This is a genomic window from Arcobacter arenosus (genome assembly GCF_005771535.1).
GTDB classification, from domain to species: domain Bacteria; phylum Campylobacterota; class Campylobacteria; order Campylobacterales; family Arcobacteraceae; genus Halarcobacter; species Halarcobacter arenosus.
Window position 1 is genome coordinate 1 of record NZ_VANU01000005.1, and the last position, 54,115, is coordinate 54,115.

45 protein-coding genes are annotated in these 54,115 nt (G+C 28.3%); 33 read left to right on the forward strand and 12 right to left on the reverse strand.

What is annotated here, in order from left to right:
• Window positions 1-138: 138 nt before the first annotated feature.
• The 4 genes from FDK22_RS11155 to FDK22_RS11170 are packed head-to-tail and all read right to left on the reverse strand — an operon-like array spanning window position 139 to window position 7,752.
• Window positions 139-2,547 (reverse strand): hypothetical protein, encoded by a 2,409-nt coding sequence (locus FDK22_RS11155; protein WP_138153055.1) that lies wholly within the window; start codon window positions 2,545-2,547, stop codon window positions 139-141.
• An 8-nt stretch (window positions 2,548-2,555) separates the two neighbouring features.
• Window positions 2,556-3,899: an HlyD family type I secretion periplasmic adaptor subunit gene (locus tag FDK22_RS11160; RefSeq protein WP_138153056.1), complete on the reverse strand. Its 1,344-nt coding sequence runs from the start codon at window positions 3,897-3,899 to the stop codon at window positions 2,556-2,558.
• Window positions 3,896-6,076 carry a type I secretion system permease/ATPase gene (locus FDK22_RS11165; RefSeq protein ID WP_138153057.1) on the reverse strand — a complete coding sequence of 727 codons (2,181 nt, stop codon included), beginning with the start codon at window positions 6,074-6,076 and terminating at the stop codon, window positions 3,896-3,898. Before FDK22_RS11165 ends, FDK22_RS11160 begins: the two co-directional genes overlap by 4 nt.
• Before the next feature lie 29 nt (window positions 6,077-6,105).
• Complete coding sequence (locus FDK22_RS11170) at window positions 6,106-7,752, reverse strand: TolC family protein (protein ID WP_138153058.1); 1,647 nt, start codon at window positions 7,750-7,752, stop codon at window positions 6,106-6,108.
• Window positions 7,753-7,909: 157 nt separating this feature from the next.
• Here FDK22_RS11170 and FDK22_RS11175 point away from each other — a divergent pair, with 157 nt between their 5' ends.
• Window positions 7,910-8,599, forward strand: a complete 690-nt coding sequence (locus tag FDK22_RS11175; RefSeq protein WP_138153059.1) for a response regulator transcription factor — start codon at window positions 7,910-7,912, stop codon at window positions 8,597-8,599.
• Between the two features lie 35 nt (window positions 8,600-8,634).
• Here FDK22_RS11175 and FDK22_RS11180 read toward each other — a convergent pair whose 3' ends face one another.
• Complete coding sequence (locus FDK22_RS11180) at window positions 8,635-20,403, reverse strand: T1SS-143 repeat domain-containing protein (protein WP_138153060.1); 11,769 nt, start codon at window positions 20,401-20,403, stop codon at window positions 8,635-8,637.
• Between the two features lie 201 nt (window positions 20,404-20,604).
• Between FDK22_RS11180 and galE the strand changes: the two genes are divergently transcribed.
• From galE to FDK22_RS15970, 7 genes are all read left to right on the forward strand, one after another.
• Window positions 20,605-21,639, forward strand: coding sequence for a UDP-glucose 4-epimerase GalE (gene galE, locus FDK22_RS11185; RefSeq protein WP_228711705.1), 1,035 nt, complete (start codon window positions 20,605-20,607; stop codon window positions 21,637-21,639).
• Between the two features lie 20 nt (window positions 21,640-21,659).
• Window positions 21,660-22,520 carry a UTP--glucose-1-phosphate uridylyltransferase GalU gene (galU, locus tag FDK22_RS11190; RefSeq protein ID WP_138153062.1) on the forward strand — a complete coding sequence of 287 codons (861 nt, stop codon included), beginning with the start codon at window positions 21,660-21,662 and terminating at the stop codon, window positions 22,518-22,520.
• A gap of 90 nt (window positions 22,521-22,610) precedes the next feature.
• A complete protein-coding gene (locus tag FDK22_RS11195; protein WP_138153063.1) occupies window positions 22,611-23,840 on the forward strand; it encodes a nucleotide sugar dehydrogenase in 1,230 nt (409 codons plus the stop codon).
• Between the two features lie 64 nt (window positions 23,841-23,904).
• Window positions 23,905-24,189, forward strand: a complete 285-nt coding sequence (locus FDK22_RS11200) for a nucleotidyltransferase domain-containing protein (protein ID WP_138153064.1) — start codon at window positions 23,905-23,907, stop codon at window positions 24,187-24,189.
• Complete coding sequence (locus FDK22_RS15740; RefSeq protein WP_171012979.1) at window positions 24,186-24,617, forward strand: hypothetical protein; 432 nt, start codon at window positions 24,186-24,188, stop codon at window positions 24,615-24,617. Before FDK22_RS11200 ends, FDK22_RS15740 begins: the two co-directional genes overlap by 4 nt.
• A 33-nt stretch (window positions 24,618-24,650) precedes the next feature.
• Complete coding sequence (locus FDK22_RS15745; RefSeq protein ID WP_171012980.1) at window positions 24,651-24,821, forward strand: hypothetical protein; 171 nt, start codon at window positions 24,651-24,653, stop codon at window positions 24,819-24,821.
• 47 nt (window positions 24,822-24,868) lie between these two features.
• Complete coding sequence (locus FDK22_RS15970) at window positions 24,869-25,048, forward strand: FHA domain-containing protein (RefSeq protein WP_420836718.1); 180 nt, start codon at window positions 24,869-24,871, stop codon at window positions 25,046-25,048.
• Here FDK22_RS15970 and FDK22_RS11215 read toward each other — a convergent pair.
• Entirely contained in the window at window positions 24,971-26,047 is a 1,077-nt protein-coding gene (locus FDK22_RS11215) for a Fic family protein (protein ID WP_138153065.1), read from the reverse strand. The two genes, FDK22_RS15970 and FDK22_RS11215, sit on opposite strands and share 78 nt — an antisense overlap.
• Before the next feature lie 347 nt (window positions 26,048-26,394).
• On the opposite strand from FDK22_RS11215, the gene FDK22_RS11220 reads away from it, so the two are divergent.
• The 12 genes from FDK22_RS11220 (at window position 26,395) to FDK22_RS11275 (ending at window position 38,535) form a co-directional block, all read left to right on the forward strand.
• Window positions 26,395-27,468, forward strand: a complete 1,074-nt coding sequence (locus FDK22_RS11220; protein ID WP_138153066.1) for a glycosyltransferase family 4 protein — start codon at window positions 26,395-26,397, stop codon at window positions 27,466-27,468.
• Window positions 27,469-27,498: 30 nt separating this feature from the next.
• Window positions 27,499-28,728 (forward strand): nucleotide sugar dehydrogenase, encoded by a 1,230-nt coding sequence (locus tag FDK22_RS11225; protein WP_138153068.1) that lies wholly within the window; start codon window positions 27,499-27,501, stop codon window positions 28,726-28,728.
• Between the two features lie 16 nt (window positions 28,729-28,744).
• On the forward strand, window positions 28,745-29,797 hold the full coding sequence (locus FDK22_RS11230; RefSeq protein ID WP_138153069.1) for an NAD-dependent epimerase: 1,053 nt from the start codon (window positions 28,745-28,747) through the stop codon (window positions 29,795-29,797).
• Window positions 29,798-31,072: an oligosaccharide flippase family protein gene (locus FDK22_RS11235; protein ID WP_138153070.1), complete on the forward strand. Its 1,275-nt coding sequence runs from the start codon at window positions 29,798-29,800 to the stop codon at window positions 31,070-31,072.
• Window positions 31,069-32,076 carry a polysaccharide pyruvyl transferase family protein gene (locus FDK22_RS11240; RefSeq protein WP_138153071.1) on the forward strand — a complete coding sequence of 336 codons (1,008 nt, stop codon included), beginning with the start codon at window positions 31,069-31,071 and terminating at the stop codon, window positions 32,074-32,076. The genes FDK22_RS11235 and FDK22_RS11240 overlap by 4 nt, the downstream gene beginning before the upstream one ends.
• Complete coding sequence (locus tag FDK22_RS11245; RefSeq protein WP_138153072.1) at window positions 32,077-33,225, forward strand: glycosyltransferase family 4 protein; 1,149 nt, start codon at window positions 32,077-32,079, stop codon at window positions 33,223-33,225.
• A 274-nt stretch (window positions 33,226-33,499) separates the two neighbouring features.
• Window positions 33,500-34,426 carry a hypothetical protein gene (locus FDK22_RS11250; RefSeq protein ID WP_138153074.1) on the forward strand — a complete coding sequence of 309 codons (927 nt, stop codon included), beginning with the start codon at window positions 33,500-33,502 and terminating at the stop codon, window positions 34,424-34,426.
• Window positions 34,404-35,486: a glycosyltransferase gene (locus tag FDK22_RS11255; protein ID WP_138153075.1), complete on the forward strand. Its 1,083-nt coding sequence runs from the start codon at window positions 34,404-34,406 to the stop codon at window positions 35,484-35,486. Before FDK22_RS11250 ends, FDK22_RS11255 begins: the two co-directional genes overlap by 23 nt.
• Window positions 35,483-36,598 (forward strand): glycosyltransferase, encoded by a 1,116-nt coding sequence (locus FDK22_RS11260; RefSeq protein ID WP_138153076.1) that lies wholly within the window; start codon window positions 35,483-35,485, stop codon window positions 36,596-36,598. The genes FDK22_RS11255 and FDK22_RS11260 overlap by 4 nt, the downstream gene beginning before the upstream one ends.
• Window positions 36,576-37,124: a WcaF family extracellular polysaccharide biosynthesis acetyltransferase gene (locus FDK22_RS11265; protein WP_138153077.1), complete on the forward strand. Its 549-nt coding sequence runs from the start codon at window positions 36,576-36,578 to the stop codon at window positions 37,122-37,124. The genes FDK22_RS11260 and FDK22_RS11265 overlap by 23 nt, the downstream gene beginning before the upstream one ends.
• On the forward strand, window positions 37,121-37,870 hold the full coding sequence (locus tag FDK22_RS11270; protein ID WP_138153078.1) for a glycosyltransferase family 2 protein: 750 nt from the start codon (window positions 37,121-37,123) through the stop codon (window positions 37,868-37,870). The genes FDK22_RS11265 and FDK22_RS11270 overlap by 4 nt, the downstream gene beginning before the upstream one ends.
• Before the next feature lie 14 nt (window positions 37,871-37,884).
• A complete protein-coding gene (locus tag FDK22_RS11275; protein ID WP_138153079.1) occupies window positions 37,885-38,535 on the forward strand; it encodes a YdcF family protein in 651 nt (216 codons plus the stop codon).
• Here FDK22_RS11275 and FDK22_RS11280 read toward each other — a convergent pair.
• Window positions 38,532-39,704 carry a nucleotidyltransferase domain-containing protein gene (locus tag FDK22_RS11280; protein WP_138153080.1) on the reverse strand — a complete coding sequence of 391 codons (1,173 nt, stop codon included), beginning with the start codon at window positions 39,702-39,704 and terminating at the stop codon, window positions 38,532-38,534. The genes FDK22_RS11275 and FDK22_RS11280 overlap by 4 nt on opposite strands.
• A 145-nt stretch (window positions 39,705-39,849) precedes the next feature.
• Between FDK22_RS11280 and FDK22_RS11285 the strand changes: the two genes are divergently transcribed.
• The 11 genes from FDK22_RS11285 (at window position 39,850) to FDK22_RS11335 (ending at window position 48,022) form a co-directional block, all read left to right on the forward strand.
• Window positions 39,850-40,488: a type IV toxin-antitoxin system AbiEi family antitoxin domain-containing protein gene (locus FDK22_RS11285; protein WP_138153081.1), complete on the forward strand. Its 639-nt coding sequence runs from the start codon at window positions 39,850-39,852 to the stop codon at window positions 40,486-40,488.
• The gene (locus FDK22_RS11290; protein ID WP_138153082.1) at window positions 40,485-41,375 is read left to right on the forward strand and encodes a nucleotidyl transferase AbiEii/AbiGii toxin family protein; all 891 of its coding nucleotides are present in this window, start codon (window positions 40,485-40,487) and stop codon (window positions 41,373-41,375) included. The genes FDK22_RS11285 and FDK22_RS11290 overlap by 4 nt, the downstream gene beginning before the upstream one ends.
• Window positions 41,376-41,471: 96 nt before the next feature.
• On the forward strand, window positions 41,472-42,617 hold the full coding sequence (gene gmd, locus FDK22_RS11295; protein ID WP_138153083.1) for a GDP-mannose 4,6-dehydratase: 1,146 nt from the start codon (window positions 41,472-41,474) through the stop codon (window positions 42,615-42,617).
• A 39-nt stretch (window positions 42,618-42,656) separates the two neighbouring features.
• A complete protein-coding gene (locus tag FDK22_RS11300; protein WP_138153084.1) occupies window positions 42,657-42,851 on the forward strand; it encodes an addiction module protein in 195 nt (64 codons plus the stop codon).
• On the forward strand, window positions 42,851-43,174 hold the full coding sequence (locus FDK22_RS11305; RefSeq protein WP_138153085.1) for a type II toxin-antitoxin system RelE/ParE family toxin: 324 nt from the start codon (window positions 42,851-42,853) through the stop codon (window positions 43,172-43,174). Before FDK22_RS11300 ends, FDK22_RS11305 begins: the two co-directional genes overlap by 1 nt.
• 1 nt (window position 43,175) lies before the next feature.
• Complete coding sequence (locus FDK22_RS11310) at window positions 43,176-44,231, forward strand: GDP-L-fucose synthase family protein (protein WP_138153086.1); 1,056 nt, start codon at window positions 43,176-43,178, stop codon at window positions 44,229-44,231.
• A gap of 41 nt (window positions 44,232-44,272) precedes the next feature.
• Window positions 44,273-44,527 carry a type II toxin-antitoxin system Phd/YefM family antitoxin gene (locus FDK22_RS11315; RefSeq protein ID WP_138153087.1) on the forward strand — a complete coding sequence of 85 codons (255 nt, stop codon included), beginning with the start codon at window positions 44,273-44,275 and terminating at the stop codon, window positions 44,525-44,527.
• The gene (locus FDK22_RS11320; protein WP_138153088.1) at window positions 44,524-44,778 is read left to right on the forward strand and encodes a Txe/YoeB family addiction module toxin; all 255 of its coding nucleotides are present in this window, start codon (window positions 44,524-44,526) and stop codon (window positions 44,776-44,778) included. The genes FDK22_RS11315 and FDK22_RS11320 overlap by 4 nt, the downstream gene beginning before the upstream one ends.
• On the forward strand, window positions 44,778-45,239 hold the full coding sequence (locus FDK22_RS11325) for a GDP-mannose mannosyl hydrolase (RefSeq protein ID WP_138153089.1): 462 nt from the start codon (window positions 44,778-44,780) through the stop codon (window positions 45,237-45,239). Before FDK22_RS11320 ends, FDK22_RS11325 begins: the two co-directional genes overlap by 1 nt.
• The gene (locus FDK22_RS11330) at window positions 45,236-46,606 is read left to right on the forward strand and encodes a mannose-1-phosphate guanylyltransferase/mannose-6-phosphate isomerase (protein ID WP_138153090.1); all 1,371 of its coding nucleotides are present in this window, start codon (window positions 45,236-45,238) and stop codon (window positions 46,604-46,606) included. Before FDK22_RS11325 ends, FDK22_RS11330 begins: the two co-directional genes overlap by 4 nt.
• Window positions 46,607-48,022, forward strand: coding sequence for a phosphomannomutase (locus FDK22_RS11335; RefSeq protein WP_138153091.1), 1,416 nt, complete (start codon window positions 46,607-46,609; stop codon window positions 48,020-48,022). It abuts the gene before it with no gap.
• Window positions 48,023-48,052: 30 nt separating this feature from the next.
• Here FDK22_RS11335 and FDK22_RS11340 read toward each other — a convergent pair whose 3' ends face one another.
• From FDK22_RS11340 to FDK22_RS11350, 3 genes are read right to left on the reverse strand one after another with little or no spacing between them, the layout of a single operon-like run.
• A complete protein-coding gene (locus FDK22_RS11340; RefSeq protein WP_138153092.1) occupies window positions 48,053-48,325 on the reverse strand; it encodes a PqqD family protein in 273 nt (90 codons plus the stop codon).
• A 3-nt stretch (window positions 48,326-48,328) separates the two neighbouring features.
• Complete coding sequence (locus FDK22_RS11345) at window positions 48,329-49,189, reverse strand: hypothetical protein (protein WP_138153093.1); 861 nt, start codon at window positions 49,187-49,189, stop codon at window positions 48,329-48,331.
• Between the two features lie 9 nt (window positions 49,190-49,198).
• Window positions 49,199-49,426: a twin-arginine translocation signal domain-containing protein gene (locus tag FDK22_RS11350; RefSeq protein ID WP_138153094.1), complete on the reverse strand. Its 228-nt coding sequence runs from the start codon at window positions 49,424-49,426 to the stop codon at window positions 49,199-49,201.
• Window positions 49,427-49,637: 211 nt separating this feature from the next.
• Between FDK22_RS11350 and FDK22_RS11355 the strand changes: the two genes are divergently transcribed.
• Together FDK22_RS11355 and FDK22_RS11360 are read left to right on the forward strand one after the other, a co-directional pair.
• Entirely contained in the window at window positions 49,638-50,438 is an 801-nt protein-coding gene (locus FDK22_RS11355) for a polysaccharide biosynthesis/export family protein (RefSeq protein ID WP_138153095.1), read from the forward strand.
• Between the two features lie 17 nt (window positions 50,439-50,455).
• A complete protein-coding gene (locus FDK22_RS11360; RefSeq protein ID WP_138153096.1) occupies window positions 50,456-52,816 on the forward strand; it encodes a GumC family protein in 2,361 nt (786 codons plus the stop codon).
• A gap of 10 nt (window positions 52,817-52,826) precedes the next feature.
• Here the strand turns inward: FDK22_RS11360 and FDK22_RS11365 are convergent, their stop codons facing one another.
• Both FDK22_RS11365 and FDK22_RS15750 read right to left on the reverse strand, forming a co-directional pair.
• Window positions 52,827-53,579, reverse strand: coding sequence for a tyrosine-protein phosphatase (locus FDK22_RS11365; protein WP_138153097.1), 753 nt, complete (start codon window positions 53,577-53,579; stop codon window positions 52,827-52,829).
• Window positions 53,580-53,628: 49 nt separating this feature from the next.
• Window positions 53,629-54,115, reverse strand: a 487-nt coding sequence (locus tag FDK22_RS15750) for a hypothetical protein (protein WP_171012983.1), incomplete at its 5' end; no start/stop codon positions are given.

Below are 54,115 nucleotides of genomic sequence, written 5' to 3' on the forward strand. Positions count from 1 at the left end.
TTTGAATCGATACTCTTAACTTCTTTTCGTTAAGTGTGTCACTCAAATTGGACGGGAATTATAATAGAATTTTTACCCCTTGTCAAGAGTTTTTTCTAAAATGTAGCTTAAATTTTGAAATTCTTTAAAATTTAGTATTTATTGATATATAAATACTTTACTTTCTGATAGTTTTGCAGAAGAAAGAGCATAAAAAGATTTATCTAATATAGTACTTGCTTTCCCTCTTGAAATACCGATAGTTGGGTCAAGGTCATATGCAGTTCCATCATATGTAATTTTAAGTTCTTCTAAATATGTAATGATTTCTTTGTAGTCTTCACTCTCATCTACTATAAATCCAATTTTTGGACCAAATAATCTAAAAGGGCTTAACTCTTCAGAAATTTTGTCAGTAATTACTTTAAAAAACTCATTTGAAGTTTTAACATTATGTGATTTTGAAAACTCAACTAATGAATTTAAATAAACTTCAAAAAATAAAATCTCTTCTTGGTCTTTTTCTCTTAATACATTTTTCAATTTATTAATATTTGGTATTTTTGTAACAACATCAGTATATGAGGGGATATTATTTAAATAGTTTTTTAATATATTTTGTACAACTAACTGAATAAACTCTTTTTTACTCTCTAATAGTTTTATTACAGCATTTTTATAAAAACTAGAATAGTATAGTTTCATTTTATAATCATTGATTAAATCAAGTTCTATAAAATCAAAACCTACTTCTACTTTTTTATCCTCTTCTTCTGTATTAACAATTTCAGCTTTCACTAAACCTAAAAATATTTTATCTATAACAAGAGATTCTATCTCTTTATTTAACCATTTTTCATTTGGCTCATTCATATCTAAAATGCTTTTAGTAAGTGTTTCAATAGATAATAAAGAGTTGTTTTCTATCTCTAAATCTTTTTGTTTTATAAAAGAGTTAATTAAATTTTGTCCAATTTGGATAAATTGAACATTTGAAAAATTAACTTGTGTTCTAAAATTAAACTCTTGAAAATAGTTTTTACCATAATTAAATAGTATTTGTTTATTTATTGAATGAAACTCTTTTTCTAAGTAAGAATTATTATCTAATCTTTTATATATAAAATAAAACTCTTTTGATTTTTCTTGAGAGACTATCAATTTTTCATAAGAAAAGTATAAAGACAAACTAAGATAAATTTTTGAATAAATACCTGTAAGGTGAGAAACTAAATTGTTTTTTTCAACATAAGTAATAATCTGTTCAATATATTGATTTTTTGATGTTTCAATTTTAAGAGAAATATACTTTTGCAAAATTCTATCTATAATCTTTAATTTGTAATATTCAAAATAATCATTGTCATATTTATTCTTTTCAAGTAAAGAACTAAACAAGTTATCAAGTTTTTCTTTTGAAATATTATCACTGTATAAAACTATATTATGAAGTATTATCATGTCAACATTTGATATCTCTTCTTGACTAATAAAATAATCAATTAAATCTAGGTTTTCATCTAAAGAACTATTTTTAGTACTTGAATGAATAAGTTTATACTTTAATAAAAGTTTATCCCTAAAATCATTTAGATTATCACTTTGGATTACTTCATTTTCATTTACATGTTTATTATATAAGTTAAAAAGGTCTTCTAACTCTTTTGAGTCAGATAGCTTAATATTCTCGATATGAAGTTTTGATTTCAATTTATAGATTAATGTTAAAACTAATGTAACTATCTTTTCAAGGAAAGTTATATAATAGTTTTTATCTTGATTTAAAAGATTATAACCATCGAAAATCTTCTCTAACATAAATACATATTTTTGAATAACGATATTTTTATTGATTGAATCAATTGAGAGATAAGTTAAGTTTGTAAAATATAAAAGCATTTTTCCTAAAATTGCATTTAAAGAATCAATTCTATTTTCATCTAATGTAATTTTACTTTTTGTATTAGTTATAGAAGAAGTCATTAGCTCTAAAATGGCATTTATGTTTTTTCTTCTTTGAATATCAATTGAATTGATAATACATACTTCATTTAATAATTCTAATAATGATAAATAAAAACTAAACGAGAGTTCAAAACTTTTTTCATCATTTCTTAAAAACTCTTCACAAACTTGAACTTCATAATCTAAAAGTAACTCTTGTAATTTTTGAGTTGAAAATTCATTTGTTTCATTTATAAGATTGTAGTTTTTCCCATTAGACAAAAGATTTAATAATATATATATCTCTTTAAATATATTTACAGAAGTTTTTGTGATGATATCTTTCATTCTAGTTTCAATATCTTTTAATAAATATATTTTATAGTTGTAACTATTTTTTATAAAATCTTTTAAATCATCAGGTAAGTCTTTATTTTCTAAGTAGATTTTTGAAATGAAACTTGTAAGAATAGAGTATTGGGCATCTATAGTGTTTACTAAATTCCCCTCTTCTTCTAAATTGTATGTTTTTAATAAATTTTGAACTTCAAAATTATCATTATCAATTGGTAAAAGATTATTGGTGTCTAGATTTTCTAAAAGTTCATTTTCTACACTAAACATAATAATCCTTATCTTTCATGCAATGCATTTTGTTTTGTTTTTAAAATAGGTTTTAAAATAAAATCTAAGATTGTTTTCTTTCCAGTTTTAATATCAACAGAAGCAATCATACCTGGAATAATTGGAAGTTTTTCACCATCTTTTTCTAAGTAATTTTTTTCTGTTCGAATTACAACTTTATAATAGCTTTTTTCATCCCTTGATTCTTTGTCTTTAATACTATCCGCAGATATTTCAACAATTTTACCATCCAATCCACCATAAATAGAAAAGTCATAGGCTGTGATTTTTACAATTGCTTGTTGTTTTGGATTTATGAATGCAATATCTTTTGGATCTATTTTTGCTTCTACCAGTAAAATTTCACTATCAGGGACAATCTCGATTAAATCCATACCAGATTTAATAACACCACCAATTGTATTCATATTTATTTGTTTAATAATCCCATTTACAGGTGAAACTAAAATAGTTTTAGAAAGTTTATCTTCTTCTGAGATAAGCTTTGATTCATATTTTTTTATCTCTGTATTTATTTTTTGAAGTTCATTAAAAACTTCTGCTTTAAAAGTTTTTAATTTTTCCTCTTTTTTATTTTTAGCTTCTTCAATAGCAAGTTCTAATCTAGGAATAGAAAGTCTTGCAGCATTTAAATCACCTCTTAATTGAGAATACTCTTTTTTAATTTTAAGTAAATCGACATTTGATCTTGAACGTCTTTCCACAAGCTTTGCTATAGTATCTCTTTCTTGTCCAACAAGTTTTAAACTTCTGCTTAATTGGTATGTTTTATTTTTAGTTTCTACTAACTCTTGCTTTTTTTGTCTATATTGAAAATCTAAAGTTTCAATAGTACTTAATAACTCATCAATTCGTTTTTTAAAAAGTTGTTGATCAGCTTTTGCAAATTCAGGAGCTTCTTGCATAATCTCTTTTGAAAACTCTAGAGTGGGTAGAGGTTTATCTAAATCAATTTTTGATTCAGCTTCAAGTCTTGTTTGAGTGATTATTAAGTGGGTATAAGTTTTTTTATTTTCTTCAAAGGAAGCTTGAAATCTTGTGGTATCAATTTTCATTAAAGGTTGCCCTTTTTTTACAATTTCACCCTCATTTATTAAAATATCTGAAATAATACCCCCATCCAAACTTTGAATTGTTTGAATTTTCTCAGAAGGTATAACTTTACCTTCACCCCTTGCTAACTCATCAATAGGTGAGACATATGCCCAATAAATTGCAAATGTGAAAAAAGCAAGAATAAGCAAAAACAAAACTAAAGCCATTGAGCTTATTTTTGAATTTTCTTGTGCGTAAAGAGTATTTACAAATCTTATATCTTCTTCATTTCTCATTTTTTCTGACTCACTATTTTTTTACTTACTTTTTGAGAATTTGCAAAAGAACTTATAATCTTAGCTTTTGGACCATCTGCAATAATCTTACCATCATCAATTACTATAAGTCTATCAACTATTGAAAGGATTGATGGTCTATGGGTAATTACAATAACAGTTTTATCTTTTACAATATTTGCAACTCTATTTTTAAATTGCTCTTCACTTAAATCATCCATTGAGTTTGTTGGCTCATCAAAAATCATAATATTTGGATTTGATACAAGGGCTCTTGCAAGTGTTACAGATTGTCGTTCACCGCCACTTAATCCATCACCTCTTTCACCAACTTGTAAATCATAACCTGCTTGATGTTTTCCTAAGAAGTCATGAACACCTGCTATTTTTGAAGCTCTTAAAATCTCTTCATCTGTAGCAAACTGATCTCCAATGGTAATATTATCTTTAATAGTTCCCATAAATAAAAATGGTTCTTGAGGAACATAGCCTATTGCTCGTCTAAGATCAACTGGATCAATTTGTCGCAATTCTGTATTATCTATTAAGACTGAGCCATCAGTTGGTTCATGTAGATTCATTAAAAGTTTTGCAATAGTTGATTTCCCTGAACCTATTTTTCCTATAATTCCAACTTTTTCACCCTTTTTAATTGTGAAATTTACATCTTTTAATACTTTGAAATTTTGGTCATTATATGAGAAGTTTACATTTTTAAATACAATATCGCCATCAAGATTTTCTCTACTTAAATAATGTTGATGTGCACTTCTTTCAACAGGCATATTCATAATTTCATCTATATTGTTTAAACTAATCATTGTTCTATCAAGTCTAATTATCATACCAACAATTTGAGAAACAGGAGCTATTACACGACCGTTTAAAATCATAGCTGCAATAATTGCACCCATTGTAACTTCACCTTCATTTGCTAGTAAAACACCAGCTGCAACAATTGCAATAGATGAAAACTGTGAAATAAAACCTACAAAATAAGTAACAATTTGTGAAAGATAATGGGATTTATTTCCATAATATGAAGTTTGTGAAATTGATTTTTCCCAGTGAGTTCTCATTCTATTTTGAGCTCTTACACTTTTGATTATCTCTAAGCCTGTTACAGCCTCAGTTAAAACTGTTTGTTTTATTTGATCCTCTTTTGCAGATTTTAAAATTGTATCTTTTATTGGTCTTTGCATTATCCAAGAAAATAAAATAGCAATAAATACTGTTGCTAAAGATACATACCCTAAAGGCCCTCCAATAAAAAATATTATTGCTATAAAAAGTGCCACAAAAGGTAAATCTACAAAAGCTGTTATAGTTGCTGTTGTAAAAAACTCTCTAACACTTTCAAAGGATTGTAATCTACTTACAAACATACCTGTTGAAGATGGTTTTGCATTTAATTTGATATTTAAAAGCTGATCAAATATTTTACTTGACATCCTAATATCAGCACGCTTTCCAGCTTGTTCTATAAAATGTGCTCTTAAAAGTTTTAAAATAAAATCAAATATTAAGACAATTGCAATACCTGATACAAGTACCCACAGTGTATCAACTGCTTTATTTGGTAAAACTCTATCATAAACATTCATAGTAAAAAGAGGTACGGCTATAACAAAAAGATTGATTAAAATGGCAGCTAAAATCACAAGATAATATATCTTAAGATTTTTTTTCATTGTACTCCAGAACCATCTTTTTGCTTCATAAACTTTTACATCTTTATCAACTCTATTTTCAAAATTATATGCAGGTTTTATGATTAAAAGATTTCCGCTATACTCTTTTTTGAAATCATCTAATGAAATAGTTATTTCACCAAGACTTAAATCAGGAATTATAACTGTAATTTGATTTTTTAATACATTTACATTTAATACAACACAAGCTTTATTTGTATTAAAAAGTGCCACAGCAGGAAGTGACATATTTTCTATTTTTTCAACTTTTCTTTTTACAGGTTTTGCAACAAGCCCTACTCTTTTTGCAGACTTTATAAACATTGCAGGTGTCATAACAGAACCATGAATTGCAAGTCCAGAAATTAAAGACTCAGCAGAAGCTGCTCTTTTATGAAATTTTGAGAGGAAAAGTAGAGACTCTAAAAGAGTATCCACTTCTCTATTTTCAACGACATTATCAAAGTCGTTATTTAAATCATCCAATAAGTATTCCTAAGTTAAAGTATTTTAAATTATTTAACTTTTATTATATAAGAATCTGCATAAAGTTTCCTAGCCATAGCTCTAACTTCTTTAGCAGTTTTCATATCTTCTAGATTATAAATAACTCCACTTTGTAAACCTCTTGCTGGTTCTACTTTTATTTTATAATCAGGACCAACAGCTTCTTGCATTTTATCAATTGCTTTTTGAGTATCTGCGATATCTTTGTGGGCAACAAAATAAACTGCATAAGTTCCAACAATCATCTCTTCAGTTTGAGCAGGTTTAGCTGTATCATCAGCTAATAAAGCTTGAACCTCTTCAGAAGCAACTTCTTCTTTTACTGGTTCAGCTTTTGCTGGCATTTTTGTTTCAGTACAAGTATCATTATTACTACTTAATACTGACTCTTTGATTGTTCCTAAATTTTTAAAGATATTAAAATATGCAGAATCAAGATCATATTGAATATCAATTAATTCTTCTTTTGCTGAGATTAAGTCTCTTTCAATATTTAAAACATCAATAAAAGTTCTTGTACCACCTTCAAATTGATCTTTATAATAACCTAGGATTTCTTGATTATCTGTGATATATTTTGACAGTTCAGCTTCTCTTTTTTTAGCATATGCATATGCATTATAAGCTGATGTTGCTTCATCTATAACTTCAGCGGTAACTGTATCAAGTGTTTTTTGCGATTCAGCTAAAAATGCTTTTTCTCTAGCACTTTGTGCTTTATCACTTCCACCATTTAATAAATTATAAGTTAACTCTATTCTTGCACTGTAAACATTTGTTTGCTCATCAGTTGTAACTAAACTTTTGTCATAAATTCCTTGAGCTTTAAATTTTAAAGTAGGGAAAAATGCCGCATCACTTTGATTTAAAATTGCTCTTTGCTCTTTGATATTTTCAACTTGTTCTAAAATCTTTGGACTTGAAAGTAAAACTTGATCAATATACTCTTTTAAAGTAGCTGGTATAGCTTTTACATCAAGGTTTGGTCTACAAGACTTTCCATCATCATCTATCCCAACATTCTTTTTAAACGAACTTGTTGCTCTTAAAAGATTGTTAGTATCTTGATAAAGTTTATTATTTGCGTAGTGGATTTTTGCATTAACTTGTGATTCATGTAAAGCAATACCACTAATTTCTGCTGTTTCTTTTGCTGTTTGAAAATATTCATTATAAACAATTAAACTCTCATTTGCTACGGCTACTCTATTCTTGTATTTTACAAGATTTAAATATGAGTCTAAAGAATCATAAATAATATCATCCACAATTGAATCATTTAAATATTTATTTGAACTATATCTAAATTGTGCCTCATCAATTTGACCAGTAGTTAGTCCACCATCATAAATAAGTTGTTCAAAATCCAATTGAGCATTATAACCTCTATCAGTAGTACTTGTATTATTTCCAGCATCTGGATTTGTTTTTGTGTTTTTTACACCAACATATGCTGTTAAATCAAGCTTTGGTAAGTATCCACCTTCAGCTTCATCAATATAAAGCCTATAAGCTTCATTATTTTTTACTGTAGCCATAATTTTTGGATTATTTGAGATAGTATGTTCAACTACTTCTTTAATAGTTTGACCTTGCATTAGTGATGCACCTAAAAATAGTATAGCTGGAAAGCTAAGTTTGATTTTTTTTCCCATAATGTTTTCCTTAAAGAGTCAATAAATAATTTTTATTTTAACAAATTGTGTGATTTATTATCTCTTAATTTAGCATATGAAGCTTTAAGAAAACTTTAACTAAAATAATTTAGTTGCTAATTTGTAACAAAAGTAACACTAAGGTTAATCAAATTTAATGGCTTATTCACTAAAAGAGATTTTAAAAAGCTTAAAAGTTCTTTTCATCTCAAAAGAAGACTTAATTAGCGAAAAAGAAAATAATATATTGAATATCTTTTTTAACAAAGTTATAATTTCTCATACAAGTGGTATAGGAATAAAAAAATTTTGTGAAGAACACCCTGATGTAGTTATTACAGACTTTGACTTGGCAAATGGTTGTGGTATTGAATTATGTAAAAAAATCAGAAAACACAATCCAACAATACCAATAATAATTTTATCTGAGAAAAAAGATGAAAAATATCTTTTTGAAGCAATTAGAATTCAAGTAATTGATTTTGTAGTTCGTCCTACAAAAGCTGAAGATTTGATTTATGCTTTAAATTTAACTGCAAAATACTTGTTAAATCATGGAAATGTGACAATAATACTATCAAATGGAAACATTTACGATTATCAAGAAAAGACTATCTTAAAAAATAACGGAACTATAACTAAACTAACAAAAAATGAATTTAGACTTTTAGAGCTTCTTATTTCGAACAAGGGTCAAACTATAAACAAAGAAGAGATTGAAAGTTATCTTTGGGCAGATGAACAAATAACTGAGTCAGCTTTTAAATCACTTTTTTCAAGACTTAGACAAAAAGTAGGAAAAGAAAATATAAAAAATAGTTTTGGTATTGGCTATCAGTTAGTTTAAAAAAGCCGAGAAATTATTCTCGACTTTTTAAGAATTTAGATATTTGTATCTTCTACATTAAGTGAATCAATTAAAAGTTTAACACTTGAATCTGTAACACCTTCATAAATATCTAAACCTGTATCTACATCAATATTACCAGTAGCAGTCCATTCATTAGTTAAATCTAATTTAACTGTATCTCCACTATCTGTTTCTATTTTTAATGTATTATCACTATCAGTCATAGCTAATACATCACCAACACTAATATTTGATAGAATATGATCGCCACTTGATAAATCTATTTCATCAATAGAAGTTTGAGAACCATCTGGATTGAAATCTTCTGCACTTGATAATAATTGTGCCATATCTATTTCTAAATCATCACTTCCAAAATCAATAGTTTTATCAGTCACATCAATAGAAGTAATATCTATATCTAAATGTTCATTTACGCCTGTAATTCTCGCATCAAACTCTAAGTTTACACTTCCTGTAGAATCTACTATTGCATCAACATAATAAGTATTCATTCCATCTGCTGGATAAATTTCTTGGCTTGTAAACCCATCACTAACTTCAATATAATCTGAATAGCCACCGGTATTATTTTCAGATGCTTCATCCCATTGTCCAGAACCATACGTGTTAGTATCAAAGTAAACTCTTACAGTCTCACCTGCATAGGCAATTCCCAAATTATGACTAAAGCTATATGTATTTGTATCACTTAATGTTTCAACTCCATTTAATGCAATATCTGCAACAAAAGTATTTATATTTAAATTATTAATATCAACAGATTCTTGTCTAGGACCACTATCACTACCTGTAATATTAGCATCAAATACTAATGTTAAAACTCCACCTGCACCTACTTTTACATTTATATTATGAGTTTCAGTGGCATTTGAGTCTGCATCTATTTGTTGAACAGTATTTCCATCATCAACGGTTACCCAATCTGCCCAATTTGTAGCTGTGGCTTCCTCCCAACCACCATCACCATAAGTAGTTGTATCAAAACTTATAGAAACAAACTGACCAGCTAATGAAGGGTCAAGTTGATATGTTTTTGTAATAGAACTATCATCTGTATCAGTTGCAGCTTCAACTGGAGAATCACTTGTTGTTTCATATCCATGGATAGTGCCAATGTTTTCTTCAGTAATTAGTGAAATGTTTTGTGTGTTTTCGACAACACCTAATTCAACATCTGTAATACCAATGCTTATAGATTCACTATCACTTGCAGAATAATCATCAGCATAAGCAACTGTTATATCTAAAGAGTTATTAGTTTCAAAATCAACTACAGCAGAATCTTTAAGCCATAATTCAAATTGTCCAGCATTTTCTCTTATCTCTACTAGACTTGCATCATCTCCAGTAATAGTAAAACCTGCTGAGTTAATATTAGAATCTACATCTTCAACATCTAAAGTACCTAATAGTTTTCCTGAGATATTTTCATTAATTAAATCTTCAATTGAATTATAACTTAATACTGGTGCATCATTAGTTCCTGTAATATTAATAGTCAATGTAGATACTTGTGTAACTCCATTTTCATCAGTTATAGTATATGAGAAAGTTTCATTAACTTGTTCACCTTCTGATAATTCATTTACTATATCTCTATCATTATAAAGATTATAGATATATTCACCACTTTTTGCATCTACCATGATATTTCCATATACTCCAGTAATATGGAATCCTTCATAAAGTTGTCCATTAATTGTATGAGTTGCAACTGTACTTGATATAGCTTGTGGAGAAGTCATCTCTAAACCTATAATCTCAATAGCATCATCATTGTCCACATCTACATCTTTATCATTAGTAAGAATATTTCCACTAATTTGTGATTTTGTTGTAATTCCAGAAGCTGCTTCACTTACACTATTTGTATCAGCAACTACAATTGGCTCATCATCATGAATACTTACAATTAATGCTGAACTTGCTGTATCTCCATCTGCATCTGTGATTGTATATCCAAACCCTAGTTTAATCAGGGTTTCTGATCTACCATTATGATCTAATGGCTCTTTTTGTGTAAATGTATAATTACCATTTTCATCATATGTAAATGTAAATACTACTGTTCCATCCGATTTAGCTCCTGTAATAACATTTCCTACTTGAGTCGCTGTTACTGCATCTCCTCCTGATGTTAAGTTATTATAGTCTGCAGTATTTGAGATATGCATCTCTGTTACTATAGCTCCATCTGCACCTTCATTGATTCTTCCTAATGTTCCTGTCACAACTGCTTCATCAAAAATTCCATCATTATTTGCATCGGCTTCTGTTGTACTTGCACTTGACATTCCATCTATTGTTGGTACATCATCAATGATATTTATACTAAAGTAGTCTACATCTGTATCTCCATCACCATCTGTTACTGTATAGCTATATCTTAATAACAATTCTTCATCTTGTCCTGTAAGACTTGATTGAGGATGATCTATTGGACCTTCTAATGTAAATTCATAGTTACCATCTGGTTGCACAACTAATGTATAAACTGGAGTAGTATTTGCTACTGCTGTAATTGTAATTACTCCATTTACATCTACCATTTGTGTTGCAATAACTGGCTCACCATTTGACGTTAAAGCTATTGGTGGATTTCCTTGTCCATCATAAACCATAACTTGTGAACCTTCTCCCCAGAAGTTTACATCTGTCAAAGTGGCTCCATCTTCTCCTCCATCAAATGTTAATTGTCCAGTTACACTTGCTGGAACTGACGAATCAATATCTGCTTCAGAAATATCTTTTCTTCCTCCATAATCTGCAACTGGTGTATCATCTGTAATTTTTACTCCAAAGTTACTTGTTGACGTATCTCCATCTGCATCTGTTACTGTGAATTTTAATTTTAACAATAAGTCATCTTCTTGTGTACTTCCTATTGGATGATCTATTGCCTCTTTTTGTACAAATGTAAAGCTTCCATCTGATTGTGCTTCTAATCTAAACACTTCTGTATCATCTGATAGTTTTCCTATCATTGTCATTCCATTATCTTCATATGTTACTACTACTGCTTCTCCACCTGAAGTTAATGTAAATGCAGTTCCATTTGGTCCATCATATATTTTTACCGTTCCATCATTAGCATTTTGCCAATGGTGGAATACTGATGTTACTTCAGCTCCATCTGCTCCACCATCAAAGTTTAATTGTCCATTCACTACTGTATTTAAACTCGCCTCATCTACTAATACTGGTGCTGTCCATGATGCTATTGGTTCATCATCAATTATTCTTACAGATAATGAACTTTCTAATGTATCTCCATCTTTATCTGTTGCTTCAAACACAAAGTTTATTGATTGACCTTCATCTCTTCCACCTGCTTGTCCATCTGGTGCTGTATGATCCAATGAACCTATTAAATTCACGTCATATGTTTTTCCATCTGCGTTTAATATTACTTCAAATACTGTCTCTGCTCCTGCTTTTGCAATCACTTTTCCTGGGATACTAAAGTCATAAGTAATTGGTACTCCACCTGAAGTTAATTGGTCATGCATATATCCTTGAACTTCTCCTGTAAAGGCTACACTTGCAAATCCATCTGCTCCATAATCTACTCTTAAACTTGCAGTTGTACTATCTCCTACATTTGACTCTTCTACTACTGCATTTTGTGCAATCCCATTTTGTGATAAACTTATTGGAGAATCATCTTCTACTCTTACTGTAGAGTATCCTGTTGCTGTATCTCCATCTCCATCTGTTACAGTATATTGTAATACTAAATTTACTATCTCATCTTGATAGCTTCCTGAAGTTGAACCTTCTACATGATCTATTGGTGCATATTGTGTATAGGTATAATCTCCTGTCACTTCATCTACTACTATTGTAAATACTGTTACTCCGTTTGCTTTACCTGTGATATCTAATCCTGTTCTTTCTAGAACTATATCTTCACCCTGTGATTGTAAGAAATATCTCTCATTATTACTTACATATTTAGTCTGGATTTTATCCCCTACTTCATTTGCAAATCTTAATTCTGTTACTGTAGCTCCATCTGCTCCTCCATCGAAGTTCAACGATGCTCCACTTGTACTTAATGTCACAAATCCATTTGCATCTGTTGTCTCTGTTACTACATATCCTGTTTGTCCATTATTATCTGTATATCCACTCCATCCTGCTGTTGGTACATCATCTACAACTTGTAAAGTTACTTTTCCACTTCTTACATCTCCATCAGAATCTTCTGAATCATAATCAAAACTTAAATATTTAGTTTCACCATTATGTTGATTCATTAGGTGATCTATTGGTTTAAATAATGTCATTGTGTAACTATTAGTATTAGTATATGAACCAACAGTTTGAGGTGTAGTATTATCTATTTCTAAAGTAAATACAACTTCATCTGTAGTTTGTGTTTTTGCTGTAATTGTTAAACCATCTGCACTAACATCATAAACAATAGCTTCTCCACCAGAAGTTAGTCCATTTGGTACTGTTTGAGTTGCATTGAAAGTTATAGTTCCTGGAGTATCATCACCAAACTCTATTCTAAATGCTTTTGTATCAGTTTCACTATTATCATTAGCATCATCAATTCCAACTTCATATACTTTAGCTTTATTATCTTTACTTGTATCAACTAAAGGATTTCCTTGAGTATTAGCGATGAAATCTTGTACCGAATCAACTGTTACTGATGAAGTAGCACTATCAGTACTAACTGTTCCTTTAATTCCACCATAACTACTAGTGATGTCAACAGCCGTTGAACCATTAACTAAATTGTATCCATTTTGATCCCATGCATGATATGTGATATCAGCAGTTCCATAATAATCTTCATTTGGTACAAATCTTACAAGTGAAGAATCATATAACATTGTAGCATTGGTATCACTTGTACCATTATCAAAGTTATTCCAAGAAGTTCCACCATCGATTGAATATTGCCAAGTTCCATTTGTATTATCAATACCTGTTACAGCAATACCTTCAACAGCATCATCATCAAAATCATTAACAGAGTTACCTAATAATGCTGAAACTAATGTACCTGTATTATCTGCATCTAAAACATCTTCATTGATTTCAGTTAAGTTAGCAACTAAATTACTATTAATAATTGGTTTATCATTTGTACCTAAGATATTTATAGTTGCAACAGCTGTATTACTAACAGCTCCATTGTCATCAATTAAAGTAAAATTGAAAGTATCAGTTGTTGTATCTCCTGCATCTAGATGATCAAATACTGTTTCACCATTTGTTTTAAACATATTTAAGTTGTATTCAACTTTTCCATCTGCATTGATTCTTACTGCAACTCCACTATTACTTTCTATCCAAGCTGTTGCATTTACACCATCATATGTTACAGTATCTCCTGCATCATTTGAGATTGAATTAACTCTTAAAGTATCATTTACATCTACATCATATCCTGCAATAGAAGATAAATCATCTACTCCAAAATCACTTGTTGGGTCAATAACAATTTGTTGACCTGCATTTTCCCAAACTTGTCCATTATTTGCTGGTCCGTCATGGATAAAAGATTTTGCGACAGGGGTATCATTTGTACCTGTAATTGTTATTGTTACTGTTTTAACTTCACTATGAGATGGTTCATTATTTGCATCTCCTGTCGTTCCAAATCCTTCCCAATCAGAAGCTTTATAATTAAATGATAAAGTTACTGTTTCACCTTCTGCTAAAGTGTTAAACTTATCACTTGAAACTTCATAATCTCTTGTTGTACTCCATCCACCTGGCGCAGCATCTTTAAGAACAACTTCAATATCACTAGCTGTCAAAGATATAGGGTTTTGTTCTACTTGGATATTTCCTACTAATAAATAGTGTGGATTTGTATTGTTTATATCTTCATCAATAGCTTGAGCTACTTTTCCTTTAAATACCACATCTTCAGAAGTACCAACATCTAATAAAGTTTCTTCATAAATAATAGTTGCTTGTGTATTTCCTAAGGTAATATTTTCAACTACAGGTTGGTCATTTGTTCCTACTACTTCAACTGTTACTGTTTTTGGAGCAGAAAGATTTGTTTCACCATTTGCATCATTTGTTCCATCATTTGCTACAACATCAAAAGTAACTAATACTTTTTCTCCTGCACTTAGATGATTGAATTCTGAATTATAAATAATAAAATCTCCAACATTTGCATTTACTTGAGGATAATTATCAAGGAAATCTTGTGTAACTTCAAGAATACCTGAATTCACAGGATTTGATATTGGATTATTTGGTCCTGATGCACTATTTTGATCAAATGTGTATTGGAAATTATTTGAATAGATACCACCATCAAATAAGATTGAAGCACTAGCTAATTGTAAAGTATGTGTATCATTTACATCATCATCTGATATTATAGTATTTGCAAATAAGTCTTCTTGAGATAATACATAATAATACTCTTCCCAAGGGAATTCTGTAATTAAATCATTTAACTCATAAATTCCGTCAATTTTTGAAATAGATTGAATTACAGGTTGGTCGTTTGTTCCTTGAATATTTAATGTAACTGTATTTGCTTCTGATACATTTGTCTCTCCATTTGCATCATTTGTTCCATCATTTGCTACATAGTCAAAGCTTACACTTACTCTATCATCTACACTTAAATGATCAAACAATGGGCTTGTTACTTCATATGATCCATCTTGGTTTACTGTTACATTTAACAAACTCTCTGCTTCTAATGCACTTGCATCATCTATTGACAATGTTAATCCTGTTACTGGATCTAACTGTGCTGTTACTCCTACTGTACCAAATGTTGAATTTACTATTGCCAATGCTGTTGCGATATCTGGTGCTGCCATAAACGCTGCTATTGTACTTTGTACATCTATTGCTGGTATTGCATCTATCCCATTTGTCAATGCTGTTGTTACTTCTGGTATTGCTACAATTTCAGCTAGTACACTTTTTATATATGCTAAATCTTGATTTGCTATTGCTGTTAGCAATGTTGCATTTGTAGTATTTATACTTAATGATATTGTACTACCTTCTGCTCTTGCGAATGTATGTGTATCATTTACATCATCATCGCTTACATAATTACCTAATGCATATTGGCTATCTGTACTGATTGTCAATGTTTGATTATCTGGGTTACTAGCCAATTCTGATTCTAATACATCTATTGTTACTTCATCTACTACTGGTTGGTCGTTTGAACCTTGAATATTTAATGTAACTGTATTTGCTTCTGATACATTTGTCTCTCCATTTGCATCATTTGTTCCATCATTTGCTACATAGTCAAAGCTTACACTTACTCTATCATCTACACTTAAGTGATCAAACAATGGGCTTGTTACTTCATATGATCCATCTTGGTTTACTGTTACATTTAACAAACTCTCTGCTTCTAATGCACTTGCATCATCTATTGACAATGTTAATCCTGTTACTGGATCTAACTGTGCTGTTACGCCTACTGTACCAAATGTTGAATTCACTATTGCCAATGCTGTTGCGATATCTGGTGCTGCCATAAATGCTGCTATTGTACTTTGTACATCTATTGCTGGTATTGCATCTATCCCATTTGTCAATGCTGTTGTTACTTCTGGTATTGCTACTATTTCAGCTAGTACACTTTTTATATATGCTAAATCTTGATTCGCTATTGCTGTTAGCAATGTTGCATTTGTAGTATTTATACTTAATGATATCGTACTTCCTTCTGCTCTTGCGAATGTATGGGTATCATTTACATCATCATCGCTTACATAATTACCTAATGCATATTGGCTATCTGTACTGATTGTCAATGTTTGATTATCTGGGTTACTAGCTAATTCTGATTCTAATACATCTATTGTTACTTCATCTACTACTGGTTGGTCATTTGTTCCTGTAATTGTAAAGCTTAAAGTTTTATGTTCAGATTCAGAAGTTTCATTAATCCCATCTGTTCCATCTTTTCCTTGATTATCTACTGCGTAATATTCTACATTTACTGTTACTGTTTCTCCAGCTGCTAATTCTGTAAAATCTCCACCTATACTATATGTCCCATCTGGATTTATAGTAATATCTAAATCATCCAATGTAATTATCTCATTATTCTCTGAATCCACTGGACTATCTACTACTGTTATTCCATCTTTTGCAATATAGAATTCATGTGTATCATTTACATCATCATCACTTACTGTTAAAGTTCCTGTGAAAATATTATTCCCATCTTCATCTAACAGTACTCCATTTTGGTTTGTATCTGTTGAGTCTGTATCTAATGTTTCATATAATACAGAACTATTATCAATAACATTAATCTGATTTCCATTTGCGTTTAGAATTACTAAATTAGAAACAGTCATCCCTACATCATTTATAAACATAGTTTCATTATTTGTAGGTACTGAGTCAAAATTCGCATCGCCTGAATCATACGCATGAGAAATTAAATTTCCATCAACATAAAGATTAACAGTCCCATTTTCAAATACCATTTGGATATCATAATCTATCCCTGGAGAAAAGCTAAAGTCCGAATAAAAATGTTCATAACTATCTCCCATTTGGAATAGTAAAGACTGATTATAAACAGGATGATTACTAATTGCAATATAAGGTGCTGCTATGTACCCTGAATTTGGAGGAAAACCTTCACCTTGATATATTATTGGTGTATTTTGTGTTACTGCTGAGTCAAGGTTTAAAGTAAACGAAATTGTAAAACCATTTGGTGTTCCTTCAAATGGAATATGACCAATATCTGAGCCAGTTGATTGTAAATCATCTAAATTATTTAAGTTAATATTCTCTACTACTGGTTGATCGTTTGTTCCTGTGATTGTAAATGTGATAATTTTATGTTCAGATTCAGAAGTTTCATTAATCCCATCTGTTCCATCTTTTCCTTGATTATCTACTGCATAATATTCTACATTTACTGTTACTGTTTCACCTACTGCTAATTCTGTAAAATCTCCACCTATACTATATGTCCCATCTGGATTTATAGTAATATCTAAATCATCCAATGTAATTATCTCATTATTCTCTGAATCAACTGGACTATCTACTACTGTTATTCCATCTTTTGCAATATAGAATTCATGTGTATCATTTACATCATCATCACTTACTGTTAAAGTCCCTTCAAAAAGATTGTTAACTTCATCATCTCTTAATATTTCATTTCCGTTTGTGTCTGTTGAGTCTGTATCATTTGTTTCGTAAACTATATCATTTGCTAACTCATCTTCTACAGTATTATTTATATATATTTTTGCTGCTGCAATAAAATCTTGATAATTTGGATTATTATATAACCAATCAGGGTCAAAATAAGCCATCAATGGCATTGTAGAATAGATAACTGTTCCCGAACCATATTCATAAGAGAAAGCTACAACTTCATTAGCATTTCCTGAAGTTAATAAAATTTTAGCTCCATCAGGTAAAGAACTACTTTCAAAGGCACCATGAATTGATGAACTTCCACCATCTAACGAAGAATCATCTAAATTTCCCAATGTACCATTTGACAATTCAACACCATCAGGACCAATATTAACATCAGCATTACTGTAAGACGAACTTACTAAAGTCTGTGTCAAACCAGGAAGAATAGAATTTGCTTCAGAAGGACTTCCGTCATTTATAATTAAAGTCATTCCATTATAAACTGAACTATGAATTGAAGCTAAATTGTTTGTAAACTCAGAAGTTGAACTATACTTATCAATATATAAAGCATTTAGATTTTCAATATCTTGCGCTGTTAAATCATCTAAATCTTTTGATGAAAATCCACCTAATGATAATATCTCCTCCTGAATAACAGTTCCTGAACCTTCGGCCATATCATAATAACCAACTAATCCCGAAGAAACACCTTGTACTGGAGAATCATCTTGATTAGGAATATCTGAAATTCCACTATTACCACCATTTAAATCCAAATTTTCTACTACTGGTTGGTCATTTGTTCCTGTGATTGTAAATGTGATAGTTTTATGTTCAGATTCTTCTGGTTCATTATTTGCATCTCCTAACCCTGCTCCACTATCATCTACTGCATAATATTCTATAGTTACAGTTGCTGTTTCACCTACAGCTAATGAAGTAAAGTTACCACCTAAAGAGTATGTACCATCAGTATTAATAGTTAAGTCTAAATCAATATCATCTATTGATAATGTTGAATCATCAGCTAAATTTCCAAGTTCAAGATTTACTAACATTGGTTCTTCTTCAGTTCCAATATTGTAGTTTCCTTCTTCTAAACTCGCCATAAAGAACTCATGAGTGTCATTATCGTCATCATCACTTACTGTTAAAGTCCCTTCAAAAAGATTGTTAACTTCATCATCTCTTAATATTCCATTTCCATTTGTATCCTGAGAATCTGCATCGATTGTTTCATAGACAACTTTTTTTCCTGAACCTAATGAATATGTAAAGTCATCCATTGCCCAATGTGAACCACTTCCATTATCTTCTTGAACATCTATTCCTGTTGGAGTATTATAAACTATTAATTGGTCTATATTATCCCAATTTAATTCGATTAATGTTGGTCCATTATAATTTATTTCAATAGAATCAGAAGTATAAATAAGTTGACCATTTAAATAACCTTCAAAAACTACATCTTGAGTTGTATACCAAGAAGATGTCATGTATGTAGATTCAAAGGTAACAACTTCAGTAAAAGAAAAAGAAATTGGTGAAACTCCATTAGCATTATAAGCCACATTATCTCCACTTATGATACCATTTACATAACCACTAGCTTGATAAGTACTAGTATCTAAAACCCTCAAATTATTATCGTAAATTATATAACTATTATCATCTTGTATTAAGCCATCTTCAAAATCTTGAACTACTTGATCTTCAGCTGAACCATTCAAATTCACATCAGTAACAACAGGAATATCATTTGTACCTTCAATTGTTAAAGTCACTGTTGCAACATTACTTGTTGCACCTTCGATATCAGTAGCAAAATAATCAAAACTTACTGTTGCATATTCTCCTAAACCTAAGTTGTTAAAATCACCACTAATCTCAAAAGTTCCATCTGGATTTAAAACTACTAATATATCATCATCTTCAACTGTAATTACACCATTTTCAGTTCCATCTTCATTAAAACTTGTAACGACAAGAGAACCTTCTATTGGAGTAAATGTATGAAGTCCTATATCCTCTTCATCTTCATCAAATACAGTTAAAGCTCCAGTTATAATATTCTTATCTCCTGCGCCTTCTTCTCCTAATACTTCAATATCTTCTAAAGAAACATCAAATACTACTGGAGCAAAATTTCCTATAATTGCGGCTGTAGGATCAAAAGGTCCAGCACCAGGAAGTCCATTTAATCTAGCTCCTGAGTCTCCACTGTCAGTACCATCTAAATCACCAGCACCTGCTGGGTTTGCTGTTTGATCTGAACCTGCTGGAGCTCCACCTGCAGCTGCTGCTTCAAGATCATCTATAGTAGTCATTGTTGCTAACTGGGTAGGTCCTTCAAATACTTCAAATACAGGATTATCAGTTTGGTTTGTAAGTAATATTTGAGCTAGGCCTTTAAGGATCATAAAAATTTCATTACCATTTGCATCAGTAAATGATACTCTTACATCATTATTATTTTCTAAGATTTCTAGTTTTGTTTGATCATAGCTTGCACCATTTTCAACAAAAACTTTTAAAGAACTAATTCCATCTAAAATCAATTCACCATTTTCAGTTTTTTGTAAACTATCTAAATCAACCGTAATTCCACCATTTTGGACATTTATACCTTCATACATGATAACTCCCTTTGAATTCAGTTTTATATAATACAAGTTTACTAGTACAAAGTCTCAAAAAAGTCTCAAAAATAACCATAAAGTAACAAAAGTATCAAATGTAACTACTTTGCAACTAATTAGTTTCAAGAAAAAATCATCAATAACTTGTAAGTTTATTTTGAGTAAAATATCACCTTTAAAATTATTAAAGGAAACTCCTTGCAAGAAAAAACAAAAATCTTAGTTACTGGTGGTGCTGGTTATATTGGTTCACATACACTTATCTCACTTAGTGATGCAAATTATGATTTTATAGTTTATGACAATCTTTCAAACTCATCAAAAGAGAGTTTAAAAAGAGTAGAAAAAATCATAAATAAATCAATAGACTTTATAGAAGGTGACATAAGAGATAAAGATAAACTACAAGAGGTTTTTGATAAATATAAAATTGATTCAGTTATTCATTTTGCAGGATTAAAAGCAGTTGGTGAATCTGTAGAGAAACCTTTAAAATACTATGACAACAACGTCTGTGGAACTCAAAAACTTCTTGAAGTGATGCAAAAAAACAATTGTAAAAAAATAGTTTTTTCATCATCTGCAACAGTTTATGGAGATCCTGCAACAACACCTATAAAAGAAGATTTTCCAGTGGGAGGAACAACAAATCCATACGGAACTTCAAAATACATGATTGAAAGAATTTTAGAAGATGTATATATTGGTGACAATGAATTTAAAATAGCAATATTAAGATACTTTAACCCTGTTGGTGCACATGAAAGTGGAACTATAGGGGAAGACCCAAATGGTATACCTAACAACTTGATGCCTTTTATTTCTCAAACTGCCGTAGGGAAAAGAGAATTTTTATCTGTATTTGGTGGAGATTATAACACTCTTGATGGAACAGGAGTTAGAGACTATATTCATGTTGTTGACTTAGCTGATGGGCATGTAAAAGCAATAGATTATTTAAACTCACAAGATAAAACTACAAAACCACTTATTGTAAATCTTGGAACAGGAAATGGCTACTCTGTTTTAGATGTTGTAAAAGCTTTTGAAAAAGCTTCTAAAAAAGAGATACCTTATAAAATTGTAGAAAGACGAGCAGGAGATATTGCTTCATGTTTTGCAGACCCAAGTTTTGCAAAAGAGATTTTAGGATGGGAAGCAAAAAAAGATATAGAACAAATGTGTAAAGACTCATGGAATTGGCAAAGCCAAAATCCAAACGGATATAACTAAAAAACAAGGAGAATTGATAAATGAGTACACCTACAGGAAAAATCACAAAATGCCTGTTTCCAGCGGCAGGATATGGGACAAGGTTTTTGCCAGCAACAAAAGCGATGCCAAAAGAGATGTTGCCAATATTGACAAAACCATTAATCCAATATGGTGTAGAAGAAGCGATGGAAGCAGGATGTAATGTAATGGCAACAATTACAGGACGAGGTAAAAGAGCAATTACAGATCACTTTGATATTTCATATGAATTAGAGCACCAAATAAAAGGAAGTTCAAAAGAATCACTTTTAAAAGATATTAGAAAAATTATAGAGACATGTACCTTTACATATACAAGACAAAATGAGATGAAAGGTTTAGGAGATGCAATCTATAAAGGGAAAGTATTAGTAGGAGATAATAATCCTTTTGCAGTAATATTAGCAGATGACCTTTGTGTAAATGAAAAAGGTGATGGTATTTTAAAACAAATGGTAGATTTGTATAATAAATATAAATGTTGTATCGTAGCTTGTATGGAAGTACCAAAAGAAGATGTACATAAATATGGAGTAATAGAGGGAAAACCAATGGAAGATGGAGTATATATGGTATCAAATATGGTAGAAAAACCAGATACAGATAAAGCACCATCTAATCTAGCAGTAATAGGAAGATATATCTTAACACCAGAGATTTTTGAAGTAATAGAGAATACAAAACCAGGGAAAAATGGAGAGTTGCAAATAACAGATTCATTGTGTGAACAAGCAAAAAAAGGTATGGTATTAGCATATAAGTTCAAAGGAAGAAGATTTGACTGTGGTTCTGTAGAAGGATTTGTGGAAGCTACTAATTATTTTTATGAACTTGAAAAGAAAAAAGAAACTAAAAAATAACTCACTTTAAAGAAGTATTTTGATTTTATTAGTTAATCAAAATACTTCTAGTATAATCCCAAACTCAAATATATAAATTAGGAATCACAAATGAACATAGCAATAGCAGGGACAGGATATGTAGGACTGTCAAATGGACTACTACTTTCTCAACATAATGATGTAATAGCTTTAGATATTATCCCCCAAAAAGTTGAAATGATAAACAATGGTATTAGTCCTATTGAAGATAAAGAGATTCAAGAATATTTAACTAAAATCCATGAAAACCCAGAATCTTTTGAAGGAAGTTTTAAAGCTACTTTAGACAAAGAAGAAGCGTATAAAAATGCTGACTATGTAATCATATCTACTCCAACAGACTATGACCCTGAAACAAACTATTTTAATACAAAATCTATTGAGTATGTTATTGCTGATGTTTTAGAAATAAATCCTAATACTACTATGGTAATTAAATCAACTATTCCTGTGGGGTATACAAAAGGAATAAATGAAAGATTTAACACATCAAATATAATCTTTTCTCCAGAATTCTTAAGAGAGGGAAAAGCTTTATTTGACAATTTATATCCATCTAGAATAATAGTTGGTGAACAAAGTGAGAGAGCTACTATATTTGCTAAGCTTTTAGAGCAAGGAGCTTTAAAAGAGAACATAGATATATTATTTACTAATTCAACTGAAGCAGAAGCTGTTAAGCTATTTTCAAATACATATTTAGCTATGAGAGTAGCTTATTTTAATGAGTTAGATTCATATGCAGAAGCACATGATTTAGACAGTAAGCAAATAATAGAAGGTGTAGGATTAGATCCAAGAATTGGAAGTCACTATAACAATCCTAGTTTTGGATATGGTGGATATTGTTTACCTAAAGATACAAAACAACTTTTAGCAAACTACAAAGATGTACCATCAAATATAATAGAAGCAATTGTAAATGCTAACTCTACAAGAAAAGATTTTGTAGCAGATAGTATAATAAAAAAACTAAATGATAATAAACCAATAACAAATAACCAATATACTAATAACAACACCGTAGGTATATACAGACTTGTAATGAAAACAGGATCAGACAACTTTAGAAGTTCAGCAATACAAGGGATAATGAAAAGAATAAAAGCAAAAGGTATTCCTGTAGTAATCTATGAGCCAAATTTAGACGAAGATGATTTTTTTAATTCAAAGGTTATAAAAGACTTTGAAGAGTTTAAAAAAATATCAAATGTGATAGTTGCAAACAGGCTTGATGAAAATCTTTCTTGTGTTAAAGACAAAGTCTACACTAGAGACTTATTTAGCAGTGATGATTAGAAACTATCCCTAAACAAGCTTTAGTGTACCAAACTTTAAAATTAAAATATGGTATTATTTCATCATGAGATTAAATAACAACGAAATCAAAGTTTTAAAAGATAAACTAAAGTCATTATCAAAAGAAGCTAAACTTTTCCTATTTGGAAGTAGAACTGATGACACCAAAAAAGGTGGAGATATTGATTTGCTTGTAATTTCAGATATATTAACTAAAAAAGATATCAGAAAACTTCGAATCGAATTTTTCAAAAACTTTGGGGAACAAAAGCTTGATATTGTTCTAGATAATAGTAAACTTTCAAATCCATTTACAAAAATTATATATAAAAAGGCTATTGCTTTATGATATATGAAAAACTACAACAAGATAGAAAATTACTAGAAAAACAACTTTTTTGGATTGAAATATCTTATAAAGAATGTCTAAAAATTGGTATAAAAGACAAATACTCTATTGAAGAATTTGGAAAATTTGAAACTCTATGTAGTAGATATAGTAGAGGTATTGACTTTTTAATAAGAAAAATTTTTAGAACATTGGATGAATATGAATTTGAAAATCAAGGTACTTTAGTAGATGTTGTTAATAATGCACATAAAAGACAACTTTTTGATGATATTGAAGAGATTCGCATCATGAAAGATATAAGAAATACAATTGCACATGAATATATTGAAGACGAACTTGTGGATGTTTTTGATGAAGTTTTAGAATATACTAAAAAGTTAATTGAAATTATAAATACCACTCTTAAATATATGAATAAAATTTAGCCCTAATTTAAAATATCAACACAAAGAGACAAAATGCAAGAACTAAAAAAAGAGATACTAAAATCAATAGTACCAAGAGCAGTATTATTTCCTATGAATGAAAAAGCAAAAGCATCTATTGCAAATGAAAAGCTTATCTCTATCACAAGGTTCCCTTATAAAATAGGAAGAGAATCAAGGGTTAGTAAAAACGAAAGAGGTTAGAAATATCAATAGAAAACAATAGTTTCTTTGTGATAGATAGAGGAAGTATGAACGGTACAACTATCAATAATGAAACCATCGGTGGAAACAGAAAAACTACAAAACAAGAGATCAAAGATGGAGATAAAATCAAGATTGGTTCAAAAGAATCAATATTTTGTCTTCAAAATTTCAAACAACTTTTTATTGATAAAATATACTTCTCTACCAACTCTAATACTTTCTAAAATACCAAGTTTTTCTATCTCTCTTAAATAAACACCTGCCGTTTTTCTTGTAACATCCAATTCATCAACCAAAAAATTTATTTTTGTATATGGATGCATAAACAAAAGTTCCAATAAATCTTTTGAATACATTTTTGGTAAATTCTCACTCAACTGCGCTTTTGTAATTTTCATCAAAGAATTAATCTCTTTAATTATATTAATTGTATTTTTTGCTGTTACTTCTACCCCATCCAAAATATATAAGATCCATTCTTCCCAATTATTTTTGGTACGTACTTCATTTAATAATCTATAATAATCATTTTTATTAGCAATGATATATGAACTAAGATAGAGTATTGGTAAGTCCAACAAGTTATTTAAAATCAAAAATAAAATATTGATTATTCTTCCTGTTCTGCCATTTCCGTCATAAAATGGATGTATTGACTCAAACTGATAATGAATGATTGCCATTTTTGTAAGAGGATCATGTTCATCTAAAAAAGGCGTATTTATGTACTGTTCTAAATTGGCCATCAAGTTTTGTATATCTTCATAATTTTGTGGTGGCATATAAATTATCTCACCAGTTTTATCATTTATTAGTGATGTTCCACTTTGAGTTCTTATTCCTGCGTCATTATTTTCTAAAACTTTTTGAATCTCAACTATATGTTTTTTTAGTAATAGTTTATGCTCTTTAATAAGTGCAAAACCTTTATAAAGTGCGTCTTTATACCTTTGTACTTCTTTAGCTTGATTTGAAATATTTGTACTACTTACACTAGCTCTATAAAGTTCATCATGAGTTGTAACTATATTTTCTATTTCTGAAGAGTCTTTTGCTTCTTGTAGTGCCAAAGCATTTATAAGTATACTCTGATTTGGAATAGTTTCAGCAACTCCCTTAAGTTCAGCAAGTGCCCTATTAGAGCTTACAACTTTTTTTAAAACTTTTTTACTTTCCAATTCTTTTTTTACTGGAAGTTTTGGAAGAGTGTATTCTTTTGCCATTTTTACACCTATTTCTCTAATATGAGTAATTTTTTTGATATTTTACCCAAATAAAGTTTATATGTGTAAATATACAATTTTTTCCCTCGTTCCAAACTTCATCGTTGATAATGCAAAGTCTCATATGAATTTCCAGCTAATAAATTTCAAAAATTGTTTATAAATTAATATCAATTGTAACAAAAATGAAACTTTTTTTTGATAAGATATACTCTTATTTTTTATATTAAACTAATATTGTATTTTATTTATTAATAATTAAATTTTAAAATTTATTATTAAATGAGTCATTTTTGAGACATTTTTTAGATAATATGCGTATTTATTTTAACTTCTAGGGGATTTCATTGATTGATGGTAAACTACTAATTTATTCTATTATGATTGTTGCAGTTACGTTTTATCTTATCAAGTATTTTATAACAATTGCTCCGAAACTAGGTTTGGTTGATATCCCAAATGAAAGAAGTTCACACAAAAGAGTAACTCCTAGGGGTGCTGGCGTTGTAATTGGATTTGTATTTTTTATCTCTATTTTTCTTATTGATACTAGTTTTGCACTTGAACATTTAAATGCTTTGGTTGCTATTTTTATAGTTTATCTTTGTGGGATTATTGATGATCAAAAAGGCTTAAGCTCAAAGGTTAAGTTTTTGTTTATCATTGTTTCTTCTATTATAATAAGTTTGGATGGCTATGTTATATCTAGTATAGGAACTTTTTTAGGGCATGATATAGAGTTGAGTTTTTTAGCCATACCATTTACTATATTTGCAGTAGTTGGTTTAACAAATGGTTTAAATCTTACTGATGGACTAGATGGATTAGCTGGTGGTATAAGTGCAGTTATATTAACTACAATCTTAATTGTTGGTATACAAAATGATGACAAAACACTAATAATCATCCCAACAATTGTATTATCAATCTTAGCAGGTTTTTTACTTCTAAACTGGAACCCTGCAAAAGTTTTTATGGGTGATAGTGGTTCACTATTTTTAGGCTTTACTATATCATTTTTAGCAATAAAAGCTTTGAGTTATGTTACTCCTACAGCTGCTTTATTTTTAGTTGCTATTCCTGTTTTGGATACAATGATTGTAATAAGAAGAAGACTACAAAGGGGAAAATCACCCTTTTCAGCAGATAAAAACCATATGCATCATATACTTTACAAGATGAAAAGAAATGTAAAATTTACAGTATCTACAATCATCATGATTCAAGGTGTATTTGCACTTATTTTTTTACAAATTACAAATTCAAGTGATATTTTAAATGTTATATTATTTTTACTTCTATACCTAATCTTCTTTAATCTTTTTGATCCAAGAACAAGAAGAAGACATAAAAAAAAGAAAAAAAAAGAAGAACTAAAAGAAGTAACATATGTTGAGTTGTTAAAAAGAGAAAACGCATAACCAAATTTTATAAAAAGGAAATAATTAAAAATGAACATAGCAATAGCAGGGACAGGATATGTAGGACTGTCAAATGGACTACTACTTTCTCAACATAATGATGTAATAGCTTTAGATATTATCCCCCAAAAAGTTGAAATGATAAACAATGGTATTAGTCCTATTGAAGATAAAGAGATTCAAGAATATTTAACTAAAATCCATGAAAATCCAGAATCTTTTGAAGGAAGTTTTAAAGCTACTTTAGACAAAGAAGAAGCTTATAAAAATGCTGACTATGTAATTATCTCTACTCCAACAGACTATGATCCTGAAACAAACTATTTTAATACAAAATCTATTGAGTATGTTATTGCTGATGTTTTAGAAATAAATCCTAATACTACTATGGTAATAAAATCTACTATTCCTGTTGGATATACAAAAGGTATAAATGAAAGATTTAACACATCAAATATAATCTTTTCACCAGAGTTCTTAAGAGAAGGGAAAGCTTTATTTGACAATTTATATCCATCTAGAATAATAGTAGGTGAACAAAGTGAAAGGGCTAAAACCTTTGCAAAGCTTTTAGAGCAAGGAGCTTTAAAAGAGAACATAGATATTCTTTTTACAAACTCAACTGAAGCAGAAGCTGTTAAGTTATTTTCAAATACATATCTAGCTATGAGAGTAGCTTATTTTAACGAGTTAGATTCATATGCAGAAGCACATGATTTAGATAGTAAACAAATAATAGATGGAGTTGGATTAGATCCTAGAATTGGAAGTCATTATAACAATCCTAGTTTTGGATATGGTGGATATTGTTTACCTAAAGATACAAAACAACTTTTAGCAAACTACAAAGATGTACCATCAAATATAATAGAAGCAATTGTAAATGCTAACTCTACAAGAAAAGATTTTATTGCAGATAGTATAATAAAAAAACTAAATGACAATAAACCAATAACAAATAACCACTATACTAATAACAACACCGTAGGTGTTTATAGACTTGTTATGAAAACAGGATCAGACAACTTTAGAAGTTCAGCAATACAAGGGATAATGAAAAGAATAAAAGCAAAAGGTATTCCTGTAGTAATTTATGAGCCAAATTTAGAGGAAGATGATTTCTTTAATTCAAAGGTTATAAAAGACTTTGAAGAGTTTAAAAAAGTATCAAATGTGATAGTTGCAAATAGACTTGATGAAAATCTTGTTGACGTAAAAGATAAGGTTTACACTAGAGATTTATTTAGCAGTGATGATTAGAAACTAGGAAAACAAATTGAAAATACTAGTAACAGGAACAGCGGGATTCATTGGATATCACTTAGCTTTAAAACTTTTAGAAAGAGGTGATGAAGTAGTAGGATTGGATAATATAAATGACTACTATGATGTAAATTTAAAATATGCAAGATTAGAAGAACTTGGTATAAAAAAAGAAGAGATATCTTCTAATAAACTTGTAAGTAGTACAAAATATCCAAAACATAAATTTATAAAAATGGATTTGGCTAATACAAATGATATAAATGCTTTGTTTGAAATTGAGAAGTTTGATGCAGTTTGTAACCTTGCAGCACAAGCAGGGGTTAGATACTCAATAGAAAATCCCCATGCTTATATTGATTCAAATGTAAAAGGATTTATGAATATATTAGAAGCTTGTAGACATAATGATGTAAAAAATTTATCTTATGCTAGTTCTTCTTCTGTATATGGATTAAATAAATCTCAACCATTTAAAACAAGTGATCATACAGATCACCCAGTGTCTTTATATGCAGCAACTAAAAAATCAAATGAAATGATGGCTCATACATATGCACACCTTTATGGTATTCAATGTACAGGATTAAGATTTTTTACAGTATATGGACCATGGGGAAGACCAGATATGGCACCAATGCTTTTTGCAGATGCAATATTAAATGATAGAGCTATAAAAGTATTTAACCATGGAAATATGAGTAGAGATTTTACTTATGTGGAAGATATAGTAGATGGTATAATAAAAGTAATAGATAATCCAGCTTCATCTTCAAAAGAGTTTAATGCTGAGAATCCAAGTCCAGATATTTCAAGTGCCCCATATAGAGTATATAATATAGGAAATAATGCACCAGTATCCCTAATGGAGTTTATAGAGACATTAGAAGATAAACTTCAAATAGAAGCAAAAAAGAATTTCCTCCCTATGCAACCAGGAGATGTAGTATCAACATATGCAGATACAAATGATTTAATCAAAGATTTTGATTATAAGCCAGATACAAAACTTGCGGATGGTATTGAGCAGTTTGTTATTTGGTATAAAGAGTTTTATAAATTATAAATGAACAACGATATCTTGAAAAATATGCTGATTCTTGCGACAGGAACAGCATCATCAAAATTAATAACATTTTTAGCTATACCATTTATAACAAGATTATATACACCAGAAGAATTTGGGATTTTAACAATATTTATATCTCTATTAGCTATTTTATTACCATTTGGGACATTAAAGTATACTACAGCTATACCTTTACCAAAAAAAGAAAATACAGCAGTTAATTTAACTTTTCTAATCTTATTTATCATATTAATAGTTACTTTATCAGTTTTTTTGATCTTTCTATTTTTTAAAAATGAAATATTTTATCTTTTTAAAATAGAAAAAATTATTGATTTTTGGTGGCTTATTCCTATTGCTTTATTACTTTATAGTTTATATGAAACATTTAATTTTTGGTTTACTAGAAAAAAACAATTCAAACTTCTTTCTAAAAACATGTTCTTTCAAACAACAGTAGGTACTATAATAAAACTTATTGCAGGATATTTATCATTTGGTGCAATAGGTTTAATAATTGGTCAAATAGTTAGTCAATCTATTGGTTTTTTTATATTGATAGTTAATTTTATTAAAACTGTAAAAATAACTATCAATATAAGATACATTCTCTTTTTACTCAAATATTATGTAGATTTTCCTAAATTTAAACTTCCATCACATTTCTTATATATATTATCATTCCAAGCACCATTAATATTTACTTCAATACTTTATGGAACAGAAGCAACAGGACAATTAGGTTTAGCTTTTTCAGTTTTGGCACTTCCAATAACACTAATTGGACAAACTACTAGCCAAGCATACTATTCAGAGATTGCAAGAATAGGAAAAAAACAACCAAAAAAGATTCTTTCAATTACGAAAAACTTAACAAAAAAATTAGCAGTTATAAGTATACTTCCTTTTATAGTCTTAATTTTATTTGCACCCTATCTATTTGAAATAGTTTTTGGTAAAAACTGGTCTGAAGCTGGAGAATTTGCAAGAATATTATCAATCTTTCTTTTAGGACAATTTATAAGTTCTCCATTAATGCAAGTGTTTAATGTCATAAACAAACAAAAAGATGTTTTATTTATTCACTTAAGAAGATTAATTTATGTATTAATAATATTTGCCTATGGTAATTATTATGAAATTAGTATATTGCATTTACTAATAATTTACTCGGTAATACTTACAATACATTACTTTCAAGTATATTATCAAATAATTAGAATATTAAAACAAAATCAAATAATAAACTCATTACAAAAAGAGGAAAAATGAAAAATATAACTATGATAGGGGCTCTTTGGACTTCAAATTTTGGAGATGTGCTTTTAGCGGACCTTTTATATAAAAAAGCAAAAGAAGTAGGATTTAAAGTTAGATTTTACAATGTATCTGAAAAAGTACTTAATGAATTAAATGCAGAAAATGCAACATTCAAAGAACTAATAAATAGTGACTATTTAATGTTTATTGCTGGTGGTTATTTATCTGAACCACCTTCAAATGTTTCAAGATGGGCATTATCAAGATACAAAAAAATATTTATGTATGCAGACATATTTAAACTTTTAGGAAAAAAATATTATATTGTAGATGTAGGAGCAGGAGCAATTGAAAACCCTCTATCAAAATTCATCTTAAAAAGATTTGTAGAAAATGCTGAAGATGTAATTCTTCGTGACTCAAAATCACTTGAAACCTTTAAAAATTTAGGTTCAAAAAAAGATATTAAACTTTCTATTGACTATGCTTTAAGTATATCAAATAATAAAGAGCATTACGCTACAAATGAAAAAAGAGAAGTAGCTCTACATTTAAGTTCACATAAACCAAAACTTAATGATTATATATTAAAATATTTTGACAACGCTAACTATGATACCTGGTTTATAGAAGATCACTTTGGAGAATATGAAAAAATCAAAAACCTCAATCCTCAAATAGAAAAAATTTTGAAAAATAAAATTATACGATATACAAATTATGAAAACTTTATAAAAACGTTAAATTCTTTTGATTTTATACTAACATCAAAGTTACATGTTGGAATTCTTTCTTCTGCATTAAATAAAAAAATATGCTCTTTCCCTTATCATGGAAAAGTTATAAACTATTATAAAGAAGTTGGGTATTCTGATTTATGTTGTGAAAACATACTAAATGAAGAAGATTGTTTTAAGCATCTAAAATACTGTTTAAATAGTGATCCAGTTCATATAAAAGAAGATATTTTAAAAAGATTAGAAATAGTAAATAATTTATTTGAGGATATTAAATAAATGAATGTTTTACAAATATGTTTTGCTTATCCTCCTTCATTTTCAGGATATGGCAAACAACTAAAAACAGTAAATGATAGTTTATTAAAAAATAACAAAGATATTGAAATTAACATCATTACAGCATTTGATGGAGAAGAGCACAAAAACAATCAAAATATTTATTCATTTTTTAATAAAGATAGAAAGAGTTATAAAAATCATTTATTAATGCATTATACATTTAGTTTTTTTTATTTTTTAAAATTCTTTAGATTATTTCTAAAAGCTGATGTAATACATGCTATAAAAGCAGGACCTGAAGCTGCTATTGCTGTTATAATTGCAAAGGTACTAAGAAAACCTGTAATTGTTAAAATAGTTCAAAATGAATTAGAAATCGAAAATAAAGGATTTATAAATAAATTAAGACTTCAAGTCATTACAAAATGGTCTACAAGAATTATTGCCATAAGCCCAAAAATAGAAGAAAATTTATATAAAAATAGTGTAGAAAAAAATAGAATTGTACTTATTAATAATTCAATAGATACTGATAGATTTTTTCCAGTTAAAGATTTAGAAAAAAAAGAAATCAGGGAAAAACATAACATTGGGAATGATGACTTAGTATTTATGTTTCTGGGTTCAATTACAAAAAGAAAAGGAATTCATGATCTATTAAATTCTTTAGCAAGAGTAAACTTTATTATACCTTGTACTTTATTATTTATTGGTCCAAACTATAATGAAATACAGAATTTTGAAGAAGTAATAAAAAAAATAACTGAGAAAACTGAAAACTTGGAAATTAAATACATTCCTTTTACAAAATCACCTGAACAATTTTTTCACCTAAGTGATTTTTTAATTCTTCCATCATACTCTGAAGGAATGCCGAATGTAGTACTTGAAGCTTTATCATCAGAACTACCTGTTCTATTATCTGATATTGATGTTCATAAAAGTATTTGCGACTCTAAATTTTGTAGATTATTTAGAGTAAGTGATGAAATTTCTTTATCCGAAGAAATACAAAAAATTATTATCAATCCTGACATGTTACTATCTAATAAAACAGAGGCAAGAAGATTTGTATTGGAAAATAATACTGTTAAAATAATTTCAAATAAATATTTAGCCTTATATAAAGACTTAATTAATGATTAGAAATATTAATTATAAAATATTGGGAATAGCTTTTATATTAGGAGGTACCCCCTCTTTATTTATTATTAGAGATTTCATCCCAATAAATAAGCAATTGTTTACTTATAGTATAGTAGCATTTTTTTTACTTTGTATGATAAACTATTCAAATCTTATTAAGTTCAAAATAATTAAAACATCACCTTCTCATATTTATTTTATAACTTTTTTCTTAATATTTATAATACTTTTTTTATCTTTATTTTATAAAGGTTTTTCTTCACAAACTATTTATTTGATTATAACACTTTTTATATTTTTGTCATTATTATCTCAAGATAATAATGACAACGGAGATTTAGTAAAATATTTAGCTATTATTTCTTCAATATCTGTTTATCTTACATTTTTATTCACTCCTCTATCATATGAATATTGGTTATATAATGGAGGTAGATTATATATAGGAGATACTGAAAATCCTAATTTAGTTGCATCATTAACCTCTATTAATATCATAAGTACTGTATTCTATTTATTCACTAAAGATAGTAATAAAAAAATCATATTAATTATTACTCCAAGTATATTTGCATCAATATATTTATATTTATTGAGTCAAGGGAAAAGTACTTCTATCGGACTTTTTTTAATCTTATTATTCTTAATATTTAAGAACTTTAAGTATTTACTAATCAAATTCAAATACTATATAAAAGCATTTTCATTTGTTTTTTTTCTATTGGTAGGATTACTATTCTACTATAAAGATAAATTCCAAAACTACATAAATATATTATTTTCTAGTTTTGAAACTTTATTTGGAGACAAATCAAATGCTTTAGCAAAATCAGCAGATATTAGAAAAGAAAACTTTTCAGAAGCCTTTAATTACATTTCCTCTGATAATATATTTGGCCATGGAATAAACACATTTAGAATGGATTCGCCAATACTCCAAGCAAATATAGATTTAGGAAATATATATACGGTTTTTTTAATTTATATTTTTCTAATTGTACCTTTAATTATAATAGCTACTAAGAAATTTATTAGACTAAATGATAATTCTAAAATGGTTTTTTTACTTTATTTATTTTATTTTCCAAATTTATTTTTTCATGGTACTCCTTATGAATATTCTATTTGGTTACCTGTTTTATTAATGTTAAAATTTAATACATATACTAAGGAAAAAAATGAGAACTATACTCATCACTAATATCCCTACACCATATAGAATTCCATTATGGGATAAAATAAAAACTTCTATTTCATTTGAAACAATTTGTATAGCAAAAATAGAAAAAAATAGATTATGGAAAATTGAAAAAAGAGATTATATAAGTTTTTTAAAATCATATCACTTTTTTATTTCTAAAATGGATTGGCCTATTCATTTTACTATTCCATTCTCTTTGTTTTTTAAACTGCTTAAAGAAAATCCAAATAATTTAATAATTACAGGTTATGATTCATTAGCTTATTGGGAAGCATTATTGTATGCAAAATTATTTAGAAAAAAAACTATTTTATGGAACGGTAGTACATTATTGTCATCAAGATCTAAAAATAAAATTGTTAATTTATTAAAAAAAGTATTTATTAACTCATTTGATACTTTTTATACTTATGGAACAGAAGCTACAAAATATCTTGAACACTTTGGTATACAAAATAAAAATATTATAACTGGAACGAATTGTGTTGATACTGACTATTTTAAAAATAATACCCCTTATACAAAACAAAATAGCAATTCACTAAACTTCTTATATGTAGGACAATTAATTGAGAGGAAGGGATTAGAAAATACAATTAAAGCTTTTTCAAAAATTAAAAAAACTAATTGGAAACTGTCAATTATAGGGAAAGGTGAAGATGAAGATAAATTGAAAAAATTAGTTAATGATTTATCACTTAGAGATAAAATAACTTTTGAAGGTTTTAAACAGAAAGATGAAATTATTGACTATTACTCAAAAGCAGATATTTTTTTAATGCCCTCTTACTTAGAAGTTTGGGGATTAGTTTTAAATGAAGCATTAGCAAGCGGTTTGTTTTGTCTTTCCTCAAAATATGCAGGTGCATCAATTGATTTAATACATGAAAATAAAAATGGCTTTACTATAGATCCTTTAGATATCAATGATTTAATAAAAAAAATAGACCAAACTTTTGAACTAAATATTGACAAAGAAAAAATTAAAGAATCATTTACAATAAATTATGAAAATGAAGCTAAAAAAATTATCAATGCAATTAATAAGGCCTATAAATGAAAATTCTAATGATAATACCTAGTCTCTCAAAAAAATGGGGTGGAACAACTTCGTCTTTAAAAAACTTTTATTATGGGTTGAATAAAATAAATAATGTAAAATGTAGCGTTTTAGCAACATATACTCAAAAAGAATATCCTGAAATAGATGAAAATATACTAAATGACTCTAATTTCAAGTTATTTGAAGCAAAAAAAGAAGGATGGAGATATTCAAAAGAGTTGAATTCTTTTCTAAATAAAAATTTAGAAAATTTTGATTTAGTTTGGATACATACAATTTGGACTAGTATAGATTTTTTTGTTTCAAAATATTCAAAGAAATTTAAAAAACCTTATACTATCACTCCTCATGGGATGTTAGATCCAATAGCTTTTCAAAGAAAAGGATTAAAAAAGAAAATTTATTGGTCTTTAATAGAAAAAAATATATTTTATAATTGCTCAGCTATTCATGCCATAACAAATAAAGAGTATTCAGATATTAATAAATTAAGTAAACAAAATAAATTTGTAATTCCTAATGGATTACAAAATGAAGAATTTTTAAATAAGAACTATACTAGCTTAAATTCAATTGCATTTATCGGAAGATTTCATGAAATAAAAGCACTAGACTTACTACTTAAATCTTTAGTCAATATAAAAAATCTTAATCTTATAATTGCAGGTGCAGGGGAGAAAGATTATGAGGAATATATTTATAATTTAGTAAAAGAATTAAAACTAGAAAGTAGAGTTATATTTAAAGGTTTTGCGAATGCTAAAATCAAGAAAGAAATCTTTGAAAAAAGTTTATTTTTAGTTTTACCTTCTCATACAGAAGGGTTGTCTATGGTTGGACTTGAAGCTATAATGAATTCTACTCCTGTGTTAACAACTGAAAAATGTAATTTTAATGAAGTTCAAGAATATAATGCAGGGATGGTAATGAAAAATAATCACCCAGAAACCATATCAAAATATATTAATATGATGTTAGATTCTGATTTAAAAAAAATGTCAAAAAATGCTCATAATTTAGCATTAGAAAGATTTAGTATAGATTCAGTATCTAAAAAAATATATAAAGAATTTGAAAAGATAATAAATGAAACAAGTAAACCTAAATAAATACAACAATGACTGGTACAATCCAGGCTCAGCATCAAAAAAACTTATTTGGTATTTTACAAATATGTTCTTATTTAAAACGATGTTGCCTATTCCATCAAATATCAAAACAAAAGTATTAAAACTATTTGGTACAAAAGTTGGTGTTGGAGTAGTTATCAAACCAAATGTAAGTATAAAATACCCTTGGCTTTTAGAGATTGGAGATTACTCTTGGATAGGTGAAGATGTTTGGATAGATAATCTTGCTCGTGTAACTATTGGTAAAAATTGTGTTTTATCTCAAGGAGCTTTTTTACTTTGTGGTAGTCATGATTATAGTTTAGAAACATTTGATTTACTAGTTAAAGAGATAGTTTTGAAAGATGGTTCTTGGGTTGGAGCAAAAGCTACTGTTTGCCCTGGAGTAAAACTAGGAACTCATAGTGTTTTAGCTGTTGGAAGTATCGCTACAAAAGATTTAGAAAACTATGGAATATATCAAGGGAATCCAGCAGTTAAAAAAAGAGAAAGAGTCATAAAATGAAAGTATCAATCATAACATCAGTATGGAACAACAAAAACACAATAGAAGACGCTATAAAGTCAGTTTTGTCACAAAACTATAGGGATATAGAATATATCGTAGTAGATGGAGCATCAAGTGATGGTACTATTGAAGTTATCAAAAAATACGAAGATAAGATAAGTACATTTGTAAGTGAAAAAGACAAAGGTATCTATGATGGACTAAACAAAGGTGTTGAATTAGCAACAGGAGATATCATAGGTTTTTTACATAGTGATGATATTTATGCAGATGAAAATATCATAAGTGAAGTTGTAGAAGCTTTTAAGAAAAATGGCACAGATAGTATCTATGGTGATTTAGTTTATGTGGATAAAGAAGATACTAGTAAGATCTTTAGATACTGGAAAAGTGGAAACTATAGCTTCAAAAAGTTGTGCAATGGATGGATGCCACCCCACCCTACTTTTTTTGTGAAAAAAGAGTTTTATGATAGATATGGAAAATTTGATTTGGATTTTGGAATTGCAGCAGATTATGACTTTATGTTAAGAATGCTTGGTAAATATAAGATTACAACTTCATATCTTCCAAAAGTTTTATACAAGATGAGAGTTGGTGGAGCTAGTAATAGAAGTATCAAGAACATCATACAAAAATCACGTGAAGATATAAAAGCTTTAAAAAACAACGGTATAGGTGGAATTCATACAATAGTTATGAAAAACTTATCGAAAATACCTCAATTTTTAAAGAAAAGTTAGTTATTCATTCAAGAATGAAACTCTTTATATATTTATTTGTTGTTTTAGGTGTGATTTTATTCTCTTTTTTAAATCTTGGGAATTTTTTAGATGCTACAAAAAAGCCTATCAAGGCAGATTTGATAGTTAGTCTAGGAGGTAATGGGATAAGTAGATTGAAAACATCTATAGAACTACAAAAGCAAGGATACATAAATTCAAATATTATTGTACTTACAGGATATGAAGGTACCGCTTTAACTAAATCAAAAAATATACCAGATGCAAGACTCAAAATAGTTAATCAAAAAAAATATAACTATATAAATTTCATACGTGAAGAAAACCTAAAAAATACAGCTGAAGAAGTTATCTTTGTAAAAAAATTCATGAAAAGGAAAAATTTCAAGAGTGTAATATTTGTTACAGAACCTCCTCATTCAAGAAGAGTTTTACTTCTTGCAAATATATTAAATATTGAAAGTGAAAAAGAATTTGATTATACAGTAGTAGAAAGTAAATTAAAATACTGGAATTCTAAAACTTTTTATAAAAATAAACATTCAAGAGAATATGCATTTAATGAAATCATCAAAATACCATATAATTTAATAAAATATGGTATTTTTTACAATTTAGGTTTTATTCCCAAATTAAATAATGATATGAAAAAATATGACTTTTAATTTTTAAAATATTTTTTAATTAATCTAAAAGGCTTCAATATAATCAACAAAAAACTTAATTTTTTATTTAGATTAAAACTCAAACAATCTTCTGTAGATATTTTAAATAATGTATTAAATATAAAATAAATTGAATCAAGTCTGCTATCGTATAAATCTTTTTGAAAATTCATTAATTGTCTAGTTGAATATAAACTATTGCTATTGGAAGTGAAATAATTTATATTATTTATAACTTTTATTTCAAGGTTTTTTAAATTGTATTCTTGAAAAGAAGAAATAATTTCTTTTGGAAATTCAGTGTTAAAGTAAGTATACGAAAGATAAAAACCTAAATAAATTGATTTTTTCATGTTTGACAAATTTATTAATTCTATTAGTTTATTCCAATTTATAGTTTGACTTTTACAGATTTTATCAATATCTATTATCCACTCAATTCTTTCCCACATATGTTTTGATCCATGAAGACAAAGATATACTATATTAAGTTCATTTGATAATGTCAAAATTTCTTTAAAATTAATAAATGTTTTTTTATGTAAGATATTATTCTTCTCATTATTATATTTATCTTCAAACAATTTCCAATGAATTTCAATATTAACACCATTAAATTTACCTATCATAGTGATATCTTTGAGTGTTTTAAAACAAATTTTATTTTTTAGCATATCCATTGAAAGATCTGTAATATAATTGTTTTTATTTAGTAAACTAATACTATTTTCCAAATCTTTTTCATCAATCAAAATATCTAAATCAACATATTGTCTAAGGGTTATGTCACCATAAGCCATTTGAGATAGAATAGGTCCTTTGAAGGCTATAGCATTTATATAATTTTCTTCCAAAAGCTTCATCACCTTTATCAGTTCAGAGGTCATAAGCATATTTTGTTTGGCGATGTCTAGATTTATAGATTTTAGTTTGGCTAAAACTTGTATAGGAATTTGGTCTTGAAACTCTTTTAAAGTATGGTAAACAAGCGGAAATACCCCATGAGAATAAGATAGATTTATAAACTTATTCCAGTCTTTGATTTGTAAGATTATATTTTCTAAAAGTGTATAGTTTTTTTCTGTTTTACAACATTCTATTATAAGTTTTATATCATCAGATAAGTTTTCTAATTCTATTTTAAAGCCTTTAAAAAAGTGTAGATAAATATTATCTAATTATGGATGAAAAGAAGATAAGAAAAATACTAACCTAAACAAGTTAAAGGTTCTAGAAAACATATTATAGTATAGATAATCCACAATTAAAAGATTATCTATACTAAAAAATGTAAAATATGTTATAATTATAATTATGAATATATATCAATTAAAAAAACAACTTCCTTTATCAGTATTTACACATGATATGATTGCAGACATTTTAAAAGAAACTCATGTAAATGTAAATGATAAGATAATGAAGTTTGTAAAAAACAATGAACTAATTAGACTAAAAAAAGGTGTATACTGTTTTTCAAAAGAGTATAGAGATACACCTTTGGATTTAATCTCTATATCTGTAATGCTTTATGCTCCATCTTATGTATCTTTTGAATATGCATTAAGTTATCATGGAATGATTCCTGAAAGAGTAGAAGAAATAACCTGTGCAACTATAAAAAACAACAAGCTTTTTGAAACACAAATAGGTAGATTCTCTTATAAAAAGATTCCAGAAAAGGCTTATTCTTTAGGAATTGAATGGCTTTATGATGAAAAATTTGGTGGTCGTTTTATTGCATCTGCAGAAAAAGCATTATGTGATAAAATAAGATATGACAAAGGAATAGGAACTCTAACTCAAAAAAGTATGATTACTTATTTAAAAGAGGATCTTAGAATTGATTTAGATTTTGAATTAGATAATCAATTAATTGAAAAAATAGCAAAAGCTTATAAATCAAAGAATTTAAGAACATTAGCACAAGTAATTAGAAAAGGAAAAATATGAATGCTGCTTTACAAAGTATGTTAAATAGATACACTACAGAGACTTATGAAGAAAGCTATGATGCATTAAGAGAAGTATTACAAGAGATAATCTTAAACTCTTTAAGTAAAGCTGGTTTTTTTAATGAAGCTACTTTTTATGGTGGTACAGCTCTTAGAATCTTATATAATCTTCCAAGATTTTCAGAAGATTTAGATTTCTCTTTATTTGAAGTAAATCCAGACTTTCAAATTGCTCCATATAAACAAGCAATAGTTGATGGATTAAAAAGCTATGGATTTGAGATAGATATCCAAATGAAAGAAAAAAGCCAGAAATCGGCAATAGCATCTGCTTTTATAAAAGGTAATACTTTAGAGCATTTATTAAATATTGGTATTACTGATGATATAACATCAAATATTCATAGAGATCAAAATGTGAAGATTAAACTTGAAGTAGATACAGAACCTCCATTAAACTTTCAAACAGAATCAAAAACATTGTTAAGACCAACACCATACAGAATAAATTCTATGACAAAGTCTTGTCTTTTTGCTGGAAAAATGCATGCACTTTTATGTAGATCTTGGGTATCAAGACCAAAAGGAAGAGATTGGTATGATTTAGTTTGGTATCTCTCTCAAGATATTTCTGTAGACTTAAAACATTTAGAAGCAAGATTAAAACAAAGTTGTAAATGGATAAATGAATCAGAACAGCTTAGTCTTCCTGAAAAGTTAAAGGATAAAGATATTGTAGACTTACTTCAAAAAAGAATAGAAACTGTTGACTTTGAAAAAGCAAAAGATAATGTGAGAAAGTTTATAAAAGACAAATCTGAACTTGATATTTGGGATAAAGACTTTTTCAAAGAGATTTCTAATAATATAAAATTCCAAAGTTAAAAAATACACAAATTTATTACTTCGTTGTAACCCCATTAAGATATACTTACGTCTTATTTAAGTATAATACGCAAAATTATTAAAAAGGCAAACTAAATGGCAGAACAGAAAGTAGCACTAATAACAGGAATCACAGGACAAGATGGTTCATATTTAGCTGAATTTCTTCTAAAAAAAGGTTATATCGTACATGGTATCAAAAGAAGATCATCTATGTTTAACACAGATAGAATCGATCACTTATATGAAGATCCACATGTAGAAAATAGAAACTTAGTATTACACTATGGTGATATGACTGACTCTATGAATATAACAAGAATCATCCAAGAAACACAACCTGATGAAATCTATAACTTAGCAGCTATGTCTCATGTTGCAGTTTCTTTTGAGACTCCAGAATATGTAGCAAATGCAGATGGTACAGGAACACTAAGAATCTTAGAAGCTGTAAGATTTTTAGGACTTGAAAAGAAAACAAAAATATATCAAGCAAGTACATCTGAACTATATGGTAAAGTTCAAGAAACACCTCAAAGTGAAACAACTCCTTTTTATCCAAGATCTCCTTATGCAGTTGCAAAGATGTATGCATATTGGATCACTGTAAACTATAGAGAAGCATATGATATGTTTGCTTGTAATGGTATTTTATTTAACCATGAGTCTCCTGTTAGAGGGGAAACATTTGTTACTAGAAAAATTACAAGAGCGGCTTCAAAAATTGCTTTAGGATTACAAGATAAATTATATCTTGGAAACTTAGATGCCAAAAGAGACTGGGGACATGCAAAAGACTATGTTAGAATGATGTGGATGATTTTACAAGCTGAACAAGCAGAAGATTGGGTTATCGCAACAGGACAAACAACTACTGTAAGAGATTTCGTAAAATTTGCCTTTGAATATGCAGGTATAAATCTAAGATTTGAAAATGAAGGTGTTGATGAAGTTGGTATTATTGATTCATTTGATGAAGAAAAAGCAAAAGAATCAGGAATCGATTTATCTCATTTATCTGTTGGACAAACAGTTGTAGGAGTAGATCCAAGATACTTTAGACCAACAGAAGTTGACTTACTTCTTGGAAATCCAAGTAAAGCAGAAAAGAAACTTGGATGGAATAGAGAATACAACTTACAAGAGTTAGTTGATGACATGATGAAATCAGACCTTAAACTTATGACAAAAGACACTTATCTAAAAGATGGTGGTTATAAGATTATGAATTATTTTGAATAGTAGTAATTAGTTTGCTATAATTGTTATCAGGAGTTAAAAATGAGTTTAGATGAAATAAAAAAATTAGATGTAAAAGATAGAATCATTTTAATGAATGAAATCTGGGCTACTTTAGAAGAAGAAGATAGTAATATTGAATCTCCATCTTGGCACAAAGAAGTTTTAGAAGAAAGACTTCAAAAACTTGATAACAATGAAGCAGAATTTATCTCACTTGAAGACTTAAAAGCTTAATGAATATAAAAAACATAATAGCTTTAAAAGAAGTTTCAAATGATTTGAAATTAGGCGAAGAATTTTATGAAAAACAAAATCATGGATTGGGTTCATACTTTAAAGATAGCATAATATCTGACATAGAGTCTTTATGGCTTTATGGAGGGATTCATCAAAAAGTATTTGGTTTGTATCGATTGCTTTCTAAAAGATTTCCGTATGGAATTTATTATGTCATCAAAGATGAAACAGTTATAGTAGTAGCTATTCTTGATTTAAGACAAAACCCTAAAAAAATTTCTTCATATTTAAATAATAGAAATACTAAAAAAGAATATTGAAATGAACAAAGATAGTAAAATATATATAGCAGGACACAGAGGATTAGTTGGTTCTGCTATAGTTAAAAACTTAGAATCAAAGGGTTATACAAATCTTGTATATAAAACTCATAAAGAGTTAGATCTGACTTCACAAATAGAAGTTGCTAAGTTTTTTGAAGATGAAAAACCAGAATATGTAATACTAGCTGCTGCAAAAGTTGGTGGAATAGTTGCAAACAATACGTACAGAGGTGAGTTTATATATGAGAATCTTGCTATTCAAAACAATGTAATCCATCAATCATATGTAAATGGGGTAAAAAAACTATTGTTTTTAGGTAGTACTTGTATCTATCCAAAAGAAGCACCTCAACCTATGCCTGAAAATTGTCTTTTAACTTCACCACTAGAGTATACAAATGAGCCATACGCCATAGCTAAAATAGCTGGTATAAAAATGTGTGAATCATATAACTTACAATATGGTACAAACTTTATATCTGTAATGCCAACAAACCTATATGGACCAAATGACAACTTTGATTTAGAAAAATCTCATGTATTGCCAGCGCTTATTAGAAAAATTCACTGTGCTAAACTTTTATATGAAGGTAGAGAAGATGAAGTTGCAAAAGAGTTAGGTATTGAAAATATTGATGAGGCAAAAGAGTATTTAGAAGGCTTTGGGGTAGATGCATCTTCAGTTGAGATTTGGGGAACAGGAAAACCAAGACGAGAGTTTTTATACAGTGAAGATATGGCTGATGCTTGTGTATTTTTACTAGAAAATAGAGATTTTGGTGATACATATGAAAAAGACTCAAAAGAAGTAAGAAATACCCATATCAATATTGGAACAGGTGTAGATATATCAATCAAAGAACTGGCAGAGCTTATTCAAAAGATTATTGGTTTTGAAGGTGAATTAAAATTTAATATCAATAAACCTGATGGTACTATGGTTAAGTTAACTGATCCATCTAAATTGCACAGTTTAGGATGGAAACACAAAGTTGAACTTGAAGATGGTATCAAAACTATGTATGAATGGTATTTAAATAGTAATATTACATGATTTATGATATAATAATGTACAGAATATTGTAAGGAGTAACTATGCAAGTTGTAAGTATGACAGAGGCTAGAAATAAATTTAAAGATATTTTTGACACTGTATATCATAATCATGAAGAAGTAATTATTCATAGAAAAGGTAGAGAAAATGTAGTTGTTATACCTTTTGATGAATATAATGCTATGAAGGAAACTAACTATCTACTAAGTTCTGAGAATAATAGAAAACATTTAGAAGAATCTATTGAACAATTAAGAACTGGTAAAACATTAGAGAAAGAGTTAATTGAAGAATGAGAATAATTTGGTCTGAAAATTCTTGGAATGATTATCTTTATTGGCAAAATACTGATAAAAAGATATTGAAAAAGATAAATCAACTCATCAAAGATATTCAGAGAAACCCTTTTGATGGAATAGGAAAACCTGAACCTTTAAAACACCAATTTAGTGGATTTTGGTCAAGAAGAATTACTGATGAACATAGGTTAATTTATGAAGTTTCAGAAAATAGTATTTCCATTGCATCATGTAGGTACCATTACTAATGTTTTTAGATAAAGAAACTTTTAGCACAGTTATTGCAAATGCACCACTTATCTCTATTGACTTAATAATAAAAAATAGCGAAGATAAAATTTTACTAGGTAAAAGAGTAAACAAACCAGCAAAAAATAGTTGGTTTGTTCCTGGTGGAAGAGTTTTTAAAAATGAAAAGATAGATGATGCTTTTAAAAGAATCACAAAAAATGAGATTGGTGTTGAATACAATATCAAAAGTGCTTCTTTTAAAGGTATATATCAACACTTTTATGATGACAATGTTTTTGGTGATGATTTTTCTACCCACTATATTGTATTAGGTTTTGAGCTTAGAATCACAAATACTCCTATGACAAATAATCAACATGAAAGCTATAGATGGTTTGATGAAGAGGAACTAATGAAAAGTGATGATGTATACTTTTTTGTAAAAGACTATTTTGATAAAGACAAGGGGATTAGATGACTAATATAATACTATGTGGAGGAAGTGGGACAAGATTATGGCCAATAAGTAGAACACTTATGCCAAAACAATTTGTAAAGCTTTTTGATAATAAATCATTGTTTCAATTAACAGTTGAAAGAAACTCAAAAGTTTGTAATAGTCAATTTATAGTTTCAAATGCTGAACAATATTTTCTTTCCGTTGACCAATTAGAAGAATTAAAAAAAGAGAATAATAAATACCTTCTTGAACCTGTAGGAAGAAATACTGCCCCAGCTATTGCTCTGGCTTGTATGGAATTAGACCCTGAAGAAATAGTGTTAGTAACACCAAGTGATCATTTAATCAAAAACGAGGAAGAGTATTCTAAAGTTTTAGAAAAAGCAAAAGAATTAGCGTTAAAAGATAATCTAGTTACATTTGGTATTACTCCAACTTTTGCAGAAACTGGATTTGGATATATAGAAAGTGAAAATGAATATGATGTAAAAGCTTTCCATGAAAAACCAGATTTTGAAACAGCAACTTCATACTTAGAAGCTGGAAATTATTATTGGAACTCTGGAATGTTTATGTTTAAAGCTGGAGTGTTTTTAGAAGAATTAAAAAAATATTCACCTGAGATATTTGATACAAGTAAAGATGCTTTAGCAAACTCTTCTAAAGATAATATTACAAGAATAAAACATGAAGATATGATGAATATCCCTGAAGATAGTATCGATTATGCAGTTATGGAAAAATCTTCAAAGGTAAAAGTTGTACCATCAGATATAGCATGGTCAGATGTAGGAAGTTTTGATTCACTTTATGAAGAACTTCCAAAAGATGAAAATGGAAATACACTAAATAAAAACCATGTATCTGTAAATAGTAAAAACAATCTAATCTATGGAAATCAAAGAAAAATAGCTACTGTTGATATTGAAGATTGTATTATAGTTGACACAGGAGATGCATTACTTATATCTAAAAAAGGAAGTTCACAAAAGGTTAAAAAAGTAGTTGAAGAAGTTAGAAAAACTACAGAACTTCATAATATTCACTTAACTGGCTATAGACCATGGGGTTCATATACAGTTTTAGAAGATACTGCCGGATACAAAATTAAAAGAATTGATGTAAAACCAGGAAAAAGACTAAGCTTACAAAAACACTTCCATAGAAATGAACACTGGATTGTTGTAAGCGGAACAGCAACAGTTACAGTTGGGGAAGAGACAAAACTAGTAAGACCAAATGAATCTATTTATATAAAAATGGGTGAAGTACATAGATTAGCAAATGAAGGGAAAATACCTGTTGTACTAATAGAAGCACAAGTTGGTGAGTATACAGGTGAAGATGATATCGTAAGAATTGATGATGATTTTAAAAGGGATTAAATGAAAAATATAAAAGAAGTTATTAGTCAAAGTGATGTTAAATTTGGGACTAGCGGAGCAAGAGGTTTAGTTACTGAATTTACAACTGAAGTATGTACTGCTTTTACTATCTCTTTTTTAGATGCCATGAAAAAAAGTTTTGAGTTTAAAAAAGTTGCAGTTGCTATGGATAATCGTCCAAGCAGTCCTGAAATAAGTTCAATAATTTGTGGTGCAATAAAAGCCTATGGTTATGAAGTAGATTTTTATGGAGTAATACCTACACCAGCACTAGCCCTGCAAGCTATGACAGATGAAATACCATCTATAATGATAACAGGAAGTCATATCCCTTTTGATAGAAATGGTATCAAATTTTATAGACCCGATGGGGAAATCTCAAAAGAAGATGAAATATCTATTTTAGATAATTCAAATGAGTTAATTGATTCTAGCAACTATTTGCCAGTAGTAGATGATAAAGCAGCAATAAATTATATAAATAGATACGCAAACTATTTTGGAAAAGCTTGTTTAAATGGTCTTAAAATTGGTATTTATGAACACTCAAGTGCAGGTAGAGATTTATATTCTAAACTTTTTACAAATCTAGGTGCAAAGGTAATAACTCTTGGAAGATCAGATGAATTTATTCCTATAGATACAGAAGCAGTATCGCAGGAAGATAAACAAAGAGGAAAAGATTGGTCAAAAGAATATGGTTTTAATACTATTTTTTCTACAGATGGAGATGGAGATAGACCATTAATTGCTGATGAAAATGGTGACTGGCTAAGGGGTGATATTGTTGGTTTATTAACTGCAAAAATTCTTGGAATAAAAGCTTTAGCTGTGCCTGTTAGTTGTAATACAGCTATTGAAAAAAGTGATTTCTTTGATAAAATAAAAAGAACAAAAATTGGATCACCTTATGTTATAGAAGCTTTTGAAGAGTTAAATACATATGAAGCAATTGCTGGGTTTGAAGCAAATGGTGGTTTCTTATTAGGTTCATCACTTGAACAAGATGGAAATATTTTACATGCATTACCAACAAGGGATGCATTATTACCATTTATAGTTCTACTTTCTTTTGTAGTAAAAGAAAAAACATCACTATCAAATCTTATTGAAAGTTTACCAAAACGTTTTACATCAAGTGATAGAATTCAAAATTTTCCAAGAGAAAAGAGTATTGAACTTATAAATAAAGGTATAGAAAATCCAACTATATTATTAGAGATGTTAGATTTAGAAAATCTAAAAATAGTAGATATAAATCAAATTGATGGATTGAGACTAACTTTTGATAATGATGTAATTATACACCTAAGACCTTCTGGTAATGCACCAGAATTACGTTGTTATGTGGAAACAGATAGTCAAGATACTTCAGATAATTTGGTAAAACAAACTTTAACTTCAATTTCAAAATAAAAAGAACCCAAAATCTTGGGTTCTAAAACATTATGAGATAGTAATCAAACCTTTATTTACTACTTCTTGAATAAAATTTAATATATCTTTTTCAACTTGTTTTTCATCCACTTCATAATTTGAAATTATCTCTTCTTTTACACTATTTAAGTCTTTTTTTTCTTCTAAAGTTTCCCAGATTAGAGTTCCTATTTCATTTATAGAAAAATACTCATTTGTATTACTATCAAGTAAAATTGTCTCATTATCTACTTTTTGTAAAAAAAGGCAATCTGGTATATTTATTTTTGTATCTAATGTCATATTTTATATTACCTTTTTATTTTTTATAAATTCTACTATAGTTTGATAAACTTCTTCAAGTCTATTTAAATCCCAAGGGATAGTTATATCATATATATCCACTTTATTTGCTATATTTGTCAAGGATTGAAATCTTTGTTTTTGATTAATTGGCAAGTCAATATCAGTTGCATATTTTAAAGCTTTGAATTTTTCTATTCCAGATATTTTGTTGATAAATATATCTGAATTTTCATCTGATTTAACAAGGTTAAATATACAATTTATTGGCTTTGAATCTTTTGCAAAATCTTCTACAAACAATCCTAAATCTTCCATTTTACGGTAAGGTCTATGGTATGGATATGAAGGAACAGATAAAATTAAATTATCTTTTTCATAGGTACCTACTTTATCATCAGATATCATTGTATGACCTTTTTTCATAAAAAAGTCTGTCATTGTAGATTTTCCACCAAAGGCATCAGCGATAAAAAGAACTGGTGTATTTTCTATCTCAACAGCCCCTGCATGCAAAAAGTAATACCTACTCTCAAAAGTTAATAAAATAGGGAAAAAAGTATGATATAACCAATACTTTATTAAAGTATCATCCCCTAATTTACCTTTTATAAAATTTATCTCATTTGAGTCAATTTTAGAAACAAAAGTAACAACATCTTCTACGATAAAAGATAAGATTTGATTTTTTTGAATACTGTTAAAAGGTTTATCGCTTTGAATTTGAATTTTTCTAAGCTGATTATTGTTGAGAGTTAGTTTATAAGGAAGATTGCTATAATTTTTTTGTTCAAAAAAGGAATAACAATTTTTATCTAAAGTATCAAGTCTAGTACTTGATACTTTAAAATCAAAAATCTTCATTAATTAGATTTAGAATTTAAATCCTGAAGATTCATCATCACCACTTCCTGGAGGTGGTGGAGGTGTTATACTATTGTCAAAATCATTTTGATCTTGACAATTGCTGATACAACTTGCCATAGCATTTGTTGGTTTAGTTATTGACCCTAAAGCAACTATTGCAGGTGCCGCATATGCTGCTTTTTTAAGGAAACTTCTTCTACTATTAGTATTTTCTTCTGTTATAATTTTATCCATTTTGTATTCTCCAAAATTTTTATGGTGACATTATAACATAAAAACTTTCTAATAATATTAGAAGTTACTTAAAAAATATACAGCTAAGTTATAATGTTATTTTTGTAACTAATTTGTAACTTTAAAATTTTATCTATTTTTTAGACATTTTTGTTTGAAATTTAATAACTCATTGTGTTATGATAACAAAAAAATTTATAAAAGGATATATATGGGTTTAAAGTTAAAATATACTTTTATTTTCTCCATTCTGATAACTTTATTTAGTGGTTGTGGTCTAAAAGATTATAAACTTTTTCAAGAAGGTAGTCTAGACATAGAAAAAACAACAGTTGTTGATAAAAAAGAATATTATCAAGAAATGGCATTTGAAAATATTATTGCTCCAAATGATAGAGTTGATGTTACAGTTTATATTCAAGCTGGTCAAGGAAGTCAACAAATGACTTCAATTCTTACTAGTAGAGATGTAAATAACAGTAACACAATTCAAGAAAATATTGGATTATTAGTTACAAGAAAAGGTAGTGTGAGACTTCCTTTACTTGGAAGTGTTAATATTGCAGGTTTAACTCAAGATGAAGCTTCAAACTATCTAATCAAAGAATACAAAAAATTTATTAGAAACCCATATGTAATCGTTGAAATCAAAAACCAAAGGGTAATTGTAATCGGTGAAGTTAAATCTCCTGGTATTGTTCCTGTTACAAATGGAACAATGAATGTAATTGAGGCTATTGCAAGAACTGGTGACTTAACAGATATGGCATCAAGAAACAATATAAAAGTTATTAGAGGTGATTTAAGAAACCCGAAAGTTAGAACTATAAACCTTACAAGAATGGATGCATTGTCTGTTTCAAGTTTATACTTAAAACCAAACGACATTTTATATGTTCAACCTAGAAATCTTAAAGGTTATAATAGAGCATTTAATGATATTAACCCATTTTGGAATATGTTATCTAGTATCCTAGATCCACTAAACCAAAGAAAAACTCTTATAGAATAGTATAAGGGTTATCTTTAATGGAACAAAATAAATATATACAACAACATGCAAATGATGAAATAGATTTAAAACAGGTATTTAAGACTATTATTAAATACAAGTTTTTTATCTTTTTTTCTATTTTAATATTCACTATAGGATCAGCTGTATTTGCTTATGTTAAGCCAAATATATATTCTTCTTCTGCAACTATTGAAGTAAAAGAGGAAGAAAGAGGTTGGAACTCAAGTTCAGCACTTAAAGAGGCATTTACCGGTGCAGGAGTAAATATTGAAAATCAAATTGAAGTTTTTAAATCAAAGTTTTTAGCTGATAGAGCAGCTAGTTATTTAAATCTTGGAACAAGATATTTTACAAAAAACAATTATAGAACATATGAATTTTATGAAAACTCACCTTTTGTTGTAACAAAAAACTTTTTAGATGATATGTTTTATCAAAAATCTTTTTATATAATGCCACTTTCTTCTACAACATTTAAACTTGTGGTAAAACCTAGAAGTAAATGGTCAAAAGATGGACTTTTTAATTTACTTGGTGTTAGAAAATTTAAAGATGTAGATTTTTTTAGCTATGAAAAAATTCATAAATACAATGAAGAGATTAAAACAGAATGGTTTAATATAACAGTTCAAAAGATTAGTAAATTAACAGAAGAAGAATACTCTTTTTATTTTGTTCATGAGTCTTCATTTTCAAGGTATTATTCAGATTTATCAATTTCACAAGTTTCTGAGTATGCAAGTGTGTTAAGACTTTCTATTTTTGATACAGTTTCAACTAGAGCAAAAGATCTTTTAAATGCTATGTTAAAGGCATATAGAGATCAAGAAAGAGAAAGAAAAAATGAAACAGCAAACTTATCTTTAGACTTTATTGACTCACAACTTGAAGAGATAAATAAAAGACTTAAAGCTTCTGAGGGTAAACTTGAAGAATATAAAGAGACTAACGAAGTAATTGATTTATCTCAAAAAGCAAAAATGACTTCAGAAAAATTGACTGATTATGAAAGTAAACTACAAGAGATATCAATAGAACAAAATATCTTAAAAAATTTACAACAATATATCAATAAAAATCATAATCTATCTGGTCTTGCAGTTGGATCAATAAACTTTGCTGATCCATCACTATCAAATATGGTTAAAAACCTAACAGAATTATCAAATCAAAGGGATAGTTTACTGATTGATTATACAGAGTTACACCCTGATATTGTAAAACTTAGTCAATCAATTGCTACGCTAAGAAGAAATATAAAAACTGTTTTAAGTAATAACTTAAATCAAATAGCACAAAGAAAAGCTTCTTTAAAAGCATTAATTAGACAATATACAAAATCTTTAGAAACTCTTCCTCAACAAGAAAAAGAGTTGACAAGACTTACAAGATATTTTTCAGTAAATGAGAAAGTATATTCATATTTATTAGAAAAAAGAGCTGAAACAGCTATCTTAAAATCATCTACTATCTCTAATTCAAGAGTATTAGACGAAGCATTAAATTACCCTATTCCCGTTAAACCAAAAAGAATGTTAATAGTTTTAGTTGGTATGATATTAGGTGGAATTGTTGGTATTGCTTATGCCTTTTTAAGAGAATTTTTAAATGATACTGTTAAAAATACTGAAGAGATAGAAAGATATAGTTCAATTCCTATTTATGGTGTTGTGCCACTTAATAAAAACAAAAAAACAAAAAATATTTTCCTTGAATCGTTTAGGTCAATAAGAACCAATTTACAGTTCTTGCCACAAACAGAATCAAGTAGAGTTATTACAGTAACCTCTTCTGTATCAGGAGAAGGGAAAACAACTATTGTTGCAAAAATTGCTGAAATAATAGGTCAAACAAATAAAAAAGTTGTTGTTTTAGATGTAGATATGAGAAAAGCAAGTGTTCATAAAGAGTTTGATATAGATAATGTTATAGGATTAAGTAATTATCTAACTGGTCAAAATACACTAAAAGAAGTGATTTCTAAAACAGAATCTGAAAATGTTGATTTAATTACAACAGGGCCACTTCCTCCAAATCCTTCAGAATTGATTTTATTAGACAATATGAAGATTTTAATTGAAAACCTAAAAGAAGATTATGATTATATTATCATAGATACACCACCAGTTGGGCTTGTAACAGATGCTCTTATTCTTATGAATTATGCAGATATCTCATTTGTATTAGTTAGAGCTGATTATACGAGAAAAGAATTTATTAAAAATCTTGATAGACTAGCACGTGAGCACTCACATAATCATATTGGTATGATTTTAAATGGTGTTGAAATTGGTGAAAAATATGGATATGGTTATGGTGTAAGTTATGGATATGGCTACGGAAATGACAAATATTATAAAGATAGACCTAGTTAATAGGTCTTCTTTATACTAACTTATAATTTTTTATTGAATTTTTTTCAAATAATTCATGGGTTTCTTTAGCAAAGACTGCTTTTTCAAAAGAATCTAAATATTTTTGGCCATGAATATCACTACCTACAAAATCTACTAACCCCTTATCCGATAAATATTTTGCAGCAGACTTGGGTTTTTTACCATAAAAACCAATCAAAGAGTTAAGATTAATTTGAAATCTAACGCCACTTTGTTTTAACTTATCATACTTTGAGAAGTTTGATGCAAAATAAGAATATCGCTCAGGATGTGCCAAAATAGGCCTATAACCCTTAGAAAGAAGTTTGAAAATAGTTTGTTCTAATCCAAAAGGTTTATTTGTATAAGAAAGTTCAAACAAAACATATTTGTCTTTTCCAAAATATAATAAATCATCGTTTTCAATAAGTTCTAAAAAGTTTTCATCAAAATAGTATTCTGCAGAAGCAATAAGTTCTATATCAATATTTCTATTTTTTAGTTCTTTTTTAAGTTTTTCACAAGCATCTAAAATAATCTCTTTTGTGTTTGGAAATCTATGAGCCATGATATGTGGAGTTGTGATGATTTTGTTAAATCCAAGGTTTTTTATACCTTGAATAATATGTATTGATTCATCTAAAGTTTTTACACCATCGTCAATCCCTGGAATTAAATGAGAGTGTAAATCTGTTGTATAGTACTCAGGTTTATAATCTTTTGACTTTTTTTCAAAAATTGAACTAAAAAGTTTTTTTACCAAAATCAAACCTTTATTATAGAGTAATGAATTATATCATTACTCTATTAAATTATAATATAGGATCTTGTTCAATAAGTAGTGTTAAAGTATTATTTGTAGATGTATCTGTAGCTACATAAGTATCATAATTAATACCATCCACTGATGTGTTTCCATTAGATGTCCAAATATTTGAATCTAAGTTTACAGAATCATCAATATCTTTATTTATCATTAATGTGTTGTCATCAGAAATTGCTAAAAAGTCTTCAACTGAGATATTTGATAATATATGTTCCCCTGTATAATTTAAATCTATAGATTCAACTTGTGTATTATCAGGAATAGCTCCTAAAAGATCAGCCATACTATAAGTTCCTGCATCATCTTCTAGATATAATGTATCTGATTCAAGTCTTACATTGATTGCATCTCCACTTACTGCTACACTTACTGTCTTAGCTTCACTAAAGTCTGTCCCATCATATGCTTTTACATCGAATGTGATATTCATTGTTTGATTCTCATCTAAGCTATCTATCTCTTCACTATAGATT

Coding starts and splice junctions, on each gene's coding strand:
- FDK22_RS11155 (WP_138153055.1), bottom strand. CDS start 2,547: ATGTTTAGTGTAGAAAATGAACTTTTAGAAAATCTAGACACCAATAAT.
- FDK22_RS11160 (WP_138153056.1), bottom strand. CDS start 3,899: ATGAGAAATGAAGAAGATATAAGATTTGTAAATACTCTTTACGCACAA.
- FDK22_RS11170 (WP_138153058.1), bottom strand. CDS start 7,752: ATGGGAAAAAAAATCAAACTTAGCTTTCCAGCTATACTATTTTTAGGT.
- FDK22_RS11175 (WP_138153059.1), top strand. CDS start 7,910: ATGGCTTATTCACTAAAAGAGATTTTAAAAAGCTTAAAAGTTCTTTTC.
- FDK22_RS11180 (WP_138153060.1), bottom strand. CDS start 20,403: ATGTATGAAGGTATAAATGTCCAAAATGGTGGAATTACGGTTGATTTA.
- galU (WP_138153062.1), top strand. CDS start 21,660: ATGAGTACACCTACAGGAAAAATCACAAAATGCCTGTTTCCAGCGGCA.
- FDK22_RS11195 (WP_138153063.1), top strand. CDS start 22,611: ATGAACATAGCAATAGCAGGGACAGGATATGTAGGACTGTCAAATGGA.
- FDK22_RS11200 (WP_138153064.1), top strand. CDS start 23,905: ATGAGATTAAATAACAACGAAATCAAAGTTTTAAAAGATAAACTAAAG.
- FDK22_RS15740 (WP_171012979.1), top strand. CDS start 24,186: ATGATATATGAAAAACTACAACAAGATAGAAAATTACTAGAAAAACAA.
- FDK22_RS15745 (WP_171012980.1), top strand. CDS start 24,651: ATGCAAGAACTAAAAAAAGAGATACTAAAATCAATAGTACCAAGAGCA.
- FDK22_RS15970 (WP_420836718.1), top strand. CDS start 24,869: ATGAACGGTACAACTATCAATAATGAAACCATCGGTGGAAACAGAAAA.
- FDK22_RS11215 (WP_138153065.1), bottom strand. CDS start 26,047: ATGGCAAAAGAATACACTCTTCCAAAACTTCCAGTAAAAAAAGAATTG.
- FDK22_RS11225 (WP_138153068.1), top strand. CDS start 27,499: ATGAACATAGCAATAGCAGGGACAGGATATGTAGGACTGTCAAATGGA.
- FDK22_RS11235 (WP_138153070.1), top strand. CDS start 29,798: ATGAACAACGATATCTTGAAAAATATGCTGATTCTTGCGACAGGAACA.
- FDK22_RS11240 (WP_138153071.1), top strand. CDS start 31,069: ATGAAAAATATAACTATGATAGGGGCTCTTTGGACTTCAAATTTTGGA.
- FDK22_RS11245 (WP_138153072.1), top strand. CDS start 32,077: ATGAATGTTTTACAAATATGTTTTGCTTATCCTCCTTCATTTTCAGGA.
- FDK22_RS11255 (WP_138153075.1), top strand. CDS start 34,404: ATGAGAACTATACTCATCACTAATATCCCTACACCATATAGAATTCCA.
- FDK22_RS11260 (WP_138153076.1), top strand. CDS start 35,483: ATGAAAATTCTAATGATAATACCTAGTCTCTCAAAAAAATGGGGTGGA.
- FDK22_RS11265 (WP_138153077.1), top strand. CDS start 36,576: ATGAAACAAGTAAACCTAAATAAATACAACAATGACTGGTACAATCCA.
- FDK22_RS11270 (WP_138153078.1), top strand. CDS start 37,121: ATGAAAGTATCAATCATAACATCAGTATGGAACAACAAAAACACAATA.
- FDK22_RS11275 (WP_138153079.1), top strand. CDS start 37,885: ATGAAACTCTTTATATATTTATTTGTTGTTTTAGGTGTGATTTTATTC.
- FDK22_RS11285 (WP_138153081.1), top strand. CDS start 39,850: ATGAATATATATCAATTAAAAAAACAACTTCCTTTATCAGTATTTACA.
- FDK22_RS11290 (WP_138153082.1), top strand. CDS start 40,485: ATGAATGCTGCTTTACAAAGTATGTTAAATAGATACACTACAGAGACT.
- gmd (WP_138153083.1), top strand. CDS start 41,472: ATGGCAGAACAGAAAGTAGCACTAATAACAGGAATCACAGGACAAGAT.
- FDK22_RS11300 (WP_138153084.1), top strand. CDS start 42,657: ATGAGTTTAGATGAAATAAAAAAATTAGATGTAAAAGATAGAATCATT.
- FDK22_RS11305 (WP_138153085.1), top strand. CDS start 42,851: ATGAATATAAAAAACATAATAGCTTTAAAAGAAGTTTCAAATGATTTG.
- FDK22_RS11310 (WP_138153086.1), top strand. CDS start 43,176: ATGAACAAAGATAGTAAAATATATATAGCAGGACACAGAGGATTAGTT.
- FDK22_RS11315 (WP_138153087.1), top strand. CDS start 44,273: ATGCAAGTTGTAAGTATGACAGAGGCTAGAAATAAATTTAAAGATATT.
- FDK22_RS11320 (WP_138153088.1), top strand. CDS start 44,524: ATGAGAATAATTTGGTCTGAAAATTCTTGGAATGATTATCTTTATTGG.
- FDK22_RS11325 (WP_138153089.1), top strand. CDS start 44,778: ATGTTTTTAGATAAAGAAACTTTTAGCACAGTTATTGCAAATGCACCA.
- FDK22_RS11330 (WP_138153090.1), top strand. CDS start 45,236: ATGACTAATATAATACTATGTGGAGGAAGTGGGACAAGATTATGGCCA.
- FDK22_RS11335 (WP_138153091.1), top strand. CDS start 46,607: ATGAAAAATATAAAAGAAGTTATTAGTCAAAGTGATGTTAAATTTGGG.
- FDK22_RS11340 (WP_138153092.1), bottom strand. CDS start 48,325: ATGACATTAGATACAAAAATAAATATACCAGATTGCCTTTTTTTACAA.
- FDK22_RS11345 (WP_138153093.1), bottom strand. CDS start 49,189: ATGAAGATTTTTGATTTTAAAGTATCAAGTACTAGACTTGATACTTTA.
- FDK22_RS11350 (WP_138153094.1), bottom strand. CDS start 49,426: ATGGATAAAATTATAACAGAAGAAAATACTAATAGTAGAAGAAGTTTC.
- FDK22_RS11355 (WP_138153095.1), top strand. CDS start 49,638: ATGGGTTTAAAGTTAAAATATACTTTTATTTTCTCCATTCTGATAACT.
- FDK22_RS11360 (WP_138153096.1), top strand. CDS start 50,456: ATGGAACAAAATAAATATATACAACAACATGCAAATGATGAAATAGAT.